Annotated in this window: 47 protein-coding genes and 1 other RNA gene (1 of these 48 running past the window's edge); 29 read left to right on the top strand and 19 right to left on the bottom strand. The window is 43.5% G+C overall.

All coding sequences use genetic code 11. The features are described from left to right. The 5 genes from serC to ffs all read right to left on the bottom strand — a co-directional run. On the bottom strand, positions 1 to 57 hold the start of the coding sequence (gene serC, locus NJD71_RS10765; protein WP_319051969.1) for a 3-phosphoserine/phosphohydroxythreonine transaminase. 1065 nt of this gene lie to the left of the window's left edge; 57 of the gene's 1122 nt are visible here — the first part of the coding sequence; it begins with the start codon at positions 55 to 57; its stop codon lies off the left edge, out of view. A gap of 91 nt (positions 58 to 148) precedes the next feature. After that, positions 149 to 1045: a DNA polymerase III subunit psi gene (locus NJD71_RS10760; protein ID WP_319051968.1), complete on the bottom strand. Its 897-nt coding sequence runs from the start codon at positions 1043 to 1045 to the stop codon at positions 149 to 151. Positions 1046 to 1168: 123 nt separating this feature from the next. Then, complete coding sequence (locus NJD71_RS10755) at positions 1169 to 4135, bottom strand: M48 family metalloprotease (RefSeq protein WP_319051967.1); 2967 nt, start codon at positions 4133 to 4135, stop codon at positions 1169 to 1171. A gap of 40 nt (positions 4136 to 4175) precedes the next feature. Further along, a complete protein-coding gene (locus NJD71_RS10750) occupies positions 4176 to 4772 on the bottom strand; it encodes a LemA family protein (protein ID WP_319051966.1) in 597 nt (198 codons plus the stop codon). Positions 4773 to 5037: 265 nt separating this feature from the next. Beyond that, positions 5038 to 5134: signal recognition particle sRNA small type (gene ffs / locus NJD71_RS10745), an RNA gene on the bottom strand. A gap of 450 nt (positions 5135 to 5584) precedes the next feature. Between ffs and NJD71_RS10740 the strand changes: the two genes are divergently transcribed. Then, on the top strand, positions 5585 to 6301 hold the full coding sequence (locus NJD71_RS10740) for an SIMPL domain-containing protein (RefSeq protein WP_319051965.1): 717 nt from the start codon (positions 5585 to 5587) through the stop codon (positions 6299 to 6301). Between the two features lie 102 nt (positions 6302 to 6403). On the opposite strand, the gene NJD71_RS10735 is transcribed toward NJD71_RS10740, so the two are convergent. Together NJD71_RS10735 and glnA are read right to left on the bottom strand one after the other, a co-directional pair. Continuing rightward, on the bottom strand, positions 6404 to 7147 hold the full coding sequence (locus NJD71_RS10735) for a DUF4124 domain-containing protein (RefSeq protein WP_319051964.1): 744 nt from the start codon (positions 7145 to 7147) through the stop codon (positions 6404 to 6406). A gap of 223 nt (positions 7148 to 7370) precedes the next feature. Continuing rightward, positions 7371 to 8780 carry a type I glutamate--ammonia ligase gene (glnA, locus tag NJD71_RS10730; RefSeq protein WP_319051963.1) on the bottom strand — a complete coding sequence of 470 codons (1410 nt, stop codon included), beginning with the start codon at positions 8778 to 8780 and terminating at the stop codon, positions 7371 to 7373. 838 nt (positions 8781 to 9618) lie between these two features. Here glnA and NJD71_RS10725 point away from each other — a divergent pair. The 5 genes from NJD71_RS10725 to NJD71_RS10705 all read left to right on the top strand — a co-directional run bounded on the left by NJD71_RS10725 (position 9619) and on the right by NJD71_RS10705 (position 14066). Further along, complete coding sequence (locus tag NJD71_RS10725; protein WP_319051962.1) at positions 9619 to 10242, top strand: anthranilate synthase component II; 624 nt, start codon at positions 9619 to 9621, stop codon at positions 10240 to 10242. A gap of 98 nt (positions 10243 to 10340) precedes the next feature. Then, positions 10341 to 11462, top strand: a complete 1122-nt coding sequence (gene trpD / locus NJD71_RS10720) for an anthranilate phosphoribosyltransferase (RefSeq protein WP_319051961.1) — start codon at positions 10341 to 10343, stop codon at positions 11460 to 11462. A 71-nt stretch (positions 11463 to 11533) separates the two neighbouring features. Further along, entirely contained in the window at positions 11534 to 12415 is an 882-nt protein-coding gene (gene trpC / locus NJD71_RS10715; RefSeq protein ID WP_319051960.1) for an indole-3-glycerol phosphate synthase TrpC, read from the top strand. A gap of 103 nt (positions 12416 to 12518) precedes the next feature. Beyond that, a complete protein-coding gene (locus NJD71_RS10710) occupies positions 12519 to 13250 on the top strand; it encodes a Smr/MutS family protein (RefSeq protein WP_319051959.1) in 732 nt (243 codons plus the stop codon). A gap of 183 nt (positions 13251 to 13433) precedes the next feature. Further along, positions 13434 to 14066, top strand: a complete 633-nt coding sequence (locus NJD71_RS10705) for a DNA-3-methyladenine glycosylase family protein (protein ID WP_319051958.1) — start codon at positions 13434 to 13436, stop codon at positions 14064 to 14066. Positions 14067 to 14136: 70 nt separating this feature from the next. On the opposite strand, the gene NJD71_RS10700 is transcribed toward NJD71_RS10705, so the two are convergent. Further along, complete coding sequence (locus NJD71_RS10700) at positions 14137 to 16005, bottom strand: mechanosensitive ion channel family protein (protein ID WP_442967677.1); 1869 nt, start codon at positions 16003 to 16005, stop codon at positions 14137 to 14139. Between the two features lie 477 nt (positions 16006 to 16482). On the opposite strand from NJD71_RS10700, the gene NJD71_RS10695 reads away from it, so the two are divergent. The 10 genes from NJD71_RS10695 to NJD71_RS10650 all read left to right on the top strand — a co-directional run bounded on the left by NJD71_RS10695 (position 16483) and on the right by NJD71_RS10650 (position 33219). Continuing rightward, on the top strand, positions 16483 to 18420 hold the full coding sequence (locus NJD71_RS10695; protein ID WP_319051956.1) for a TonB-dependent receptor domain-containing protein: 1938 nt from the start codon (positions 16483 to 16485) through the stop codon (positions 18418 to 18420). Positions 18421 to 18766: 346 nt separating this feature from the next. Then, entirely contained in the window at positions 18767 to 20191 is a 1425-nt protein-coding gene (gene ahcY, locus NJD71_RS10690) for an adenosylhomocysteinase (protein ID WP_319051955.1), read from the top strand. A 10-nt stretch (positions 20192 to 20201) separates the two neighbouring features. Next, positions 20202 to 21056 (top strand): methylenetetrahydrofolate reductase, encoded by an 855-nt coding sequence (locus tag NJD71_RS10685; RefSeq protein ID WP_442967676.1) that lies wholly within the window; start codon positions 20202 to 20204, stop codon positions 21054 to 21056. A 301-nt stretch (positions 21057 to 21357) separates the two neighbouring features. Continuing rightward, positions 21358 to 22227 carry a 16S rRNA (uracil(1498)-N(3))-methyltransferase gene (locus NJD71_RS10680; protein WP_319051953.1) on the top strand — a complete coding sequence of 290 codons (870 nt, stop codon included), beginning with the start codon at positions 21358 to 21360 and terminating at the stop codon, positions 22225 to 22227. Between the two features lie 155 nt (positions 22228 to 22382). Continuing rightward, positions 22383 to 24095: a putative bifunctional diguanylate cyclase/phosphodiesterase gene (locus tag NJD71_RS10675; protein ID WP_319051952.1), complete on the top strand. Its 1713-nt coding sequence runs from the start codon at positions 22383 to 22385 to the stop codon at positions 24093 to 24095. A 460-nt stretch (positions 24096 to 24555) separates the two neighbouring features. Beyond that, positions 24556 to 26349, top strand: coding sequence for an acyl-CoA dehydrogenase C-terminal domain-containing protein (locus NJD71_RS10670; RefSeq protein ID WP_319051951.1), 1794 nt, complete (start codon positions 24556 to 24558; stop codon positions 26347 to 26349). A gap of 369 nt (positions 26350 to 26718) precedes the next feature. Further along, a complete protein-coding gene (locus tag NJD71_RS10665) occupies positions 26719 to 28503 on the top strand; it encodes an acyl-CoA dehydrogenase C-terminal domain-containing protein (RefSeq protein WP_319051950.1) in 1785 nt (594 codons plus the stop codon). Positions 28504 to 28762: 259 nt separating this feature from the next. Beyond that, positions 28763 to 31204 (top strand): site-specific recombinase, encoded by a 2442-nt coding sequence (locus NJD71_RS10660; protein ID WP_319051949.1) that lies wholly within the window; start codon positions 28763 to 28765, stop codon positions 31202 to 31204. 498 nt (positions 31205 to 31702) lie between these two features. Continuing rightward, the gene (locus NJD71_RS10655) at positions 31703 to 32482 is read left to right on the top strand and encodes a transglutaminase-like domain-containing protein (protein WP_319051948.1); all 780 of its coding nucleotides are present in this window, start codon (positions 31703 to 31705) and stop codon (positions 32480 to 32482) included. Between the two features lie 293 nt (positions 32483 to 32775). Beyond that, positions 32776 to 33219, top strand: a complete 444-nt coding sequence (locus NJD71_RS10650; protein WP_319051947.1) for a hypothetical protein — start codon at positions 32776 to 32778, stop codon at positions 33217 to 33219. A gap of 115 nt (positions 33220 to 33334) precedes the next feature. Here the strand turns inward: NJD71_RS10650 and NJD71_RS10645 are convergent, their stop codons facing one another. From NJD71_RS10645 to pdxA, 4 genes are all read right to left on the bottom strand, one after another. Then, the gene (locus NJD71_RS10645) at positions 33335 to 34162 is read right to left on the bottom strand and encodes a symmetrical bis(5'-nucleosyl)-tetraphosphatase (protein ID WP_319051946.1); all 828 of its coding nucleotides are present in this window, start codon (positions 34160 to 34162) and stop codon (positions 33335 to 33337) included. 76 nt (positions 34163 to 34238) lie between these two features. Continuing rightward, positions 34239 to 35102: a 16S rRNA (adenine(1518)-N(6)/adenine(1519)-N(6))-dimethyltransferase RsmA gene (gene rsmA, locus NJD71_RS10640; protein ID WP_319051945.1), complete on the bottom strand. Its 864-nt coding sequence runs from the start codon at positions 35100 to 35102 to the stop codon at positions 34239 to 34241. Positions 35103 to 35513: 411 nt separating this feature from the next. Then, complete coding sequence (locus NJD71_RS10635; RefSeq protein WP_319051944.1) at positions 35514 to 36056, bottom strand: hypothetical protein; 543 nt, start codon at positions 36054 to 36056, stop codon at positions 35514 to 35516. Positions 36057 to 36461: 405 nt separating this feature from the next. Further along, positions 36462 to 37544: a 4-hydroxythreonine-4-phosphate dehydrogenase PdxA gene (gene pdxA, locus NJD71_RS10630; RefSeq protein WP_319051981.1), complete on the bottom strand. Its 1083-nt coding sequence runs from the start codon at positions 37542 to 37544 to the stop codon at positions 36462 to 36464. Between the two features lie 297 nt (positions 37545 to 37841). Between pdxA and dnaB the strand changes: the two genes are divergently transcribed. From dnaB to argF, 3 genes are all read left to right on the top strand, one after another. Then, a complete protein-coding gene (gene dnaB, locus NJD71_RS10625; protein ID WP_319051943.1) occupies positions 37842 to 39245 on the top strand; it encodes a replicative DNA helicase in 1404 nt (467 codons plus the stop codon). Between the two features lie 191 nt (positions 39246 to 39436). Then, positions 39437 to 40543 (top strand): alanine racemase, encoded by a 1107-nt coding sequence (gene alr, locus NJD71_RS10620; protein WP_319051942.1) that lies wholly within the window; start codon positions 39437 to 39439, stop codon positions 40541 to 40543. Positions 40544 to 40757: 214 nt separating this feature from the next. Beyond that, positions 40758 to 41681 carry an ornithine carbamoyltransferase gene (gene argF, locus NJD71_RS10615; protein ID WP_057760398.1) on the top strand — a complete coding sequence of 308 codons (924 nt, stop codon included), beginning with the start codon at positions 40758 to 40760 and terminating at the stop codon, positions 41679 to 41681. Between the two features lie 137 nt (positions 41682 to 41818). Here the strand turns inward: argF and rpiA are convergent, their stop codons facing one another. Next, entirely contained in the window at positions 41819 to 42478 is a 660-nt protein-coding gene (rpiA, locus tag NJD71_RS10610; RefSeq protein WP_319051940.1) for a ribose-5-phosphate isomerase RpiA, read from the bottom strand. A gap of 285 nt (positions 42479 to 42763) precedes the next feature. On the opposite strand from rpiA, the gene ilvA reads away from it, so the two are divergent. Next, entirely contained in the window at positions 42764 to 44317 is a 1554-nt protein-coding gene (gene ilvA, locus NJD71_RS10605) for a threonine ammonia-lyase, biosynthetic (protein WP_319051939.1), read from the top strand. Positions 44318 to 44411: 94 nt separating this feature from the next. Here ilvA and NJD71_RS10600 read toward each other — a convergent pair whose 3' ends face one another. Beyond that, positions 44412 to 44540, bottom strand: coding sequence for a hypothetical protein (locus tag NJD71_RS10600; RefSeq protein WP_319051938.1), 129 nt, complete (start codon positions 44538 to 44540; stop codon positions 44412 to 44414). Positions 44541 to 44612: 72 nt separating this feature from the next. Between NJD71_RS10600 and NJD71_RS10595 the strand changes: the two genes are divergently transcribed. The 6 genes from NJD71_RS10595 (at position 44613) to NJD71_RS10570 (ending at position 49115) form a co-directional block, all read left to right on the top strand. Beyond that, positions 44613 to 45035 carry an RNA-binding S4 domain-containing protein gene (locus NJD71_RS10595; RefSeq protein ID WP_319051937.1) on the top strand — a complete coding sequence of 141 codons (423 nt, stop codon included), beginning with the start codon at positions 44613 to 44615 and terminating at the stop codon, positions 45033 to 45035. A 205-nt stretch (positions 45036 to 45240) separates the two neighbouring features. Continuing rightward, positions 45241 to 45738, top strand: coding sequence for a low molecular weight protein-tyrosine-phosphatase (locus NJD71_RS10590; protein ID WP_319051936.1), 498 nt, complete (start codon positions 45241 to 45243; stop codon positions 45736 to 45738). 201 nt (positions 45739 to 45939) lie between these two features. Beyond that, entirely contained in the window at positions 45940 to 46980 is a 1041-nt protein-coding gene (gene murB, locus NJD71_RS10585) for a UDP-N-acetylmuramate dehydrogenase (RefSeq protein WP_319051980.1), read from the top strand. Next, entirely contained in the window at positions 46970 to 47758 is a 789-nt protein-coding gene (locus NJD71_RS10580) for a YdcF family protein (protein ID WP_319051935.1), read from the top strand. Before murB ends, NJD71_RS10580 begins: the two co-directional genes overlap by 11 nt. Positions 47759 to 47883: 125 nt before the next feature. Next, complete coding sequence (gene ccoS, locus NJD71_RS10575; RefSeq protein WP_319051934.1) at positions 47884 to 48156, top strand: cbb3-type cytochrome oxidase assembly protein CcoS; 273 nt, start codon at positions 47884 to 47886, stop codon at positions 48154 to 48156. An 86-nt stretch (positions 48157 to 48242) separates the two neighbouring features. Continuing rightward, positions 48243 to 49115, top strand: a complete 873-nt coding sequence (locus NJD71_RS10570; protein ID WP_319051933.1) for a sulfite exporter TauE/SafE family protein — start codon at positions 48243 to 48245, stop codon at positions 49113 to 49115. A gap of 210 nt (positions 49116 to 49325) precedes the next feature. Here the strand turns inward: NJD71_RS10570 and NJD71_RS10565 are convergent, their stop codons facing one another. Together NJD71_RS10565 and NJD71_RS10560 are read right to left on the bottom strand one after the other, a co-directional pair. Next, positions 49326 to 50480 carry a DEAD/DEAH box helicase gene (locus NJD71_RS10565; protein ID WP_319051932.1) on the bottom strand — a complete coding sequence of 385 codons (1155 nt, stop codon included), beginning with the start codon at positions 50478 to 50480 and terminating at the stop codon, positions 49326 to 49328. Between the two features lie 277 nt (positions 50481 to 50757). After that, the gene (locus NJD71_RS10560; RefSeq protein WP_319051931.1) at positions 50758 to 50973 is read right to left on the bottom strand and encodes a cold-shock protein; all 216 of its coding nucleotides are present in this window, start codon (positions 50971 to 50973) and stop codon (positions 50758 to 50760) included. Positions 50974 to 51379: 406 nt separating this feature from the next. On the opposite strand from NJD71_RS10560, the gene aroQ reads away from it, so the two are divergent. Next, positions 51380 to 51916, top strand: coding sequence for a type II 3-dehydroquinate dehydratase (aroQ, locus tag NJD71_RS10555; protein WP_319051930.1), 537 nt, complete (start codon positions 51380 to 51382; stop codon positions 51914 to 51916). Positions 51917 to 52055: 139 nt separating this feature from the next. Further along, positions 52056 to 53357, top strand: coding sequence for an ABC1 kinase family protein (locus NJD71_RS10550; protein ID WP_319051929.1), 1302 nt, complete (start codon positions 52056 to 52058; stop codon positions 53355 to 53357). Positions 53358 to 53409: 52 nt separating this feature from the next. Here the strand turns inward: NJD71_RS10550 and NJD71_RS10545 are convergent, their stop codons facing one another. Continuing rightward, complete coding sequence (locus tag NJD71_RS10545) at positions 53410 to 54240, bottom strand: ion transporter (RefSeq protein ID WP_319051928.1); 831 nt, start codon at positions 54238 to 54240, stop codon at positions 53410 to 53412. Between the two features lie 317 nt (positions 54241 to 54557). On the opposite strand from NJD71_RS10545, the gene NJD71_RS10540 reads away from it, so the two are divergent. Beyond that, positions 54558 to 55307 (top strand): YebC/PmpR family DNA-binding transcriptional regulator, encoded by a 750-nt coding sequence (locus tag NJD71_RS10540; protein WP_319051927.1) that lies wholly within the window; start codon positions 54558 to 54560, stop codon positions 55305 to 55307. Between the two features lie 75 nt (positions 55308 to 55382). Here NJD71_RS10540 and NJD71_RS10535 read toward each other — a convergent pair whose 3' ends face one another. Together NJD71_RS10535 and ftsY are read right to left on the bottom strand one after the other, a co-directional pair. Further along, entirely contained in the window at positions 55383 to 55955 is a 573-nt protein-coding gene (locus NJD71_RS10535) for a methylated-DNA--[protein]-cysteine S-methyltransferase (RefSeq protein ID WP_319051926.1), read from the bottom strand. Positions 55956 to 56007: 52 nt separating this feature from the next. Continuing rightward, positions 56008 to 56919 carry a signal recognition particle-docking protein FtsY gene (gene ftsY, locus NJD71_RS10530; protein ID WP_319051979.1) on the bottom strand — a complete coding sequence of 304 codons (912 nt, stop codon included), beginning with the start codon at positions 56917 to 56919 and terminating at the stop codon, positions 56008 to 56010. Positions 56920 to 57671 lie beyond the last annotated feature (752 nt).

The following is a 57671-nucleotide window of genomic DNA, read 5'->3' as shown; positions in this document are numbered from 1 at the left end:
AGCACAGAAGTTTGGTAAGCGATGTGGTGAGGTACTGTCAGTTGGGTTGGTGGGCATAGTCACGATCCTAGGTATAGGGAAATAAATAAGCTTATTTTATTTCGGTTTGTTGATAAAAAAGGTATAGCAGTATTAGTGTAGACGTATCTTACGAAGATATCTGTTCCCACAACTGTCGTTTAGTATCACTGTCTGCAAGCATATCGTCTAGTGTCGGTACGATAGTCAGATTGGGATGATAAAGACCATCAGGTAGCGCCGTCAATGCAGCAACTTGTATCTCTTCGCGCAGACCGATTCGAAAGATATAACCAGCAAGACTGGCATTAGCAAGCTCAGCTGTGTCCATACCAGCGCAAATAGGGAACGACGTCGTTTCATGAGTGAGTGATAACGCTTGGGTAATATTTTGCCACAGCTTTTGGCTGTCACTATTGAGTGCTTGAATATCTACCAATATCACCCAGTCACCATAACGGCCACCTTGCAAATTGAATGGCGCTACCTTCTTTGAGCCAGCATCATTATTGCTGCCTTGAGCAAATGAATGCATCGCTACAGGTTCGGTTGTCGACTGCCCTGTTTCATTGATGGTTGATTGGTCTGGCTCTATGTTTGAGGTATCATCGTAACTTGAGGTATTGTCATATTCCGACAGCGTATCAAAGCTATATGTGACGGGGTTTTGAGCGCTGGCTTGCGGCGCACCGTCATCTCTTCCATCAACATCACTACTGATGTCGTCATAGCTTGTGATATCAGAACTTACGATATCAGAGCTATCAGTATCATAGTCCATCAGCGATGAATCTACTACGTCTATAGAATCGGTACTCGTTAACTCAGTATTTCTCGACTGGTCACTTGCTAACTCAATAGTAGGCTGTTCAGTATTTGATTGATCAACTGGTACTGCCGCAATATCCGCTATATTTATGGTTTTTGACGCAGGCTGCACCCAGTGATCGATATCCATCATCGCTAGTATTTGGCGTTGCTGCATACGGCGCTGCAATACATTCAGTGGGTCTTGGATATCACTCATACGACTCTACTGTCCTGGTTATGTTGTCTATACTATTTACAGATGGTGTTATGGTTTTGATGGCACAGGCATCATACTATCTATTGAGCGCGAATCATCGCGCAAGAATCAATCAAGCATGAGTCAAAAAAGCTCTCGAACACCCAGCCAGTATTCTGCCATCGCAAGCAAACAATCATACTCATCTTGGTTGATTATCGTATCGTGTAGCATCACAGTATGCAATGTACTTAGCCACTGTCGATAGTCATTATGAGTAGGTCTGAGTGCATCAGTATCATTATAATCTATTTGACTGTCATGCTGTTGTCTCTCTTGATCATTATCAACATTCTGAGCACTTTTGGAGCCATTGATCGACTGTTTGGTAATAACAGGAACGGCAGCAACAACTGCCAATAACTGTATACTATTTAAGTGTTGAGCAGTCAACAATAGCCATTGTAAGTTTGCATCTGTAACTGTCGACAGATCGATATCGATCAAGCGCACATGACGTCTCAAGTCAACAATATAATGCACCACACTCTCATCACCTTCACTCAATCGCGACCGAGCATGCATTGAGATCATCTGACCTTTGGCATCTTTTGATAATCGATAAGCCAGTAACACTATAATCGATACCTCAGCTGTATTGAGACTTTCAAATACCTGTCCTGACGGATCTAGCTGCGTACATATGTCTTTTATACCAGAACTCAGTGTCTCTAGCTCCAAAGATAGCGAGCCTGTATCGTGTAAAGCCTCAGACAGTATCGGTAGTAATTGCAGCAGATGTAGCGCTTGCCATAATGACGATATTGGTGACTGCTGCTGCGCCAAAGCTGCCAAATCATTCGAAGAAGTCGAGCCTGAATAAATGATGTCCTTAGCTGACTTTTTGTCAGATGAATGATGAGTGAGGTATTGGGTAACATCATACGCTCGTTGTTGGTTCAATAAACCTAACATCCCTTGCTGATAACGCAACAACATCGTACGGCAGTTTTCTTGTTGTTTATAGTACTGATGGCTGTCATGACTATGATTATCATGACTCTTGTGCTTTAATTTTTTTATGAATTTTTCAGATAAATCGTGCTGTCTTAGTTGCTTTAACGCAAGCTCAATCAAAGCGCTATCTAGACGTCGATCTACACTGGCCACTAGCGTCAGTAGCTTAGTATCTACCCTATGTGGTAAAAGCTGCTCATCGCTAGAGTTGTTAGTTTCCACCGCGCCAGCCGCGCCCCAAATATCTATCAAACTATAAAACGCATTCGTTGATAGTGGTCGCCTTTGGTGGCAAAGCATAACCGCTTCAATCAATGCCAGCGCGCCTAGAGGATGATGGCTGTGATCGATGATGTATTGCGGTAGTAATACCTTTTGCCTATCGCTGATTTCTATCAATGTATTTTTTGGCAAATCCACATTAGGTCTTGCCTGCCATGGCTTTAGCGTACTATCGTCATCTACAGATACAGCGTCTACTTGTAATCTACCATCAATAATCTTGTCTGTCTCTTGAGTGAATTCAAGACCTTCGTCTGCTTGATAACTGTTTTTATTTTTGTGACTATCAGAAATAGAGCGCTGTTCGCAAGAGTTGTCATTACAGTACCCCTTTATGGGCTCATCTACGCTCTTATGTTCAGCCTTACTTTTTTGATTAAAATTTGAAGATGAGTAACGTAGTGATTTATCCATTACTTTTGAATTATTGCTTAGGCTATTTTGAGTAGTTGCTGTATCTACCTCGCCCCAGTTACCTAGCTGGCGCTGCCGATATATCTCTTTGATTTTTTGTTGATTGAGACGCTTTTCTGTAGCCACTTGTATGGCAAAGTCATGGTAGGCATCCGCATTAATAGCGCTCATACGCTCAGTTAAGCTTGGATGAGTAGCAAACCATGATACGTCTCCCAAATCAGCACCACTACTGGCAAAGAAAAAATGACTGAGTCCATTGATATCGGCAATACCAGTCAAACGTGACCCAAGCGAGTCTTGGTGAATGGCTTTTAATGTCTCTAAAATGGCAGGTGTGCGCGTCAATTGTACGCTGGTTGCATCAGCGAGTAGCTCACGCTGACGGTTAAAGCTATGCTTAATCAGCTGAGCACTTGCCATGCTCGAGAAGCTCAAACCATGCAGCAGCAATGTCCACATACTGCGCGGTGCATGTCGATCAATCACTGGTCTATTTTGCACCCACCTAGACTGGCGCTTGGCAGACGACTGCTGTTGCTGCGACTGTGTCTGCCAGTACGTCACCCACTCACTGTGAGTGGTAAAACTGGCCGTTTGCGCTTCTGTACTGCGCGCAAGTACATCAACCTGCCTTTGTGATAGTAAATTTTGGGAGATAGTATCATTATCAAAGTAACGATACTCAGAGATATGATTGGAGATCGGATCGCTCCAGTCATACAGTATTTGTAAACCTGCCAGCACTACCATTAGCTGTAGGTTAAAATTGGCATCACCATGCAAAATATGACCATACTCATGACCAATGAGCCCATATAGCGCTTCATCAGATAGTTTATCTAGCGCTCCTTGGGTAACGACAAGTACCATATCTTGACTGTGGCGACCAGCGACGAAACCATTGATTCCTTGCTCATCAGGCAATACATATAGTATTGGTGTACTCAGTCCCGACGCAATTGCTAGCTGCTGTGCTATTTCATAATAGCGCCGATAAACTGGTGGAAAGTCACGCTCGTCACTTACTGCGATATGGCGCGCGCTATAACGAACCTTGTCTTCACTTTTATGTTGATGCGTCACCCCTTGACTGTGCTGCCAGGGTACCTGACTGTTATCAATGAACAATCTAACGCCCCCTACCCGCTGAGCAATAGCACGTCCACCCGCTCTCAAGCGCTGATACTCTAAAAAACTACCAACAAAAAAACTGCCTAGCGTCAGGATAATAACCAGTATCAATACCCAGCGGTATACACCACCTGTAAATATCGTCAGTAGTAAGCCCATGACAGCGAGCGCTACTGCTATATGAGCAAGCACAATTAAAAAAAACAGCCCATATAGCAATAGACTGCGCCGCGTACGTATGCGCTGCTCACCAAAAAAATCCATGATCGTAGGCTACCTAATATTTGCTAAATTTGTCGAAGCCTTAGGCCATATTGACGTTCGGTGCTTGAGCAATGGCTTCTCTGTCCTCGAACACTAAAGGACTGAGCGGACGAAAGCCAAAGGTCGTACTGACAAGATTGTTAGGAAACACTTCTCGGTCATTGTTATAGAACATAACGCTGTCATTGTAATGCTGGCGGGCAAAACCGATTCGGTTTTCAGTATTGGTTAACTCATCCATGAGATCCTTAATCATACTGTCGGCTTTGAGCTCAGGATAGGCTTCCACAACTGCCGAAAACTGACTTAGCGCTTTAGACAGCATCCCTTCTGCTTTGGCAAACAGTGCCATATGCTCTAGTGAATCTGGCTGATGTTTATTAGAGTCTTGTAAATCTTGAGCATGATTGCGCGCGCTAATCACTCGTGTCAGCGTCTCTTCTTCGTGGCTCAAATAACGCTTGGCAGTTTCGACTAAATTTGGAATCAGATCATGACGACGCTTTAATTGCACATCTATTTGAGCAAAGCCGTTCTTTGCTTGGTTACGTGCTCGTACCAATCTATTAAATACTGACACGCCAAATACGACCACCAGTACCACAAACGCAATGAATAGCCAAACAAACATTTTCATAACCAAACCTCAAAGTGTCTAGAATGTTAATAAAAGTTAATACATTGTATTTTAACTCATATTAACCAATGAAGCTTTTGAATTGAACAAGAAATTAAGTGGCACATCAAACCAAAGCTTGGATGAAATTTTGGACAAAAAAAAGCCCTTTGCAATGAAGGGCTGGACACATCGTAAAAGCGTTTCAAATAAAAAGTATCTTTAATAGAAAACATTTTTAATATTTTGTCGATGTCAGTATCAAATTTTAGGCAAAAAAAAGCGACTCCATCAGCACATCCTCGGCACACATTATAACTATTACCGTTGCTACCTTCCGGTCCTGGCGGGATTCATAGAACAATGTTGCGAGGCTACCAATGGAGCCACCGGATGTAGATTATACAAGGATTTTTTTATTTTGCAACCCCTGCGATAAAACTGGTTTTAACAAGTCGGTTATAGACCTCATTCAAACGATGTTTTTTCTTCTGACACTAACCAAAGCTTGGCCATTGACCTATTATATGCTACTCACACAGAACTTACAGGCATATAAAACGTTTGATACTGTTGGCACCCTAGACCCCAGTACGCGCCACGCACGCTAGAGAATAAAACCATGTGAAAGATACCACAGTTATATTAGTGGTTTAATAACTGAGTAACGTAGCTCACAAAATTCTCACAGCAAATCAGACAGATTTTGCTATTTTAGGGAATGAAGTTGCACACATGTCAACATTTAGAGCACAAAAGAGACAGCTTCTCATATAAAAATGGATGGTAAGACATTCATATAAAAATTAACAAAATCAATTAAGGAGACAATGATGAAAAACACGTTACTTAATAAAGCAGCGCTAGCGTCTGGTACGGTTTGTCTAATGACGGCAATGATGGGAAGCGCCCATGCAGAACCAACAGGCTACGATCAACTGACCTTTCAGACAGAAATAAAAGAAGAAATCCAGAACGACGAAGTACGAGCCAGCTTGTACAAAAAGGCGCAGGCAACGGATGCCAAAATGCTAGCCACGACGCTCAATACTTCAATTAATAATGCCATGAAAATTGCCAAACGCTATCCTAGCGTTACTGTGACCACAGGACAACAACGTACCTATCCACGCTACGATAAAAACGACAAAATCATCGGTTGGACAGGTCAAGCAAATATAGATTTGAAAAGTACCGATTTTGCCGCTACTAGCCAACTTATTGCTGATCTACAAGCAACCTTGGTCATGGACAATTTGAACTTTGGTGTTTCAGATACCAAAAAAGATGCGCTAGAGCAAAAGCTAATGACTGAAGCCTCCCGCTCGTTTCAACAGCAAGCCAAGAGCCTTACCCGTGCTTGGGACGCCCGTGGCTATCGTGTCATAAATGTTAATTTGAACACCGGTAGTAACTACCCACGTCCTATGTACAGCGCCATGAGCATGAAATCAGGCATGGCAGACGAGTCAGTACCAAGTCAAAGCTTTGAATCTGGTAACAGTACCATCTCAGTCACTGCTAACGGTACCATTGAGCTAACTAAGTAAGTTAACGTACTCCTAAAATAATCAACTGACATTAAAAAAGGCAAGCATCATCGGTGGTGCTTGCCTTTTTATTTGGCGAATGATATCTATCTCAATTAGTCGTTACTGAGACTGAGCCACTTCCTGTTGACGCAGTTTCAACAGTACCTTTTGATACCAAGGCAAGTTCTGATAAGCCAAGAGCTGCTGCGCAATTTTCTTATTGTTTTGTAGTGTCGTATTGTTTTGGATGACGTATACCGTACGTGTGACTTGCCGTAGCACCTGACCAGTTTTATTTTGTATGACCACTTTGATCGTATGGGCACCTGGTAGCACATCTACAGTCCCAATCGACGCGCTCAATCCTTGTGCTACTTCCTTATCATCTAGATAAATACGCACGCTGTCATCTGCTTGTAGCGCAGGATTAACCTGTACAGCGACATCGATACTTTGCGCTGGACGACGATAGGCTCTTTCTTTGCTAGGCTCAGCAATTGCCAATTGATAGTTTACTGGTGCGTTGGTCTGAGTATTGGCGGCAGAAGCCGTAGGAGTGACTCCCATTTGTGATACATTCGATGGCAGGCTATTTGCATTAGAGCTACCTGCCATGCTAGAGCTGGCTGACCTGCTTGTCTCATTGCCTGTCGTGATAGACATCTGACTGACTTGTTTGCCAGCTTGCTGCTCATAATCCTGCGGTCGATCGGTAAAAGTGACTTGACCGGTTTGCTCATCAACCACTTTATAGATGGGTGCCGCATTGCTTAGCGGTGCATAAAGACTTGCTATCGCAGCAACCATCAATAGTCCTACCTTTACATTGCCTTGTATAGAGTGTTGCGTTGATAACAAAGTCATGGTCAATCAGCCTAATTAGTGTCTGCTATTAATATAATAGTATATCAATCATTATGCGATATTTTCGATGCAAAATCAGCAATGTTTGGTGTGGCTTCACTATTCATCTCAAATAGCATTATCTGATGCTAGTACATTCTTGTCTTAACGGCACAAAAAAACCAGCCAAGATTAACTTGACTGGTTCTTTCTTGTTGAATTAACTCAACAGATTAATTCATTATTAGCAGCTGTAGTACATATCAAACTCAACAGGATGCACAGTAACATTCAGGCGTTGTACTTCTTCTTCTTTCAATGCAATAAAGGCTTCTAGCATATCTTTAGTGAACACGTCACCTTTTAATAAGAAGTCGTGATCATCTTTCAATGCTTGTAGTGCAACATCTAAACTCTCTGCAACCGTTGGGATCTGTGCTTCTTCTTCTGGTGGCAAGTCATACAAGTTCTTGTCAGCAGCTTCGCCTGGATGCATCTTGTTCTGAATACCGTCAAGACCTGCCATCAATAGCGCAGCAAATGCTAAGTATGGGTTAGCTGTTGGATCTGGGAAGCGAGCTTCGATACGTACCGCTTTTGGGCTACTTACATGTGGCACACGAATAGACGCTGAACGGTTAGACGCTGAGTAAGCAAGCTTAATAGGTGCTTCGTAATGTGGCACCAGACGCTTGTAGCTGTTCGTTGATGGGTTGGTAATTGCGTTCAATGCACGAGCGTGTTTGATGATACCACCAACAAAGTACAATGCTGTCTCAGATAGACCGGCATATTCATCACCAGAGAACGTGTTTACGCCATCTTTTGAGATTGACATATGAACATGCATACCTGAGCCATTATCACCAACGATTGGTTTTGGCATAAAGGTCGCTGTTTTGCCAAACTGGTGAGCAACGTTATGCACCACATATTTCAATTGCTGAACTTCATCCGCTTTACGTACCATCGTGTTGAATGCAACACCGATTTCAGACTGGCAAGAAGCAACTTCGTGGTGATGAACTTCGACGCGGCCTTCACCAACAATTTCTTCGATACGTTCACACATAACAGAGCGCATGTCATGCGAGCTGTCGATTGGTGGTACTGGGAAGTAACCGCCTTTGACACGTGGACGATGCGCCATGTTGCCCCATTCATACGACTCATTAGTCGACCATGCTGCTTCTTCAGCAGTGATCTTATGACTAACGCCAGACATGTCAACTGACCACTTAACGTCATCAAATACGAAGAATTCAGGCTCAGGACCGAAATACGCCGTGTCACCGATACCAGTAGACTTCAAATACTCTTCTGCGCGGCGAGCAATAGAACGTGGGTCACGATCATAGCCTTGTAGCGTTGATGGCTCGATGATATCGCAAGTTACGACGACAGTAACTGCATCAAAGAACGGATCGATAAATGCCGTTTCTGGATCAGGACGCAAGATCATATCAGACGCTTCGATACCTTTCCAACCAGCGATAGATGAACCGTCAAACATTTTGCCATCTTCCATGACATCTTCATCAACAGTAGATGCTGGAAAGCTGATGTGCTGCTCTTTGCCGCGTGTATCAGTAAAGCGAAAGTCAACCCATTTAGCATTAGAGGATTGAATAAGATCTAATAATTTGTTCGACATACATAATCTCCGTTGTGTTGGTCACGTTATTGCAATTTAAAATTATTGGTACCATTTTCTTGTTCAAGTATTCCAAGTGTACTCTTTTCAATACCAAACAGCGCATTCGATATTATGCTTATTATCAGCACTATTTATCGTATTAGTCAAGACACTGATCTAAGACGTTTACTTAATTAGACCCGCTCCATCTTAATAGTCTAAAATACGCCAAGTCAATTCTAACGTCATTCTAGCAGTATATAACTGATAATACTGAACGCTTCAGGCACTTATTGACGATCACTGATTAACGATCATTTGAGACCACTTTTTGTAATCATAGACAATCATAGCAGCGTCAATGCAAAGGGTGTGCCAATATATTAAATTGATTACCAAAAATCGGCTCATACAAATGCTTATTTTCAATAATTACAGCGTCTTATAATAAAATCCAGTAGTTGTCAGCAGTAATATTTATTCAATCGCCTTTTATTTTGCTTTTACTTAACGCACCAACAGTAAACATAAAGCACCAAGTTAGTGCTAATGACAGTCGTAATGATGCCATTGTTCTGTTGTGGTGCGCTATCAAAATATTAAGTTACGATTTTATTTGTAATAATTAACCCAGGTCGATCAGTATGATAAAAAATCTATTTCGAGCCTCGGTTGCCTAGCTTGTATGTGTCCTACATTTGATAGCGGAGAAAATAGTGGTAAGATAACGGCGGCGTCCAGAAGCCGAGAACATCATGGCTTGTTGATGTTTGCTATTTGATGCTCTCTATCAATATCTACCCCATATGTATGCCCCATTCTGAGAAGTATAAAAAACCAATAATTTGGAACGCTCATGATTCTGATGATCGATAATTACGATAGTTTTACGTACAATATCGTACAGTACTTCGGTGAATTGCAACAAGACATCATGGTTTGGCGTAATGATCAGGTCACTATTGAGCAGATTCAGACCCTTGCCCCTACTGTGATTGTTATTGGCCCAGGTCCTTGCGACCCTGATCGCGCTGGTATTTCGCTAGAGGTGATTGAAGTGTTCAAAGGGATGATTCCTATACTTGGTATTTGCTTGGGACATCAGGCTATTGGGCAAGCATTTGGTGGACAAGTTGTTAAAGCTGGTGAAGTCATGCATGGGCGGTTATCTGCTGTGTATCATAATGACCAAGGTATATTTTCTGGACTACCCAACCCATCAAAAGTGACACGTTATCATTCACTCGTCATTGACAAGAGTAGCCTACCCAACTGTCTTGAGCTCACTGCATGGACACAGAGCAGTGACGGTAGTATCGGAGAAGTCATGGGTATTCGTCACAAAGAGTTGGCTGTAGAGGGCGTCCAGTTCCATCCTGAGTCAATATTGAGCGAAGCAGGTTACCAGTTGCTCAATAACTTTTTGCAGACTCATGGTTTGGCTACCCTGACATCCGATGAGCTACCACAAGTTGGTTAGATCTAACTAAAAGCATGTCGATAAAAAATACTGTTTGCATAAACTCATGCCAAGTTTTACACAGATTTACATAAAGAATAATCATAAGCGAGATCATAATGAATACAACAAAAACAGAAGAAACGCACACCCCAGAGAGTATCGAAAAACTGTCTGACGACCAAACGCATCAACTGCTAACGTCAGCGCTCGGTAGAATTTTTCAGCATATTGACCTAACCTTTGATGAGATGTATCAAGTGATGCTTATCATCATGCAAGGCAGATGTAGTGATGCCATGATGGGCGCTATCTTGACAGGTCTACGCATGAAGGGTGAATCGATCGATGAGATTACCGCATCAGCCAGTGCCATGCGTGCACTAGCCGCCAATATTGAACCAAAGAACTGCGATTATTTAGTTGATATCGTTGGTACTGGCGGTGATGGTGCTAATTTATTTAATGTTTCGACTGCATCAGCATTAGTGGTTGCGGCGGCTGGCGCGCAGGTAGCCAAACACGGTAATCGCGGCGTCTCAACCAAGTCTGGTAGCTCCGACTTGCTTGAGCAGGCAGGTATCAGTCTAGCGCTTAGTCCAGCACAAGCAAAAGACTGTATTGAGAACGAAGGTATCGGCTTTTTGTTTGCTCCCAATCACCACAGCGCCATGCGCTATGCCAATCCTGTACGCCGTGAGCTAAAAGCACGCACGATCTTTAATATTTTGGGACCATTGACCAATCCAGCGGGCACCCCTAACCTAGTCATTGGTGTATTTACCGCACAGTTGTGTGAGCCGATCGCAAAAGTAATGAAAAATCTAGGTGCACGCCATGTCATGGTTGTCGGTGCAAAAGACGGTCTAGATGAGATCAGTCTTGCAACGTCAACCACAGTCGCTGAACTAAAAGATGGCGAGATCTCTGTTTATGAGATGATGCCAGAAGATGCAGGTATCGAATCCCAAACCCTGATCGGTCTCGATGTCGACTCTCCAGCGCAAAGCCTTGAGCTGATTCGCGCCGCTCTGTCTGGTAATGATACCCATGATCGCGCCGTCCTCAAAGCACGTGACATGATTGCGTTGAATGCAGGCGCAGCTATATATACTGCAGGTCTTGCCAGTAACTACCCTAATGGTGTCAGCCGAGCACAAAAAGTCATACAAAATGGTGATGCTTTACTTAAACTTGAATCTTTGGCTGCTTATACACAACAGCTCGTGGCTCAGGGTTAATTTACTGCCATTTATAAAACATAAACTTGTTCATTATTTTCTACTCAATTTAACGATATTCGGACACTCGTATGACCACAACTCACTCAGACATACCTTCGGTACTACAACGCATCGTCGCAACCAAAGTAGAAGAAGTAAAAGCAGCTCGTGCAGCACTACCCCTTGAGGATTTGCAAGCACAGGTCGCAGCGGATCATAAATCCCGTCGTGGATTTGCAGCTGCCTTACGTGCCGTCAGCTCTAAGGGCAATGGCGTTGGTATCATCGCTGAGATTAAAAAAGCTTCACCATCTAAAGGGGTCATCAATCATAACTTTACCCCTACTCTGTTTGCTCAGCAGTACGAGCAAGCAGGCGCCACCTGTCTGTCCGTGCTGACAGATCGTGACTACTTTCAGGGCGATGACATCTACCTGATTCAAGCAGCCAACACCTCAAGCCTGCCGATACTACGCAAAGACTTTATGATTGATGCGTATCAGATATATCAATCTTACTTAATGGGTGCTGACTGTATTCTGCTCATCATGGCCTGCCTAGACGATGCACAAGTGCAAGAGCTGCATGCGCTAAGTATCGAGCTTGGTATGGATGTATTGATAGAAGTACATACCAAATCCGAGCTTGAGCGGGCGCTAAAGCTGCCACGTTCAGAGCATAATATTTATGGTATCAATAACCGTGATTTGAATACGTTCGATGTGGATCTACAAACCACGCTTGATCTAAAAAGCAGGTTGACCGAAGCACTCGCGACTGATAGTGAGGCAGATAACGCTGATAAAAAACCACTGATCGTAACCGAAAGCGGGATTCACAATAGCGATGATATTCGGCTGATGCTTAGTAATGAAATTCAGCACTTTTTGATCGGTGAACAGTTTATGAAAACGGACCATCCTGGACAAGCGTTACAATCCTTACTTGCGGGCGTTACAGTAGACGAGTAAAGTAACTCACATATTCAAGCGGCGATAGCACCAAATAGTTTCTACAAAGCAGGCGTGCTATCAGCTAACCCAACATTCATTAATCAACGATACGTTAACTTTTATGTCAAACTCTCTGTTTTCAAAAGAAATGCAAGACCAGCTCAAAGAACTAAAAGGCCAATTGAGTAAAGGTCGTGATACCAATTCACCTGAAGGTGAGAACCAAAAACCAACTGAGCCTGTATCACTATTGACTCAAAAACAAGTCAAAAAAACCGTCAAACAGCTCGATAGCGAACATATCGATGATGATAAGGTGCTGTTCATGCAAGCCATGCACGGGGTGAATCAGTTAGAAGACAAGAACGTCCGCTCACCTGCTAGCACAACTAAAGCAGGCAAACCTGATGCAGCGACACTTTCAAAACGTGCAGCAGCTCAGGGTAGCGAAGCCAGTGATTTAGGTGCAGGATTGTCAGATATGCAAGCCCTACTGAATCCTGTTGCAGCTGAAGCTTATTTGTCCTATAAGCAGCCAACGCTCCAAAACAAAATTTTCGATCAGCTTAAAAAAGGTAAGTTGCGCTGGTACGATGCAGTAGATATTCATGGCTGTACGATAGAAGAAGCGCGCGATGCCATGACTAAGCTGCTGAGCCAAGCAAAACAAAGTAACGAGACCATGGTAAAAATCGTACATGGCAAAGGTAGTGAAGCAATTCTAAAAACCTGTATCAACGGGTGGTTGCGTCAATTACCAGAAGTACTGGCCTTTTGCTCTGCACCGCCAAAAGACGGCGGTAATGGCGCTGTACTCGTATTGCTCAAGAAGCCAAAGGCAGACGGCGAATAGATTACTCGCTAACAATTGAGCGGTATTAAAAAAAGGACTACAACCAAGTAGTCCTTTTTTTGTCTGTAGCTTATACATTTTTCTAATTGTTTAACGTTTAGCCACTTGCCTACTGATATAAACCCACCACTCTTTGCTATGATATCCATCAAAATATCTACTCATTAGAAAAGCGATCTTATTATGAGCATACAAACTATTGAAAACAGTCAAGAGCTACAGGAGAACATCACTGCGTTGATTGCTATTGAGCCAAAATTTGCCTCCGTCTATGAACAGGTAGGCACACCTAGTCTAAGACACAATGCAGGTGGGTTTGAGCAGTTGATGAGAGCGATGGTCGGTCAGCAATTATCTGTAGCGGCGGCGGCTAGTATATGGCAACGTTTGGTTAATGCAGAGTTAATAACGCCGCAGGCAATACATCAAGCGACGGACGAAGACCTGAAAGCTCAAGGACTATCTAAACAAAAAACTCGCTACGTCCGCTCATTAGTCGATCATGATATCGACTTTGCATTATTGGAAACCTTATCAAATGAAGAGGTTATAACAACCTTGACAGCTGTGATAGGCATTGGACGTTGGACTGCTGAGATGTACTTATTGTTTTCTTTAAAGCGTGCAGATGTGTTTGCTATTGATGACCTAGCCATCAAAGTTGGTGCCATGCATTTACTAGGCTTAGCAGAGCGACCAACGCCTAAGCAACTCAAAAACCTCACTCAGCATTGGTCGCCCTATCGCAGCGCTGCCAGCCTACTGCTTTGGTCATACTACGGCTCACTACGTAATAAAACCGCTGTGCCGTTGTAACAACTACTGTCATGAAACATGATGCTATTAAACACAACTCTGTTGAACTTAGCACCGTTCAGCATAGCGCTTACGGTTGATTCCATATAGAAAGATTAAATTTGTTTTTTGTGTGCTTAAATTTACTTTTTCTAAGCATATGACTTTTATGTTTTAATGCTTTGAGTGCCCCTTTTCTGGTAACGGTTGCCATAGATGAATTGGGTTTTTTGGTATCGTTTCTGATGTTGTCATTACCTATATTGTCGTTAAGGCCAGTACTAGCATGATTGTCACTGCTGTCTGTGCTTACCGTTGTCTCATCACCATTACCGCTGCTATCATTTGATGTATCTTCTTCTATTGTTTCATCTACCGTACTGTCTATATGATGTTCAAGCTCAGCCTGATTGACGATCAGCTGCTGGGTGGGCAATGCATGCTCGACCTTGTATTTTGCCACTTGGTTCAATACCTCAACGAACAATACATTTTGCTTGTCATAGAAATCAACAACGTTATTGGCGTTAAGATATGCCTGTAGCTGAATCACGTAACAGTCTTGACGCAGCTCTGAAATATTGACTTGGTTCCACTCTTGGTTGGTCATCTCATGTTCTTTCAGAAAATTATCCAAATCTGTGACCATTTTGAATACCACATCGATATCAGCGTTACGTTTGAGATATAGCTTATGGTAAAACTGAAACATATCACGAGAGGTAAAGTTTTCAATCTGCATCGACGAAAAATCACCATTCGGTACGGTGACAATCGTTCGTGATAAGGTGCGTACGCGCGAGGAGCGAATACCAATATCAATCACGGTGCCTTCGTAAGTACCAAACTTACAATAATCACCGATACGTACGGGCGAATCTGCCACCACCACGACACTACCAACGAGGTTTTCAATAGTCTTTTGCGCACCAAGTGCTAAGGCTAAACCACCCACACCCAATGCAGCGATACCAGTCGTCAAGTCAAAGCCCAAATTGCCAAAAATAACGATGACCGCAAATATCAATAGCAACGCTTTGACCACTTTTCGCATCAGTCCCAATATCGAGACACGCTCAGTGTAGTTTTTCTTATAGCTTAGATTGACCGCGCGCGTAAATATAGCATCGATAACCCGCAGCAACAGCCAAGTGGTTGCTACCCATGAAGCAATATCAGTAAAGCGATTGACAGGCTCACGCAGCGTGACTGACACGCCAGCATAGACCATGACTTCTGACAATATCAGCGCCATAATAACGACAGCAAGTGGCAATATGACTTTATTCGGTAATGGTAATGGCGTACCACGCACACGAGGATAAGTGATTCTTAGTAAATGATACAGTAGCCACACAGCAATATACGTGAGCACAAAACTACTCACAATCATCGTTAGCGCAGCGACCAAGTCAGCCAACTGATAGCCAAAGAGTTTTTTGCCGTCAAGTGAGTCAAAGGTATAACGCGATACCAACGTCGGCTCAGTATTTTCTATGACTTCTGGTACGGAAGCGAGCGTTTCACTTGAGAACTGCCAGTACTGCTCGTTATCTTCGGATACTACCCTTTCTAGTAACAATGACACATTTTTTTCACCGATACTGATCACACCCACATTTTCTTGGTTGGGTGGTAACTGGTCGGTGAGATTGCCACCAGGCAGATTACTAATCTGTAAATCAGGCTGGAACCGCCCTCCTGCATCTAATGCTTGTTTGAACTGACGCACAACGGTCGTTGGGTTATCGGACTTGGACAAATTTAGATAGTTACTTGCCAGCAAGTAGTCATTTTCGCCCAGCGCACTGATAAAACCCTGTACGGTATGACGCGGCGTATCGCGCCCAAATGAATCAGGTAATGGTCCACTTACCATCTCTTCACTACTGTCACCACCTACCCCAAGCGCGCCTGCCTCAAGAGCAAAAGCCTTATTGGGCATCGCAATACCCACCATCGTGACCAACAAAAGCAAAATAACTGCTAACGGTATTTTAGTAATGGCGTTCAATGAAAAAAACGCAGTAGTAGACGGCAGATTATGCTTAGTAGACAAGGCAAACCTCTTAACTTTATAGGTGACACGATTAAGAACATATAATATCTGTACTATGATAACAATTATTTATAACAGCAGTGCTTTTGATTATGCATTTTTGTTGTCATCTATGTGAATGAGCGATCCTAATTATTCATCTCTCTCCGTAATCAAGAGGAAGTTACCTTTAATCAAAGGATCAACATCTCATCATGAATTCCACTCACGCTACCCTGAATAAATATTAAGTTAAAGTGGTTTATAAAGTGCTAACTTTTATAGATAATGAGCGCAGCCTTACTTATATGCTTTTTTTTGTAACTTTTGATGCCCATCACATCACAACAGTTACCTTTTATTTTTGCCATCCTTCATGGGATTATTCTGGAATTGATTATGTTTTCTTCACGTTCGTCATCTAATACCTATCTTCGTCTAAGCATCTTAAGTGCACTTGGTTTACTTGCCGCAAATACTGCGATGGCAGCTACCATTCAAGATACGGCTATCAGTGATAGTGACTTGCCACAGGTTGAACTTGACGAGATCGTCGTGACAGCGACGCGTACGCCTACCAAGACCAGTAATGTTATTGCGCAAACACGAGTAATTAATAAGGAAGAATTACAACGTTATCAGGGTCAAACAGTCACTGATGTATTAAAAAATCAACCCGGTATCAACATTACGCAAAGCGGCGGCATGGGAACAACCAGTAACTTTTATATGCGTGGTTACGATAGCAAGCAGGTATTGGTGCTTATCGATGGCGTTCGTTACAGCTCAGTATCTTTGGGTAGTCCATCACTAAATCTATTATCAGCGGATCAAATTGATCGTATTGAGATTTTATATGGCGCTTCAGGATCAAGTCTTTATGGCTCAGATGCTATGGGCGGTGTTATTCAAATTTTTACTAAGGGCAATAGTGTAGACCAATCTAATGTCTCTGCTACAGTTGGTTATGGTAGTAATAATCACTATCAAGTCGGTGTGACAGGCCAACTCAAAAACGACACTTCATCAATGAGCTTGGGTGTAAGTCGCAACGAAACTGATGGTTTTAACGCGATTGCTAATCGTAATTCTTTTGATTATAACCCTGATGATGATGGCTTTGAATCTACCAATGTCAGTTTGGCACTACAGCACAAGTTCACAAATGCATTAAGTGCAGGGATTAGTGGCTTATATTCAGACTCTAAGACTGAGTTTGACTCAGCTGGAGAAGTCATTCCTTACGCTTACTCTGATCAAAAAAACGGTAGCGCTAACGCCTATCTACAATACAAAACCCCATTAACTCTTACTAAACTTAGCTACGGTCAAAGTATTGATAAATCAACCTCTCATGATAACAACTCTATCAGTTACGACAATGGTAGCCAGTTTGATACCACTCAAGAGCAAGCACGCTTAGAGACTAGTATTAACGCGCAACCTGGCACCGTCATTGTGGGTGCAGAATGGTTATCACAAAAATTAGATGCTTCAGACGTTTTAGACTTTTCAAACTTCCCTGATCCTGCGGTGCAAACTGCCTATAACCCTGACGATAGAGATGTTAAGAGTGCTTTTGTAGGTTATCAATTAGCGGATACTTATTATGACTTGCAAGCCAACTATCGTGTAGATGACAACTCACAATATGGTAATGAAAGCACGTACAACTTAGGGGCAGCCATACGTCCGCTAGCTGGTATGCGCATCGGTGCAAATTATGCCACAGGCTTTCGCGCACCAACTTTTAACGATTTATATTACCCAGGGGATAACAATCCAAACCTAAAGCCTGAAAGAACTGAGAATACTGAAGTATTCGTTGAATACGTTAACGATATGCAAACTTCAAGATTGACAGGCTATCACACAGACGCAGAAGACCTTATTGCAAGTGGTACAAACATTAGTGAAGCAAAAATAAAAGGTTTGAGTTTGACTTCAGATTGGAATATGAGTGCCTTTATATTTGGCCTAGGGTATGACTACTTAGACGCTAAGAACAAAACCAAAACTAATGCCAACTTTGATCAACAGCTTCCCTACCGCCCTAAAAATAGTGGTTTAGTTTATATTGGATATCAGCAGCCTATGTTTGATATGCGCTTAGAGGCGAAATATAGTGATGATAGACTAACAACTGAAAACAATGAACTTGATAGCTATACACTGCTTAACTTGAGTGGGAGTGCCTATATTACACCTAATCTACGTGCTAACCTGCGTGTAGATAATATTACTGATGAGGATTATACCCTTGCAAGCCAATTCGGTAATGAGTACGCCACAGAAGGTACGAGTTACTTTACCACTTTGACTTACAAGTGGTACTAACATTGGCTGAGTAGCATCAAAAAATATCTAAATATAAAAGGTCATCTACAGGTGGCCTTTTTTTATACCTATGAAAAATATACAGAGGCTTATGCCATGACTGCCTATCATTTATCTCAGTCAATAGGTGACAATTAACCACTCATCTATTACAATAACGACCTCCGAGAGGTGTTGCGCCATAATAGTGATTTACTGCATCAATATTCTAAAGTTATGCAATCACAGGTTATGTTAGGCTCGGTTAACTGTTGAGTATCCATCGTTTTGGTCGCTCGCAGCGCAAACAACGGCACCTGCGTTTTTATTCTTTTTATCATTCGTTAACCACTGATAGGAGCATATTATGGACGCAGTGTCTACTACACCATCTGCCCATACGATCGATCCCTCTTTCACTGACTATAAAGTCGCTGACATCAGCCTTGCTGATTACGGTCGCCGTGAAATCACCCTTGCTGAAGCCGAAATGCCTGCCCTAATGGGCTTGCGTCGTCGCTACGAAGCAGACCAGCCACTTAAAGGCGCGAAAATCGCTGGCTGTATCCACATGACCATCCAGACTGCCGTACTTATCGAGACACTCGTCGCGCTAGGTGCTGAAGTACGCTGGACCTCATGTAACATTTTCTCAACTCAGGATCATGCTGCTGCGGCGATTGCTGCTGCGGGTATCTCTGTTTATGCTTGGAAAGGCGAAACAGAAGAAGAGTATGAATGGTGCCTACGTCAGCAAGTACATGTTGGTGGCGAAGCGTCAGGTCAGCTTTGGGATGCTAACTTAATCTTGGATGATGGTGGTGATTTGACCGCTCTTATCCATGATGATTATGCTGAGCTCCTTGATAACATCCATGGTATCTCAGAAGAGACCACCACTGGTGTACATCGTCTGGTTGAAATGCTTGGCAGCGGCACACTTAAAGTACCAGCCATCAACGTCAACGATGCGGTTACCAAGTCTAAAAATGATAATAAATACGGCTGCCGCCATAGCTTAAACGATGCTATTAAACGCGCTACCGACATGTTCCTTGCTGGTCGCCGCGCTCTGGTTATCGGTTACGGTGATGTGGGCAAAGGCTCTACACAAAGCTTACGCCAAGAAGGCATGATCGTACGCGTCTCAGAAGTTGATCCAATCTGTGCCATGCAGGCATGTATGGACGGCTTTGAAGTATTATCACCATACATCGACGGTGACAACACTGGCGGCGCAGACAACATCAACAAACGCTTGCTTGAAGACACTGACATGATCGTCACAACCACTGGTAACTACCATGTTTGTGATCGTCATATGCTAGCAGCCCTTAAACCTGGTGCTGTTGTATGTAACATCGGTCATTTCGATACCGAAATCGATACTCAGTTTATGCGTGACAACTGGCGCTGGGTTGAGATCAAACCACAAGTGCATCAAATCTTCCGCTCAGATGACGAAAACGATTATTTGATCCTGCTTGCTGAAGGTCGCCTAGTAAACTTAGGTAATGCTACTGGTCACCCATCACGCGTGATGGACGGCTCATTTGCCAACCAAGTATTGGCACAGATGTATCTGTTCGAAGAAAAATTTGCTGATCTGCCGACTGATGAGCGTTTTGACAACTTATACGTAAAAGTATTACCGAAGAAGCTAGACGAAGAAGTAGCCGCTGCTATGGTTGCAGGTTTTAATGGTACGCTAACTAAGCTGACCCAAAAACAAGCTGAGTATTTGGGTGTGCCCGTTGAAGGCCCGTTCAAGCCTGATGCTTATAAATACTAAAAGGAGCCTAATTGTGAGTAAGCCTGCTTTCTCCTTTGAGTTCTTTCCTGCAAAAACCGAGCTGGGTCACGAAAAGCTTCTCAGAACTTATGATGAGTTGAATACGCTGTCACCAGCGTATTTTTCAGTGACCTACGGTGCTGGTGGTTCGACCCGTAACCGTACTTTAGATATCGTAAAAGCACTAAGCGCACGCGGAGATACCGAAATTGCGCCGCACATGTCTTGTATCGGCGATGACAAGTCTGAGATCGCTGAGTTGCTTGAGTTTTACAAAAGCTTAGGGATCAGACGTCTTGTCGCATTGCGTGGTGACTTACCATCAGGTCAGGTCGGTATGGGTGAACTCCCATTTGCAGTAGATTTGGTCAGATTTATCCGTGAACACTCAGGGGATCACTTTCATATCGAAGTGGCTTCTTATCCTGAGATGCACCCACAAGCACGCAGCTTTGAGTTCGATGTCGATAATCTGGTAAATAAATATCATGCTGGTGCCAATGCATCGATTACGCAGTTCTTTTATAATGCAGACAGCTATCTATATCTGCGTGACACACTAGAGAAACGCGGTATCGATACCGATGCACAGCCATTGGTGGCTGGTATTATGCCAATTACCAACTCTAGCAATCTGATACGCTTTGCTGATAGCTGCGGTGCTGATATTCCACGCTATGTACGTAAGCGCTTGGCCGACTTTGGTGACGACAACAAAGCCATCCGTGAGTTTGGGTTTGATGTGGTTTATCGCTTATGTGAACGCTTGATTGCCGAGGGTGTGCCAGCCATGCATTTTTATAGCATGAATAAAGTCGAGCCAAACAAACGCTTGGTTGAAGCACTAGGCTTAACTGCTGAGTAAGATTAACTGCTTAGTTGTTGATATTTATAAATAAATCTAATTGACTGATTGATAACTGGCGCTCTTAGGAGTGCCAGTTTTTTATTGGAAAATTTTGGGCTATTACCTTTTATATTTTACAGGATACACTTTATCTTAATTATTTTTTTATTTTTCCTTCACTGTGCGATAGTATTGTCTATATAACGAGTGGTTGCATTAAACAATAATTATCATAAAAGCCATGCCTTTAGGTGGCTCAAGTGATATTCTATGGACCCGATAATAAACGCTCCCAATCAAACAATAGGAATAAGACCTCGTGCGACGTTTTTTTTATACCATTGATAGTGACAACGCCGATGCCCCGCTACTGCCTAAATTGAGTGAACTGTCTCAGGGTAGCGATATTGAATTACCAGACAGCATCATCCATCACTGGTGCCGAGTTTTGCGTGCCAATGTCGGTGATCAGGGCATCTTGTTTGATGGATTCGGTGGTGAGTATCAGGTACAGCTACAGACAATCAGTAAGAAGAAAGCGATTGCTACCTTACTCTTGCATCTTGACGATGATCGCACCGCACCTATCATCAGCAAGATTGGGTTGGTGATGAGTCGCGGCGAACGTATGGATTACGCCATTCAAAAAGCAACAGAGCTTGGTGTAACTGCCATACAACTGCTCAGCAGCCATCATGGTGAAGTTAACTTAAAGCCTGCACAAGTTGAAAAAAAGCTAGCGCATTGGCAACAAGTAGCCATAGCAGCTTGTGAGCAATGCGGTCTCAATCGCCCGCCACTTATCCTGGCTCCATTGTCTATTCGTGACTGGCTAGCCCCTACTGAATCCCCAAACAATAAGACAGCGGTCAGCCCTATTGTCTCTACACTCAGTAAAGACAAGTACTATCAAGTACTAGAGAGCGCAGCAGATTTACGGTTGCAAATGAGTGTACCGGCAGCAGGTCAACCTGCCAAACCAGAGATACTGGAAACTGTACTTAAACAAGAATCACCATATATTGAACTATTGATTGGTCCTGAAGGTGGGCTTAGTGATGATGAGTGCCAAAAAGCAGAATCAGTAGGTTTCGCCCCTTGGCAAATCGGTACTCGAGTGTTGCGTACCGAGACCGTACCTGTCGTCGCTTTGACGACCTTACTCGCCTTGTATAGTTATAATAAATAATCAATAATGATAGTCATTATCTTTTAATTCATGATTAAAGTACAACTTTTGTTTTATATTGTGTAGAATTAAAAGTGATCTTAGCTCAATTTTAGTCAGTTGAATCACAGTCTTTATTTGTTTCTATGAGTCATTATCTTTTGTGAGACATTATTATGAGCAATTTTGACCCTATCCCAGTATCGATTAAACAGCAATTAATGACCGAACTGTGTGAGCAGATAGACGATGCCATATTTATATTGGATGGCAATTTGCGTTATCTCACGGTTAATGCCAGTTATGAGCTCCTGATTGGTTACAAAGAATCATTTTTGGTTGGTCGTCCACTTGGTATTTACGCTGCTGAATTTTTGTCAGAAGAAGAGCAGCTTATTTTAAAAGACATCAAAAGCAATCTAAGCGAGACAGGATTTCATGAGCTTGATTTTTCAATGGCTAATCGCTATGGACAGATGATTGACTGTCATGTGACCTATCGAAAAATCTCTGTTGAAGACGTGGTATATCATGTTGGTATGCTACGCGACATGTCTTCGGTTGTTAAAGATCAAAAACAGGTTGCGCACTTGCTCAACTACGATCAACTTACCGGATTACCTAACCGTAAGGTGTTTTTGAGTCAGACCAGCGATATTTTATTAGATACTTATCAAGAAGTGGTCATCGTACGTCTCAATATCGACCGTTATCGCAATCTGGCAAACTTATTAGGACCTGATGGTATTAACTCCTTAATAACTAGCTTTGTAGAACGCATTAAGCAACTCGAATTGGCGCATTTACGGTGTTTATCTCACTTTGGTGGTGATGATTTTGCATTATTGTTCGAATGCAAAGACGGCAATATGGTACGCCATCAGCTAGATACACTGATGCAAATGTGCGAACTCCCTTTCCCTATGAATGACAGCGCCACAACGGACGCAAATATTTATTGCCATGTTTCAGTGGGCGTCAGTTATTTTCCTAAAAACGATGGTCAAGTAACAGGATTACTGACGAAGGCAGAAAAAGCATTACAGTACGTCAAACAGCATGGCGGTGACGATATTCGCTGGTACGACAAGACCATTGAAGAGGCAACGGCAGGCAGTCTACAGTTAGAAGCCGAGCTTAGAGTTGCGACTACTGACGGTCAGTTCGTTCCCTACTATCAGCCAAAACTCTCGTTAGATACGGGTGCCATCACGGGTTTTGAAGCCTTGGTACGCTGGCAACATCCTACACGTGGTCTGCTAAAGCCCATACATTTTATTGACGCTATTCTCACGCACAAGCTATCATTTGAGCTGTTTTCACAGATGGCAAATCAAATCGCCAAACAGTTATCTGAGTGGCAGCAGCAAGGCTTTTGCCAACATATCTGTATCAATGCCGACGCAGCTGAATTTAGCCATCCTGACTTTTTTGATATGGTCAGTGGTCTGCTAGTACAGCATGATATTGCTGCCTGTCAGCTGCATATTGAAGTGACTGAATCTTCCTTGATTCAGCGCCATGACAACGTTAGACAACAGCTCAACTCACTCAAAGAGCTGGGGGTTTGTCTTGCGCTAGACGACTTTGGCACTGGTTATGCGTCTTTGAGTTATTTACAAGAGTATCCATTTGACTTTATCAAAGTCGATAAGAGCTTTATATCCAATATCGAAACGGATCGTACCCAGCATGCGATTGTAAAAGCCATTTTAGATCTAGCCGTAGCTTTAGATATGCAAGTAGTGGCAGAAGGTATCGAAACTGAGCAGCAACGCGATGTGCTCCTAGACATGGGCTGCAAACAGGGGCAAGGTTATTGGTTCAGCAAACCCATCCCTGCTGATGTTGCCACTGAGATGCTGCTCAAACAATATACTACCGAATAATTATATAAATGTTCGTGTCTTAAGACCCTTTTAATTAGCAGTGTTTATTAAACACTGCTTTTTTATTTTATGCCCTATTATCATGGCGTTAATCCTGTCAGTAACGTTAGATTCCTATACGGTTATTACTGATGAGCATTGGTGCCTAACGTCGATTGCATAACTGATGCAAGGCGGGTTCATGACTTATCAGTGCTGTGACCAAACTTGTATAATCATCTATGAAAGCCTATCTTTTATAGTGAATTTGTTGGAGCGCATTTAATCTCTTATTGCCCTAACAATCACTACTCTTTTCAACACTATTTTATGTGATCGACAGCCTGATTGACCTGCTTTGCTGTTTGTCACTTATTTAGATTTTCAGATTGGCTAGGTAAGAACAACGTGCTAGAAAATAGCACAACCATATGCTTGCTATGAATGATCATCGACTACATTACAAAAAGGACAGGATACCATGCAATATAAAGCCCCTATTCGTGATATGAAATTTGTCATGCATGAGCTTCTAGATAGTACAACTCATTATCAAAATATTGATGATTATGCTCATATTGAAGCAGACATTGTAGATAGCTATCTAGAAACAGCTGCAAGCTTTGCTGAAAACGAGCTATCGCCATTGAACCAAAGCGGCGATGCTGAAGGCTGTCATTTCGAAAATGGCGTCGTGACCACACCAAAAGGCTTCAAAGAAGCTTATAAGCAGTATTGTGAGCTTGGCTTTACCTCATTGACAGCTGAAGAAGAGTTTGGTGGGCAAAATATGCCAATGTCACTAAACTCAGCAATCTCTGAGTTTATGGGTACTGCTAACTGGTCGTTCGGAATGTATCCTGGTCTGTCTGAAGGCTGTATGGCGACTCTAGAGCATCATGGTACTGATGAGCAAAAGCAAAAATACTTACCAAAGTTAATCTCAGGCGAATGGACTGGCGTCATGTGCTTGACTGAGCCTCAGTGTGGTTCAGATTTGAACCAAGTACGTACAAAAGCTGAGCCTAACGACGATGGTACTTATAACATCAAAGGTAGCAAGATCTGGATCTCAGCTGGTGAGCACGACATGTCTGAGAATATCATTCATATCGTTCTAGCTCGTCTGCCAAATGCGCCAGAAGGTACTAAAGGCTTGTCTTTATTTGTGGTCTCAAAATTCCACGTTAATGATGATGAGAGCTTAGGTGAGCGTAACGAAGTATCATGTGGTTCTATCGAGCACAAGATGGGTATCAAAGCCTCTGCGACTTGTGTCATGAACTATGATGGTGCAACTGGTTACTTAATTGGTGAAGAAAACCGTGGTTTGAACGCGATGTTCACGTTTATGAATGTGGCGCGTATCGGTACTGCCATTCAGGGGGTTACCGCAGCTCAGTTCGCTTTCCAAGGTGGCCTTGCGTTTGCCAATGATCGTTTAGCGTTTCGCTCTTTGAAAGGTGCTAAGGCTCCTGAAAAGCCAGCAGATCCTATTATTGTTCATCCTGCAGTTCGCGATATGTTATTGACTACCAAAGCATTTGCTGAAGGTGGCCGTGCACTTATCGGTTATATGTCTCAGTTTGCTGATATCGTTGCCAAAGGTAATGGCGATGAGCAAAAGTATGCCAATCAAATGCTATCTTTCCTAACGCCAATCGGTAAAGCGTTCTTGACTGAAACAGGTCTAGAAGCGGCAGGTCATGGTGTACAGGTCATGGGTGGTAGTGGCTTCTGTACCGAATATGGTCTAGAGCAAAACGTACGTGATACGACGATTGCTTGTATCTATGAAGGGACAACTCAGATTCAGTCACTTGATTTGATCGGCCGTAAAGTTTTGGGCTCACAAGGCAAGCTACTTGCAAACTTTGTAAAAGTGATCCAAACATTCTGTGAAGACAACAAAGAAAATGACGAGATGGGTCAGTTCATCCGCCCACTTGCCAAGCACATTAAAGAATGGGGCGATTTGACTGCACGTGTCGGCATGCAAGCCACTGAAAACCCAGATGCTGTCGGCGGCGCTGCTGTCGATTATATGTACTTTAGTGGTTATGTGACCCTAGCTTACCTATGGGCACGTATGGCACTGGTTGCTCAGACTGCTATTGCAGATGGTACTGGCGAAAAAGCGTTCTATGACGCGAAGATCAAAACGGCTCAGTTCTACTTCGCTAAATTATTACCGCGTACCACGACCCATGTACAACGTATCGGTACTGGTGTTGAGCCGTTCATGAGCATGGATGTTGAACAGTTTGCTTTTTAATTAGACATTAAGCACTACTGACACTGTATTTTATCGGCAACATACCACGGTATGTTGCCGATTTATTTTGTGCATATGCTTATAACTATATAAAAGATAGCCACCAAAAAAATGGTAGTCAGCGTAATTATAATTATAATCTATACTTGTTAATTAGACACTCTTGATATGTGCTGATGGTTTTTAAGGCTTATTTAAACACTACAATAGCTGCCACTAACTTTTGGTGCACGCACTATTCACGAAGAAATACACTAGCATACAAGCTTATTTGTTAAACTTTGAGTATGAATCGCTAAGGTTATATCAAGAGAACAGTTGATAATCTTAACACCTCCAATTTTATTCATTTGAACCAAAGGAATGTTTATGGCTGTTTATAATGCCCCTCTTAATGACATGCGTTTTATTTTAAATGATGTATTTAAAGCGCCACAATTTTGGCAAAACAACGAAAACCTAGCTCATGTCGATATGGAAACTGTCGATATGATTTTAGAAGAAATGGGAAAACTGTCAAAGAATATTCTACTGCCTATCAACCGTAGCGGTGATGAAGAAGGCGCAACCTTTGAGGGTGACGGCGTTGTTACGACCCCAACAGGTTTCAAAGATGCCTACAAACAGTATGCTGAGTCAGGTTGGGTTGGGTTAAGTGGTAACGCTGAATACGGCGGTCAAGGCTTCCCAAAAATGGTAACCATGCTTACTGAAGAAATGGTTTTCACGGCAAACCAATCGTTTGCACTGTATCCAAATCTGACCGTTGGTGCGACACTTTGCTTGAACGCTGCTGGTTCTGAAGAACAAAAACAGACTTATCTAGAAAAAATGTACAACGGTGAATGGTCAGGAACTATGTGTTTGACTGAGCCACATGCCGGTACAGATTTGGGTATTATCAAGACCAAAGCCGTTCCTAACGATGATGGCAGCTATAATATCTCTGGTACCAAAATCTTTATCACTGGTGGTGAGCATGACCTTACCGATAATATCATTCACTTGGTATTAGCAAAGACACCAAATGCGCCAGAAGGCTCAAAAGGTATCTCACTATTTGTCGTACCAAAGTTTTTGGTTAATACCGATGGTAGCTTGGGCGAGCGCAACACGCTAGCTGTAGGTTCTATCGAGCACAAAATGGGTATCAAAGCTTCTGCGACTTGTGTTATGAACTTTGATAATGCTAAAGGCTGGATGGTTGGTGCAGAAAACACTGGTCTGTCTTCTATGTTTATCATGATGAACTACGAGCGCGTCACGATGGGCCTACAAGGCCTTGGTGGTTCTGAGCTTGCTTATCAGAATGCTGCTTTATATGCTAACGATCGCGGTCAAGGCCGTAGCGATACGCAGCTACAAAGCCCAGAAAAACCAGCCGATGCTATTATCCATCATGCAGACGTGCGCCGCATGCTCTTGAATGCCAAAGTAAACAATGAAGCTTCACGTTGTTTTGCTATGTACGTCGCCAAAAATCTTGATGAAGAAAAGTTTAGTACTGACCCTGAGTCAGCAAAAGCGGCTTCTGCTCGTGTTGCTCTATTGACCCCTGTTGCCAAGGCGTTCTTGACTGATAAGGCATTGGAAGCAACCGTCGATTGCCAGCAAGTCTTTGGTGGTCATGGCTATATCCGCGAATGGGGTATGGAGCAGATCGTTCGTGATACACGTATTGCTCAGATTTATGAAGGGACTAACGGTATTCAGGCGCTTGACCTGTTGGGTCGTAAAGTTGCTCGTAACAATGGTAAGTACGTCACAAACTTCTTAGAAGAGATTCGTGATTTTGTGAATAACATGCAAGCAGATCACGCTATCAAGCAAGCTACGCTAGATGCAGCAGATACTATTGAAGAGCTAACCAAAACGGTTCTTAGCAATATTGGCGAACGCAAAAATGAAATCAACGGCTGTGCTGTTGACTACATGCATGCTTTTGGCTACCTAGCCTACTCTTACATGTTTGCGCTAATGGTCGAAGCTGCCAATGGTCAAGAAGGCGAGTTCTATACCAACAAAGCTAAGCTTGCTGACTATTTCGTTGGTCGTGTCCTACCACGTATTAGTGCTCACGCACAGATGGTCAAAGCTGGCAGTGATCCAATGATGAACTTTGATCTTGGCTATTTCGATGTTCCTGCAAGCTAAATGGTCATCTTGAATACTTTATAATTCTTTGATAAAAAGGACAGTCTCGTTACTGTCCTTTTTTTTGTCAAAATAAATCCTAACAAAATAATTCACTATCGATGCGCCGTTACGATTAAAATAACGCAAGACAAGGTGTCGCTACGCAAAATTAAAATCTCCTAAATCTAATAAAGCCATTGCTACTCATTATGTGATGCATAGTGTCAAAGTATCAAATAATAAAAGTGATAGAAACAACTACAATAAAGGGTGCGACGTGTCAGAATTAAAACGCATTTTACAACAGATTACTGCCCTAAGTGATGTACCTGATGCTGCGGTGCTCAAACGCTTAATCGATGAACTGCGAGTCAGTGATAAAGAACCGGCTTTAGCGAACGAAAATATCCAAGCCCTTATTGATATCTTGCATCAGCATCCAGAATACGGCGATGGTCTCTCTAGCTTTGTGCTAAAACTGATTATCCAATACCGTCAAATCGCACTGTATACCGATACTGGCATCATGTCAGATCAAGGATTCTTTAATAGCTTAAGACGATTGGTTGGTCATCGTTTTTTGCCAATACTACCTCAAGATGACTCTGTCGTAGAATTGATTGGTTATCTATTCGACAAGCGTACTGATGAGCGCTGGCTTGCCAATATTGAGGCAGATAAATGGGATGAACTGGTAGAGCTTATCAGAGTAGAAGAAAAGCACCTAGATTTGGTCGCCACGGCAAAAAACAGTATTTTAAACGCGATCATTATTTTGTCTTATCGTATTAGTGGACTTGGCTTGCACCCTGATTTGATGGACTCCTACCCGCAAATGCTCAACTACTCTGCTTCTTTTGTGGCTCAAAACCAAGAAGCCGTACTCTTTGTCAATCAATACAGACAAGCACATGAGCTCGACACTTTAACCGACATAACCCCTGAACATGCAGTTGATCCGGCGCCATTGTTAGTCATGATTGAGCAATGTGAAGATATTGTTGCCACTATCCGCAAACGTATCTACAAGACAGGTATCTCCATTCGCCTGACCAATATGATGCTGCGTTTGGACCAAAGCTTACAGCGCATGCGTATTTTGACAGAGCTCGTCACAGACGATCACCAAAGACGAGATCGCGCCGTCATCGAGTTGATACAGACGCTAATCACCACTGCCAGACAGCGCTATAGTATTGGCTATTTGATTGATAATAACACCAAGTTACTCTCACGCAAGGTCACCGAGAACGCTAGCCGTGTGGGTGAGCATTACATCAGTACCGACAAATCTGGCTATCAAAAAATGTTCAAAAAAGCCTCTATTGGTGGCTTTTTCATTGCATTTATGGCCACCATCAAGATATTGGCTTACCATTTAGCACTCGCCCCTATGGGACGAGCATTTATCAACAGCATGATTTATGGTTTGGGTTTTGTATTTATCCATATCATTCGTGGCACAGTAGCGACAAAACAGCCCGCTATGACGGCTGCTGCTATCGCCTCTACGATATCTGAAGGCTCTGGAAAAAAATCTCATCAGCTAACCAAGCTATCAGAACTGGTCGTTGATATTTTGCGGACTCAGTTCGTTGCTATCATGGGTAACGTGATGTTGGCTGTGCCTGTGGCGCTTATTATTTCCTTTGCCTGGTTACAGTATACAGGCGCACCAATGATTGATTCAGAAAAAGCTGGTCATTTACTACACGATCTAGACCCGTTTCGCTCGTTAGCGCTCCCTCACGCTGCCATCGCTGGTGTTTATCTGTTCTTATCTGGTCTCATTGCAGGATACTATGACAATCTAGCAGTGTATAACCATGTGGGTGCACGTATACAGCGTCATAGGTTCTTAAAATATATATTGCCTCAATCATGGCTCAAGCGTTTGGGCGGCTTTATAGAAGCCAATCTAGGCGCTATTATGGGCAACTTTTTATTCGGCGTATTCTTAGGTAGTACAGCAACCATCGGCTATATCTTTGGCTTACCTATTGATATTCGCCATATTGCTTTTGCCTCGGCCAACTTGGCACATGGACTTTTCAATATATCTGCTGATGAAATAAACTGGAGTCTCATTTTAATTTCTGTACTTGGCGTAGCCCTCATCGGTATGGTCAACCTCATAGTCAGCTTTTCACTGGCACTGTTTGTTGCCCTACGCTCTAAAGAAGTGCGGTTTTTTGAGTGGAGTCGCCTTACCAAACTGGTGTTCGGTCACATCATTAGCCACCCTTCTGACTTCTTTTGGCCACGTGATAAGCCGATGGACTATCCACGTATCGATAGTCAAGGGCACATGATATTTGACGATACCTCAGCACAAAAGAACGGAAAGGCGATACCAAGCAATTATGTGGTTCGCCGATTATCTGATGTCAGAATACTGCCTGAGTCTAAGCAAAATGAAGCTCAAAACTCAAAGACAAGTACAGACATATATTACGACAGTCAACCAGAAGGTGATCACACTCAGCCTCACAACTCTCCAAAAAAAGTCGTGGATCTAGATGATGGTTTGACTGATGAAGAGCTGAACAATGTTCCTTATACCGATGATATTCAGTATGATAAGACGACCAAAACAATAAGTGTCGTCAATAGCGATAACCTCGATGAAGAATATCATACTGATCCTGATGATAAGCCGACTGGCGATGCCAAAACCCCTTTGCCAAAACCGAAAAAACCACCGAAACTGCCCAATTAGAGGGGCAGCTTCGATGGCTAGATACTTGGTAAATAGCTGGTTTTAAAACCATAGTGTTCATAACGTTCGTTATGAACACTATGGCAGTATTGAGTCAAGCACTAGTAGACACAAACAAGCCCAAAAATAGCAGTGGCATGGGACGTACGGGGCCGAGCTGGCAGCCTTTGATTAAGTGACACTTCGAATATAGCGCTCGCTTTGCAACGCTAAGTCCATAATTAATCAATTTTTGACGCGTCTCAGGTTTAATAAAGCCCGTCTGCATAGTGCTATGGTTATATCTTACCTTTTGAGATTAAAAAAGGTACTATGATAATTCAACTCTGTTAGGCATTGCTGCCTAATTTAAGTACGCAAATCTCTGATATGCAAAACAGTTCATCTCAAAATATTTTGGTTTCAATAGACCTGCGCAGCTTAGGCCTCGCCTCGTATCTATTAGAAATCCCACACTGTCCTTAGTCCACCAAACCAACATCCTTAGTGAGTTCAAACATGATCCTGAAACTTGACGTCAAACTTCATTATCGTCTATCCGAGCCGATGGACCTTTTGCTTCAGATCGAAGCTGCCGATCTTGTCGATCAACAGGTGCGTTCGACTGAGATTTGGACATCAGACGTTGCACATTTTTCACGGGTCTCCGCCGATGATGGCATAGGAGAGCGGATCTGGATTCGCGCAGAAGGAGATTTTAGCTGTACTTACCTCGCAGAAATTGCCGTTGACCGTCCTGCCTTGGACATATCGGTACTGCCCCAAGTGCCTCTCCATCTTTTGCCCGGAGAGACGATCAGACATTTGATGCCATCTCGATATTGCCCATCAGATCAGTTCCAAGCCTTTGTGGATGCCGAATTTGGCAATCTCGCTGGCGGTGCACGGATTGCGGCGATGCGCGATTGGATCGAGTCGGCGTTTAGCTATGTGCCAGGATCAAGCCACGCTCAGACCACCGCGCTTGACAGCTTTGTTCAGCGTCAGGGCGTGTGCCGCGACTTTGCGCATGTTCTTGTGACACTAGCGCGCGCGTCGTCGATACCAGCTAGGTTCGCGAGCGTTTATGCGCCCGATGTGACGCCACAGGACTTTCATGCCGTGGCGGAGGTCTATCTCGGAGGGAGCTGGCATCTCATTGATCCAACCGGTATGGCAGAAGCCGATACGATGGTCCGCATTGGTGTTGGTTCCGACGCGTCTAGCATCGCGTTCCTAACGGCGTTCGGAGCCATGGATTTTGTCAACCAATCAGTATCTGTGACCAGACAAGCTTAGAGGCCTGACCCTAGGCATGCCATGTGGCGTGTTCAAGAATAAGTAAAATCTGCTATAAGCGAGTAATGGAATCAGTGTATTGTTTGTCTCAAGACAGATGCTGTTACTCATGTACGATAGAGACTTCACTAAAGTATCTTAGGCTGCTGCCTTTTTGGGACTCATCCCTATTCTTTCTCTAAACCCATTTTCAAAGTCGTATATTTATTCAAAGAGCTATCGGTATCTAATCAGTGTGGATATAGGTGTTGAGTTGCTGACCGTATAACCAAAGATGAATGGATAAAAAACTAATGACTAGTATAGAAAAAAGACTGACCCAAGCAGATATTTTTTACCAAAACGATGAACCAGAGCTGGCTCTTGAGATCTTAAATGAAGTAATTACTGATAGTAATTCAACAGATAGCGAAATAGCTGAGGCTTTAAACCTCAAAGGAATAACCATAGAGCTTGCTCCATATCTTTCTGAAGATAAAGAAAACTACTCTGGACTTATTTATTTCCAAAAAGCTTTGGAATATACCCCTCACAACACTAGTATTCTATTTAATGTACTCAATTCATTTTCTTGTATAGACATGATGCAAGACTATACTCAAAAAAACAAAAGTGCTTTTATGTGCGCATACGATGTCTTGAATAATGACTTGTATGATTTTTTAAACGAAGAATCCAAAAGTGAGTTGCATAAATTTTCTTCTAAATATCACGAATTTCAAAATGAATGCCTTTAGGGCACACACCAAAAGAGCCAGCTATTTAGCCCTTTAAACGTATTAATGGACCGCTTAAAACACATCACTTACCTAGCCTTATATATCAAGATGTTTATAGCCCTCGGTACTAGCTTTAGCACCCTGCACCTGAAGTAAGAACCTGTCCATCACCCAGTCTATAAGCTAATAGATAATTACCCCAAACGCAGCCGCCATCAAGCGCGCGTGCATGTGGCAAATCAATCTCACCTTTTAGCGCCGCCCAATGACCAAATAGTATCTTACGCGTGCGCGGTACTTGCCACTCAAACCACGGCAAAAAGTCTTTTGGCATCGGCTCATCTAGTCCAGCGTTAAACTCAAATTCAAGCATCCCATCTTGCTTACACAGTCGCATACGAGTAAGGTAATTGGCGATTGCACGCATCTTGGTGAAACCATTAATACCTGCATGCCACTCATCCGCTTGTTTGCTATAAAGATTGGGGAGTAATCGATCCAGCTGCTTTAGGCTGCCTTGTAGTTGTGCTTCTAGCTGCTTGGCATATCCTGCTGTCGCCTCAACAGTCCAATGCGGCGGGATACCGGCATGTACTAGCACGGTATGCTTATCTGGATAAGCCAACAACGGCTGCCGACGCAACCATTCAAGCAATTCATCACAGTCATCAGCGGCAAAGATCGGTGCTGTTTTGTCCTTGCTTTTGAGCTTCGCCGCACCACGCCAAACAGCTATCAAATTAAGATCATGATTACCTAATACAGTAGCTGCAGCACCCTGCTCACATAGCGCCTTCACATCGCGTAATGTATTTAATGAATCCTCGCCGCGCGCCACCAAATCACCCGCAAACCAAAGCTTGTCTTGATCAGGATCAAAATCTAGCGTCTCAAGCAACTGTAGATAAGCCGCATAGCAACCTTGCAAATCACCGATGACATACTGATGGCGAAAACTCATAATACCTCTATGATCTTTATGTGATGATAATTAGCAGTCTATTAACTTAAATCTTTAAAACTCAACCCTCTACCACTTAAACCTCTAAGTTGCGTGCCTGATTGCTTAGGTTCACAAAATCTGTAACGCTCAAGGTCTCAGGACGCGCCTGCGGATCAATACCACAAGCGTCAAAATCGCCTTCACTCAGTGTTGGGAGCAAGGTCGATTTTTTAAAGATAGCCCGTAGGGTTTTGCGGCGATGGTTAAAGGTCTCACGTACCACAATCGCAAAATGCTCTTCGTCCTCTGCTACTACGGGTTTATTGATATGCGGCGTTAGTCGAAATACTGCACTGGTGACTTTTGGCGGTGGGTTAAATGCACCACGCGGTACTGTTAACAAATAATCGGTATCGCAGTGATACTGCATGATGACCGATAAGCGGCCATAGGTTTTGCTGCCCACGTCTGCTGTGATACGCTCGACCACTTCTTTTTGTAGCATAAAGTGCATGTCTTGGATCACGTCAGCATAGCTGAGCAAGTGAAATAAGATAGGTGTCGAGATGTTATAGGGCAAGTTACCTACTACGCGCAGCTTGCCGCGCACCTCGCTGTACAGCTCACGGTAATCCACATGCATGGCATTGTCTTTGATGATCTCAAAGTTTGGGTGACTGTTAGCCCCAATCCGAATACGCAAGCTGTCTGCCAAGTCGCGATCCAGCTCTACCACTGTCATCGCATCCACTTCTGCTAGCAAAGGCTCAGTCAGTGCGCCCATACCTGGTCCAATTTCGATCAAATTGTCGTCACGCTCTAGACGAATGCTTTCAACGATTTCGCGAATCACGCTGGTATCATGCAAGAAGTTTTGACCAAAGCGCTTACGCGGTTGGTGTTTGGCAGCCTTTAAGCTGTTAGAGATAGATTGCGCATCAAATGTAGAATTGGACATAAAAGAGTCTTAATGTATAAAGGAGAAATAGGCTATGGCAGCAATGTGCTGGTATTATAGTGATAAATTATACCACAGCTCATAATTAGGGCGTGTTTTTGAGATATTTTATCTACAAGCCATCTAAAATGTAGCACAACTAACATGGCGGCTTTTGTTCTCGAACCATTTACCATAATGCACCTTTATGCGCAGAATGTGCGGTTCCCTAGTGAGGACTTGAATACTTATCTGTAAGCCCGTGTTAGCTATGGTTCGAGCTATCTGAATGATTGTAGTGGTTTTCTGAGCAGTTACACACTTTTTAAGAAAGGCTCACATTTAAGCAAAAGCAGCCACTAAATAATTCAATATTTAATGGCTGCTTTTGCTTTTGCAGAACGAGATGATATATTTATATAAGAATTATAACTAATCCATAATATACAAACCCGTACCACCAACCTCCCAGTATTCATCAGCTGTGCAATGCTTTGGTATAGGAGTGTAAGGCATATCGGGTGAAAAAGATGTCCAAAACTCTCTCACTGTTCCTCGTCCACCCATTTCTACATAGTCTCCATCCCGATAAATTTTACCGTTTACCTCAATTGCCTGTCCGCCTTCAATGAATTTCGATCCACCAGGGAAAATAGGCATACTGGCATAATCGTCTGGCGCTGTGGATTCCGTATAATACTCCTTAGGATAGGTCAAATTGACGCAGCCGTCTTTTATAGTAAGTCGACCCTCATTGCGAGCTCCATATTCCGTCACAACACTACCGACAGGTAACGGATCACTTGATCCATACGTAGGTAATATGAAAGCAGACTTAGCATCTACAGTAGCTTTATTTGTGCTTATAGCATCGTTCGTTGAATTTCCAGCTAGTTCATTAGATTCTTTAACAGGGCTTTGACATCCTATTATCGATAAAGAAAATAAAATACATAATGGAATAGCATGTTTCATTGTTTAATATCCATAATAAAGGGTTAAGTCCATGTCGTTTATACGCGCAATAGGTGTGTAAATGGCACCTAGACAAACTTTTCTATCATCTATAGTAGTAGATGGATCATCCTTCTGTGGATGTCTTCACCCTTTATGAATACCATAAGCGTTACCATAAGCAAACCAAGGACCACCACTATCACCGCCCAAACATCTAAGATCATTTTGTCTAGAAACTATAACCCCAAAGGAACCAATTATCTACCCCTTTAAATGCATTAACAGACCACTTAAAACAGACTGTATAATGGAACCACTCATATTAGGTCGTATTTGATTATTCATAAATAGGCATTGCTCACACTGAGAGTATCCAGTACTACGTGAGAAATACCTATAAGGCAATGCATTATAAGGGAGGTATCAGCTAGTAAGCGACTTATTCGCCATCTCATTAGCCATGTTTAATGCTTGGTATAAACTTGTCGCACTCGCCCCGCCCCGTCCTGCCAAATCTAGCGCCGTGCCATGATCGACAGAGGTGCGAATATAAGGCAATCCTAAGGTTAGATTAACCGTATCGCCAAAACCGTGCGATTTGAGTACAGGTAGTCCTTGGTCATGATACATAGCGATGACCGCATCGCAATTGGCGAGATGCCTAGACGTGAATAGAGTATCCGCGGGCATTGCCTCTGATATATTGACACCTGCATCGATAAACTCTCGTAAGACTGGATTGATAATATCAATCTCTTCACTTCCCAAATGTCCACCCTCGCCTGCATGTGGATTAAGACCGCATACCAATATACGAGGCTGCGCAAGACCGAATTTCTCTCTCATATCATCGATGACGATTTGTACCGTTTGGCGCACATTATCTGCCGTGATGGCAGCGGGTATATCTTTTAGTGCCAGATGCGTAGTGACAAGCGCCACTTTCATGGCTTGATTGGCAAGCATCATGACCACTTTGTCACAACCACTTTGCTGCATAAAAAACTCAGTATGACCACTAAACATAGTGCCATCCAATAGCTTGATATCTGCATCTATGAGCGCTGATTTTTGCAAGGGACCTGTGATGATAGCGGCGACTGTTTCATTTACTGCTAGCTGATGAGCAATATCTAACTGCCTAGCCACCATTGCTGAATTGGCAATATTGATTTGTCCGCCCACAACTGATACTGCACAAGGAATGTTAAGAATGACAAAAGCACTATCAGCATCTATATCCTGCTGTGGTATTTGCTTGAGCGCGTTCATATCAACATCATTTGCATTGACATCAATGGTTTGCCAAACAGGAGCCTTATTAATCGCGCCAGCAGCAATAAGCTCATCTGCTCGTACTTGCATCGCGCTTGCATCGGCGGTCACCCACATAGGGCGATCAAAATCTTGTAGCTTGCCCTCTGCCGCCAAACTCAATACGACATCCATGCCAATACCCGCAGGCTCACCAGTCGTGATTAATAATGGTCGTTTTTCTGCTGTCATAGCCATAACTTTATTTTCCATAAATTTTTGATTTTATTATATTTATCGTAAATGCTTTCAGTTTTTACGTCTAAGTACTGTGTATCACTTCTTACTTTACGCATAATAACAACTATAGATTTAGTTGCTTACCCAGCCTAAAAAACCACATTATGTGTTAAACTTTCGCTTCTGATTGTAGCATTTGCAGGCAAATCTAAAACCATGTTTTGGTATTTCCAACGTAGAGAAATACTGTGCCTGTTTTGCACGCTCACCGACATCCTTTTTATACCCATTTTGACTCATTAGGCACTCATGGCAGAAAACGATAAAACCGACGACTTACTGAATCAGACACCGCCGCACAATATCGATATTGAAAAGGCATTGCTCGCGTCTTTGATGAGTATCGAAGAGGCGTATGACAAGATTGCCGATATCGTCACCAAAGATGACTTTTATGCGGGGCGACATCAATATATCTTTGATGCCGTTGCCCATCTGGCAGCCGTGAATGAGCCTTACGATACCGTTATGGTACACGACTGGTTAGAGGCGCAAAAGCTACTCAAAGGCGCAGGTGGTGATAGCTACTTGGCCGATATTTTGAGCCAAAGTCCGGCGACGTTGTTCAACTTGACCGCTTACGCTCAGCGTGTGCGTGAGCTATCGACCCTGCGTCAGCTGATTACTACGGGTAATGACATGCTGACCCTGGCCTATAATCCAAAAGACCAAAGCGTCAGTGATATCTTGGACAATGTCGAGGGCAAGATATTTAGTATTAATGAGCAGCATAATAAGCGCGCTGAACAACGTGGCCCTGTTGGCATTACCTCTGTACTTACTAATGTCATTGATAAGATTCAAGAGCTAAAATCTAACCCTGACGGCATGATTGGGTTGCAGACACCATTTGCTGAGCTGAATAACAAAACACAAGGTTTGCAAGCGGGCGATCTAATTATTGTCGCGGCGCGTCCGTCTATGGGTAAAACCACTTTTGCGATGAACTTGGCAGAAGGGATTTTGTTTAATGAAGATTTGCCCGTTGTGGTGTTTTCGATGGAGATGCCTGCCGAATCTATCGTGATGCGTTTGCTGTCCTCGTGGGGCGCGATTAACCAGACGCACTTGCGCTCTGGGCAAATGAATGAAGATGAATGGGCAAAGATGATGAATGCCATTCAGCATTTGCAATCAAAGCACTTATACATTGATGACAGTACTGCCCTGCCACCGTCTGAGATGCGCTCTCGCTGCCGACGTATCGCCAAAAACCATGACGGTCGTTTGGGTGCGATCGTGGTCGATTACCTGCAGCTCATGAAAGTGCCTAGTCTAGATGGTAACCGTGTGGGCGAGATTTCTGAGATTTCTCGTAGTCTAAAGGCACTCGCACGTGAGCTTGAGTGCCCAGTGATTGCACTATCGCAGCTTAACCGCAGTCTAGAGAATCGTCCGAACAAGCGACCTATCATGTCGGATCTACGTGAATCTGGAGCGATTGAGCAGGATGCCGATTTGATTATGTTCATCTACCGTGATGAGGTTTATAATGAAAACTCAGACCACAAAGGTGTGGCTGAAATCATCATTGGTAAACAGCGTAACGGCCCTATTGGTACTATTCGCTTGGGCTTTGAAGGGCAATTCACGCGCTTTATCAATCTAACGCCAGAGTACTATCAAGGCGTTAGCTTTGAGAATGACGAGTAACCAGTCTTATAAATATCGGATTGATAATACTAAGCCTTGTGAAGATTAAGGCTCAATTGCAGTCTAACAAATAGTGTTTAATATTTAGTGTTTAATATCTAGTGTTCAACAACATGGCCAGTGCCGCATCAGCCGAATTGATGCCGCACTGGCTTTATCACTTCATAATTCTACTTACAAAGAAGACGATTATGCGCACCATCACTATAAAACCAAAAGCCATCACTCATAACCTGAGTGAAGTAAAAAAGCGAGCACCGCAGTCCAAAGTATTGGCCATGGTCAAATCCAACGCGTATGGTCATGGTGTAGCGGCTGTCTTACCAGCACTACAGCAAGCGGATGGCGTTGGGGTAGCAACTTTGACTGAAGCACTAGAAGTCAGACAGCTAGGCTGGAACAAAACAATCGGTCTCGTAGAAGGCGCCTTTAGCGCTGATGAATGGCAGCAAGCGATTGAGCATGATATTAGCTGCGTGATTCACCACGGGCTACAGTTGGAATGGGCACTACGAAATGTCCCGCCAGCCAATAGTGCAACCAACGTGGTTTGGCTCAAATACAATACGGGTATGAATCGCCTAGGTTTTAATGCTGAGGGCGTACTGTCTGCAGCAAAGCGTCTATATGAGGCAGGATATCAGCTGATACTGGCCACGCATTTTGCCAACGCTGATGACCATGACCATCCATTAAATGCCATGCAAATTGAGCGTTTCTCAAGCGTGCTAGCGACTCTAAAAGACACCATTAGTCCAGATATCCAAGGCTCATTGTGCAATTCTGCTGGCATCGTCAACTTCTCAGAGCACCACTATGATTGGGTCCGTCCAGGCATTATCTTATATGGTAGCTCGCCTGTGACAGATAAGAGCGCGCAGGTATTAAATTTACAGCCAGCGATGGATTTCAGTGCGCAAATTATGGCACTGCAAACCGTCAGCGCCAATGATGCTATCGGCTATGGCAGCCGCTGGCAAGCGCAGCAAGACACCCGAACGGCACTCGTTAGCGTCGGTTACGGGGACGGCTATCCACGTGTGGTCAATGACGACGCTTATGTCACAGTCATCGATGCCAATAGCAATCAGAGCTACCGCTGTCCTGTAGTTGGGCGTGTAGCGATGGATATGATTGTCGTAGACATCAGCAAAACACCAGAAAGTCTGGCTTTGGACAGTACCGTTACCCTCTGGGGCGATACGCCACGTGTCGATGAGGTCGCGGGACATGCTGGTACGATTAGCTATGAGCTGCTATGCCGCCTAAGCATACGCCCGAATCGTATACAGGCATAATGATCAGAACATGTTTGAGTTTGATCATTTTTTTGGCTTACCGAATCATTTTTAGTCTAGCTTGCAGGCTATTTAATCTTGGTAAAATTGCACGTTTACATTGAAAGTAAATACGCTATACTAAAAGTTTGTTGTCAACCCAGTATACGCCCTGATGCGATACTATTGAACACTGATGACGTTTCACTGACTGCGATCGACTGCTAGGATTACTATGAGTTTGCGCCATTTTTTAACTTTATCTGATTTAACCAAACAAGAACTAGAAAACCTGATCAAACGTGCAAGCGAATTGCGTAAGATGCAACATGCCGGCGAGATATATCAGCCTTTCGTTGGTCGTACGCTTGGCATGATCTTTGAAAAATCTTCTACCCGCACCCGTATTTCTTTTGAAACGGGTATGGGGCAATTTGGCGGTAACGCTATATTTTTATCACCCAATGATACTCAGCTCGGTCGCGGCGAGCCACTAGAAGACTCCGCTCGCGTGATTTCTAGCATGGTTGATATCATTATGATTCGTACCTTTGGTCACGAAAAAGTAGAAACCTTTGCTGAATATTCAAGCGTACCTATTATCAATGCATTGACCGATGACTACCATCCTTGTCAATTGCTCGCTGATATGCAGACGTATTATGAACATCGCGGCAGTATCGAAAACAAAATCGTCACGTGGGTCGGTGATGGCAACAATATGTGCTCATCATTCATGCAAGCGGCTAACCAGTTTGGTTTTGAGCTGCGCGTGGCAGCGCCTTATGGATTTGAGCCTGATCCAAAGCTTATGGAGCGTTTCTCACACTGTGTGAGCTTGGTAGAAAACGTCCAAGACGCGGCAAAAGACTCTAACCTCATTGTCACCGATGTATGGGCAAGTATGGGACAAGAGTCAGAACAAAACACCCGTGCACGTCGTTTCGCTCCTTATCAAGTGACGCCGTCTCTATTGGACAAAGCCGACCCTGAAGTGGTGTTTATGCATTGCTTGCCCGCCCATCGCGGCGAAGAGATTTCACATGACATGCTAAACGATCCGCGCTCTGTCGTCTGGGATGAGGCCGAAAACCGTCTACATGCGCAAAAAGCATTGATGGAGTTCTTGTTAAAAGACAAAATCAAACTACCTGCCTAGCTTAAACCAGCCTGTAAAAAGCTAGTAAGGTAAATGATAAGATAAGTTATTAATACGTTCAAAAATAAAAAAGCCGTCCAGATTTGGACGGCTTTTTTATTTGGATAAAGGCTTGAGATTATATTCTTAAGACTGTATTAGCGTGTAAGTGTCGTCACGCCATTTACTCCAGCTTTTAATAGCACATCCGCTTGATTGGCCGCAAAGATACCATTACAAACCACACCTACGATATTATTCAGCTCTTTTTCTAGCGCGATTGGATTACTGACATCCAAGTCATACGTGTCTAAGATAACGTTACCATAGTCGGTGACAAAGTCTTCACGGTATACAGGCTCACCGCCCAATTTGGCTAATTGACGTGCGACATAAGAGCGAGCTTGTGGCAGTACTTCAATCGGTACTGGAAACGCGCGACCTAGTATATCAACGCTTTTACTATCATCGACCATACACACAAACTTGTTAGAAGCTGCTGCGACGATTTTTTCGCGAGTCAGCGCACCGCCGCCGCCTTTGATAAGTTGCAAATGCTCATTGACCTCATCAGCGCCATCGATATAAATGTCTAACGTACCAGCAAAATTTAAATCGACGATGTCGATACCAAGCGCACGCAGCTTATCTTCTGTTACCTGTGAGCTGGCAACCGCGCCAGCAAGCTTTAGTTGCGGCAATAACTCAATCAAACAGTTGACCGTACTTCCTGTCCCTACCCCAAGTATCATATCATCTTCAATATAGCTTAGGGCAGCGTGGGCCGCGGCTTGCTTTTGTGCTTGCTGATCACTCATCATAAATCCTTGGAAAATAAACGTATGGTCTTAAAAGAAGTAAAATGCGCGGCTATTATAACCGATGCTATTAACGGATGTTAGCGCAATCCTAATTCTAATGTATTGTCGTGCATTTTAGTCATGTGGTTTGATCATAGCTTACAGATGTTGATCACACAGCTCTACGTCATACCTATTCAGGCATGAAACCCTAAGAAAACTGCAATTGAGTCTTGCAAGATACTCAAAATCAGCATAGGCTAATCTATTTCATTTTTATATTCATTCTGTTTAGGGATTACTATGCTGTCACACTGGGTACGAGCCATACTACAAGCCACCGTCTATGACGTTGCTATTCAAACACCACTTGAAACGGCGCCCAAGCTGACCCAACGTTTTACCAACGACATTCGTTTCAAACGTGAAGATTTGCAGCCCGTTAAATCATTCAAATTACGCGGTGCCTACAACCGTATTAGTCAATTAAGCGACGAGCAAAAAGCGCGCGGCGTCATTTGTGCGTCAGCAGGCAACCATGCGCAAGGCGTGGCTTACTCTGCACGTAAACTGTCGCTAAACAATATCATTGTTATGCCAACCACTACCCCTGATATCAAAGTAGATGCCGTCAGAGCACTGGGCGGCAATGTGGACCTGCATGGCGATAGCTTCGATCAGGCAAACCGTTATGCGATTGATCGCGCTGAGCGTGAAGGACTCACCTTTATACCACCTTATGATGATGAGTTGGTAATCGCAGGACAAGGCACTATCGGTCTTGAGCTGACCCAGCAGTGGCGCAATATGGATTATGTATTTGTTGCCGTTGGTGGCGGCGGTCTGATCTCAGGTGTGGCCGCATTTTTGGGAGAAGTGGCGCCGCACGTCAAAGTCATCGCAGTAGAGGCTGAACAGTCAGCGTGCCTAAAAGCAGCACTGGAAACAGGTGAGCGCGTCAAACTTGAGCAAGTCGGACTGTTCGTTGATGGTGTGGCAGTCGCACAGATTGGTGAGTTGCCTTTTGACGTTGTGCGTACGCAAAAAAGCGATGACTCAGGTCCCATCGTTGAACCTGAAGTCATCACTTGTACCAATGATGAAGTCTGCGCTGCTGTCAAAGATATCTTTGAAGAAAATCGCAGTATCGTTGAGCCTGCTGGCGCATTGTCAGTGGCGGGTATGAAAAAATATATTAATGCCAACAACCTACAAGGTAAGAACTGCGTGGGTATCGTGTGCGGTGCCAATATGAATTTTGATCGCCTACGTTATATCGCTGAGCGCACTGAGATTGGTGAGAAAAAGGAAGCCATCTTTGGGGTTACTATTCCTGAAACAACGGGTGCTTTCTTAAACTTCTGCCGTAGCCTACATGGTCGCAATATCACTGAGTTTAACTACCGTGCTGACAGCAAAAAATCACCAGACTCTATGGAACCTGCCTCTATATTTGTTGGTATTGCGCTAAAAGAGGGCGAAAAAGAGCGTCAAACCATCAGTGGCCAGCTGGCAGACGATGGTTATATCGCTCATGATCTGACCGATGATGATATCGCCAAATCGCATATTCGTCACTTGATTGGTGGTCATGCCAAGGTCGAAAACGAGCAGTTACTACAAGTAATATTTCCAGAACGACCGGGTGCACTGCTTACTTTCTTAGAAAAGCTGGGTGATGACTTCAATATCACGCTTTTCCATTATCGCAATCATGGTGCTGCTGAAGGTCGTGTATTGGTCGGACTGCAAGCATCCGAGGGTAACTCACGCCAGCTACAAGATGCTCTCTTGGATATTGGTTACGACTGTACGACGGTCAATGACAACATTGGCTATCAACTATTCTTGAGATAATGCGTTCATGAAGTAACTCTATAATATTACTTTCTTCAAATGATTTACAAAAAGCGACCTTTCATATGTTTGGTCGCTTTTTGCATTATGCCATTTAATCCTGAATATCGTAATCATAGTCATAGTCATAGTCATAGTCATAGTCATAGTCATAGTCATAGTTATAATCATAACCATAAAAATCAGCTTTATAAAAACCAAAGTCATAAATGCCCATTTGCAAATATCAAAGTTGCCCTAATATTATTTGTATAAAGACATAAATCGATATAAAAACGAATGCAAAAGGATGATTATGAAGAAAAATCCCGATACTAACAGTCAAGCACTGGTCAAAATTCGTCTGGACAAATGGCTGTGGGCAGCAAGATTTTATCGTACCCGCACGCTTGCCAAGCAAGCTATTGAGAGCGGACGTGTTCACTACGGTGGTAGTCGCGTAAAAACCAGCAAGGAGATTTCGGTGGGCGATGAGCTAACCATTCGCCAAGGTTCAGCGACCGCTATGACCGAAAAGACAGTCGTCGTCGAGGCGCTATCTGCACAGCGCGGTAACGCTAGCGCGGCTGAGGTACTCTATTCGGAGACCAAGGAGAGCGAGACGCGGCGCGCCTATTATGCTGAGCAGCGTAAACTTGCCAACCTCGCTCGCCCTGATAACAAACCCAATAAAAAAGAACGCCGTGATTTACAACGCTTTAAAAACAATCAGGAGTGATATACGGTCACACCCATATTAGCTGCTCCCATAAACATAGACATACAGCCATTCTTTAATGACGCTATTGTCTAGTCTCTACCCTTGCCATTCAAGGTATTAAGCGTTACGCTAGTAGCTGATTTAATCAATGACATGCTAATAAAAGTCGCATTAATAATGCTAGACTCTTATAGCATGTTTTTTTGTTATAGAAGGTCATATTATGCTGATGAAAGCCTGTACTCCCTCTTCCATACTACTGGTTTGTTTGGGAAATATTTGTCGTTCACCCACCGCTGAGGAAGTTTTTCGTCAGCAAGCGGCCATTGCTGGGTTATCGATAAAAATAGACTCAGCAGGCACCAGTGACTCACATGTCGGTGATACGCCCGATGCACGTTCACAGCGCCATGCCAAATCTCATGGCTATAAAATCAGTAAATTAGTGGCGCGCCAAGTTAGTGCCACTGACTTTCGAGATTTTGAGTTAATTTTGGCAATGGACTCACAGAATTTGGCTGACTTGCAAACTATTAAAGACGGTATCACAGAGACAACGGACGACTTGGCCAAATTAGCACTATTCAGCGAAGAAGATCCTACCTATTGTGGCAGCGATGTGCCAGATCCTTATAAGGGCGAAAGTGATGACTTCGAAGAAGTAATCGAGCGCATCGAATCAAGTGCACAAGCTTGGATCGAGAGTTGGAAAGCCTGCTAGTCATAAAGTCTGTATTTCTACGACTTTTGCATGCGCTATCCTTTATAATGAACAGTTTGTCATTTGTTATTTATTTGCCATATAGGCTATGTTATGACCCAAGCTCTACGCCTTGATCTCGACGCTCAAACCACGACCACAACTGATTGCGCAGTGAGCTTACTGTCCAATCGTTCAGTTGATTTGTCCCATAGCAATACAATGGCATTGGCATGCGCGGCTGATTTTGCAGTGACGTTGACAGATGAGGCGCAGCTTGATGACTTTATGGCATCTGGTACCGAGGCTACGGCAGATGATCTTTCACTATTTGTGTTGTCTGGCGGTAGTAATGTCTTATTACCAGCATCGTTAAATGCGGTGGTCTTGCAACCAAATATGCGCGGTATTCATGTGACCGCTCAAACCGAGCATTATGTAGATATTGAGGTAATGGCTGGTGAAAACTGGCATGATCTAGTTGTATATACAGTCAATCAAGGCTGGTATGGGCTAGAAAACCTTGCACTGATACCAGGTCTGACTGGTGCAGCACCAGTACAGAATATCGGTGCTTATGGGGTGCAGCTAGAGGACCGCTTACAGTATGTACGTGCGTATCATTTACCCAGCAAAACGTGGCACAATCTATCGACTACCGACTGCGATTTTGGCTACCGTGACAGTATTTTTAAGCGTGCGCCAAATACGTGGCTGATTAGCCGTGTGGGTTTTAGACTACATACAGACCCAACCAATATTCTAGCCAGCTATGGCGATGTCCAAACCGTAGCACAGCGCTATGCCGAGCAGCAAGATCGCAAGCAGCCCACTCCTGTTGACGTGATGCAAGCGATTATAGAGATTCGTCAGCAGAAACTGCCAGACCCCAAACAGCTGCCAAATTGTGGTAGTTTTTTTCAAAATCCTATCATTGATCAATCTCAATTTATAGCACTGCAAGCAACCTATCCTGCCATCGTTGGTTATCCGATGCCCGATGCTATGGTCAAAGTTGCTGCAGGTTGGCTCATCGAGCAAGCAGGTCTAAAAGGTGGCGGTATCACGCCTATTTTTACGCATAAGCAGCAAGCACTTGTACTGACCAATCATGCCCCTTACCAGGCAACGCAAGCAGATGTGGCAACCGCCCAGCACTACATCGCCGATGTTGTATATGAAAAGTTTGCTATTCAGCTATCACGTGAGCCAGTTTGGGTAAATGCTGATGGCTCGATTGGACACGCTGAGCATGTGGTCTAAACAATCATGGTCTAAACGCTTGTGGCGAAACTATTTACGTTCAGCTGAACGAATGCTCAAGCTGTTTCGCATCATTAATATTACTTTTATACTAGGCTCGACGTCTATTATTTTAGTATTGATTAGTTTGTTCACCCCCCTATTTTCGCAAGCGGTTGTTTACGTCTTTGCACTGCTACCCCTGCCCAAGATACCGCCTATCGCTACAAGCTCCCCGCCTACTGCTTACGTGGTGCTAGGTGGTGGCCTTACCAATGATAATAACAATCAAATCATTCTCAATCGCTATAGCCTGAATCGTGCACGCACTGCTGCAGGCGCTTATCACGATCTTCCTTTACCTATAGTACTCAGTGGTGCTGAAGCGCCTTGGCTCGGACAGTGGCTGATTGAGCATGGTATCGATGGGCTAATAAGTGAAAACGCCAGTATGAATACTTGTGAAAATGCACGCTTTACGGCCAAACGGATTCCGCTACATCACGTTTATCTTATTACCGATAGCTATCATATGGCACGTGCCCGCAGGCAATTCGCTTTGAATGGCATCAACAGCACACCGCTAAGCGCGCCATTGCCAGTTAAGCGCGACTGGATGAAACCTGCACAAAACCTTACTCACTCACGGCGCGCAGTCTATGAAGTCGCCGCCTACCTGCGTGATGTGATACGGCCACAGATGGACTGTCGCCTCGCCGATGATGTTACTTCGCAGCAGTTGATGACGCCAAGAGGTCGTCCGACAAAAGAGTCTGATGAAATGAAGCCTGATGAATAAGCCTCTACACGGTCATATTGCTGGCTTGCTACTGTCTAAGAGCTTGCACCAATCACTACGGATCATCCCATACCTCTGAGATGGGTGTATAATAATAAAAGACACTGCTATTTAAGAGATTCGCCATGCTCAGTATATTTTTATTAATTCCGCTAAGTCTTATGCTGTTTGTGGTTGCTATTTGGGCAGTGCGTTATGCGGTAAAATCAAATCAGTTTGAAGATTTGGACAATGCATCACAGCGTATCATATTAGATGACCGTCAAGAGCGCAGGCAAACCATGCATGCTCATGATCACTCAACGCAGCCTCAAACATCTGAGGAGCCAATAGCGTTAGATGACAATGTTGACACAGACGGGGTTCATTCTAATAGAGATACAAGCCCAAAAAACTAACCTCTATCCATACATTATGATGACCTTTTGTTAAACAATAATCGTGCCTGTAGACACAGCATGTATAACTTTTAGGAGAGGTGTCCATGACTATAGCTTTACTTGTTGCAGCGTTGCTGATGGGGTTTTTTGGCTCGCCGCATTGTTTGGGTATGTGTGGCGGCCTTGTGACAGCATTCGGTCTGTCTATGAAAGACGTTAGCCCCACCAAACGCCGCGCTTTGGTTGCCACCTATCATCTTGGGCGTCTGACCAGTTACGCTTTGCTGGGTTTGGTCGCAGGCTTTATTGGTATTACCTTGTTAGAGCCGCTAATGAAAGGCAATAGCATGCCGCGTATCTTACTGGGCATGATACTCGTTTTTGTCGGTGCGACCATGCTAGGTGCACCATTTTTGACCAAGCTTGAACGTTTTGGTATGCGTTTTTGGCAGTACTTAAGCCCGCTTCGTCAAAAGGTATTTCCACTTAATACATTTCCACGAGCACTCACTGCTGGTCTGCTATGGGGATTTTTGCCTTGCGGTTTAGTGTATGGTGCTCTACTGATTGCTGTGGTCGCTCACAATCCACTAAGCGGAGCGGCATTAATGTTCGTGTTCGGCTTAGGGACCATACCGATGCTGGTGGCAACGCATGAAACCGTCGGCTGGTTACGTGACAAGATTGGTCGTTTTCGTCTAAGACAGCTAAACGGCGCGATAATGGTGCTCTCAGGGTTGGCGGTGGCTGTCGTCCCTATCGCTATGACAAGTATGCATGGCGGACACGGAGGTGGTCATGCACAAATGGATCATGGTAGCCACTCTAGTATGATGTCTGAGACAGACATCCATGACATGAGTCAAATGGAGCACGACATGTCTAATATGGATCACAGTATGCATGATATGGAACACGATACAGACATGGATCATACTATGGATGATGACAATACCTCTATGCATCATGGCCATTGATTTTACATCCGTATCATAATGATATTTGGTTATATTACTTGTTTGAATAGTAGTTAGTCGTTATGTGAAAAGCAATCGCATAAAAAGCCCTCGATATCTGCGTGATATCGAGGGCTTTTATTTTGCATGAGGCTTATTTTTCATTAGGTTTATTTCTAACGTTACTTATTTTTGATGATAATGATCTAAGTAGTTTTCAACTCATAGCAACTATTCTTGCCACTGTTCAAGCGAAAATTTAGTCTCTAAATGCTTCTCTAGTGCTGGTATGTTAAACGCATCATCTTCGCTAACAAAACTGATACTAATACCAGTTTGTCCAGCACGGCCAGTACGACCAATACGATGTACGTAATCATCTGGCTGATCAGGTAAGGTATAGTTGACCACATGACTGACATCATCAACATGTATACCGCGTCCTGCAACATCCGTTGCTACTAGAATGGAAGCATGACCATCCTTAAAACGCTGCAAATATTTCTCACGTTTTTGCTGAATCACATCACCTGACAACATAACAATCTTATGGTCTTGACGTAGTTTATGATAAAGACGCTTAACTTGGTCTTTACGATTGGCAAAGACAATGACTTTTTCAACAGTTTTATCACTGATAATACGCTGTAGGGCTTCTAGCTTCTGGTCTTCTGTCAATAAGTAAAAATGCTGATCAACCAACTCGCTGGTCTTGTGTTCTGGTTCGATTTCAACGAACTGTGGCTCATGTAACCAACGATAGGCTAAGTTCATGACATCTTGGTTAAAAGTGGCAGAAAACAGTAAGCTTTGACGATCAGTATTAGCCGGCATACGGCCTACTAGGCGTTTGATATCAGGAATAAAACCCATGTCTAGCATACGGTCTGCTTCGTCTAGTACCAACACCTCTACTCGGTCAAGATAGACCATGCCTTTATTGGCAAGATCAATCAGACGACCTGGCGTTGCTACCAAAATATCAACGTATTGACGCTCAAGCTCATGCTGCTGAGTTTCGTAGTTCGTACCGCCCATAATACAAACACTATGCAGTGACGTGTACTTGGTCAATGCTATACAGTCATCAAATATTTGCTGAGCAAGCTCACGTGTCGGCGCCATAACCACTGCACGTGGCTCACCCAAATAGCGCTCTTCATCGGTAGTAAAGGGACGCTTGAGTAACGCCTCCATGATCGTCAGCAAAAACGTTGCTGTCTTACCGGTTCCCGTCTGTGCCTGTCCGATAGCGTCTTGATTTGCTAGTGTATGCGGTAGGATTTTTGCTTGGATAGGGGTTAGTTCCGTAAAACCCAAATCACTTACTGCACGCAAAGTCGCGGTTGAAAGTGGCAAATCAGTGAACGTTGTAAAATTACTCAAAAAAATATCCTTTTAAATTTATTGATTGTATCTCACCAATCACAAGTCAGCTCACGATAAATCTCTATGCTGCTACAAGCGTGACCAGTAATGATAGCCACGTTGTCTCTATAAATAACCGTCAGACATATAGGCACAAAAAAAGCCAAGCCCGACACCTGACCTACCAAATATGCTGCCGTTAACTCAACATGGTAAGACAAGATGGGCTTGACTCAGTAGTATATCAGTAGTTCGTACAGACCTTATAACTAAACCGTCTAAATGTCTGAATAGATTACTCTTCTAACTTTCTGACTTCTTCAGCTTGAAGGCCTTTATCACCTTCTACCACACTGAACTCAACTTTTTCGCCATCCTTCAAAGAACGATAACCATCACCCTGAATCGCGCGGAAATGGACAAAAATATCTTCTCCGCTGTCACGTTGAATGAAACCAAAGCCTTTTGAGTCATTAAACCACTTAACGATACCTTGCTCACGAGCTGACATAATATTACTTCCTAAAAAAGTCCGCTTAGCCCCAAATTCCTTTGCAACATTGCATATAAACGGGGTCTAAGATTATGAAATCAAAAACTTAAGAGTACTGCTCTAGCTACAGTCATCTTTGTATTGCTTGTACAAAAAACAGTTTGTTTGAACAACCTATCCTTTATACTCATGACTGTAACAAACTTGCAATGTTTATTGCATAAAAAATATCATAGCACGGGTTTTTAGCAACATAAAGACTTTTAACACGCTTTTTAATACCTAATCTAATTTTTTATATAATTTTTTTATAACCCGTTCAGCAAGCTGTTATGATAAATAGATAGCGTCAATCAGCTTATTACGTAGAAACTTTCCCATTACAATAGATCATTCACATTTTTCGATAGCGACAGAGAGTATTATGACGTCCTCCTCTTCATCCCTTAAATCTCAAAAAACGGCTCACCAAGATACTGACCAGACACTTACCCGTAGACTGCTATTGGTTAATGGCGTCAATTTAAACTTACTGGGCAAGCGTGAACCTGAGATCTATGGTTATATGACATTAGCAGATATCGAGCAACGCCTAGTTGAGCGGGCAGCCAAATATGGTGTTACGCTGGTGTGCATACAGTCAAATCATGAAGGCGATCTGGTGGATCAGATCCAACATCATGGCTTACTCACAGACAAAACTGACCAAGTCGATGCAGTGATTATCAATCCTGCTGCATTTACCCACACTTCTGTAGCCCTACGTGATGCGCTATTGGCCACACAAAAACCATTTATAGAAGTGCATTTGTCAAACGTGCATGCGCGTGAGCCTTTCCGTCATCATTCTTATCTGAGTGATGTTGCTGTGGGTGTGATTTGTGGTTTGGGTCATATGGGCTATGAGATGGCACTCGACTATTGGCTACGCACTATTTATGCAGATCAGATAAACACTTAATGTGCTGCTCGTTGTTTATCGATCTCTTTATGTATACTGTCAATCTCTTCTTATCTTTCACACAGTAGTCAAACAGTAATTGTCTGATGAAAATAATAGAATTACAGCTGAGCACACAACCCACTATATGGTGATATGAATGGCAAAAACGTCCGGAAAGCGCTTTATGAAACTCGCTGGTATGACAGCAAGCATCGCCGGTAAAGCCGCTAAAAACTCATTTAAGCACCTCTCAAGCGATGAAGAAAAGCGACTGCAAGCTCGTTCAGACTTGATGCAAGATGTGGGTGTTCAGATTGCCGAAACTTTGGGTGAGATGAAAGGTGCGGTGATGAAAGTAGGACAGATTGCCTCACAATACAAAGATGTGTTTCCACCTGAGGTTGCCACTGCTCTAGAAAAGCTCCAAAAAGATGCACCACCAATGCCCTATGCGCAGATACGTGCGCAAGTCGAGCGTGAACTCAACGCGCCTATGCCAGAGTTATTCAGTGAGTTTGACGAGACGCCATTTGCCGCAGCATCTATCGGACAAGTGCATAAGGCCGTTTTGAGCTCTGGTCAAAGAGTGGTGGTCAAAGTCCAGTATCCTGATGTTGATGAAAACTGTGATAGTGATCTCAAACAAGTTCGCATGGCGCTAAAAATTGCCGGCGTACTCAATATGAGCAAGCAATTACAAGAGCAGCTTTTTAATGAGATTCGCCAAAGCCTACACGATGAGCTTGACTACGTCAAGGAAGCGCATAACTTACGTGTGTTTGGTGCTTTTCATGCAGACGATGAAGGACTTATCATTCCTAAGGTTATCAGCAGCCATTCTTCCAGACGGATTTTGACATTGACAGAAGAGATGGGAGAAACACTGACGGTTGCCGCAACGTGGGACAATGATATAAAACAAAAAATAGCCGAGCGTTTGTTCCACTTTACCGCAGGACAGCTATTTGGCTTGTACCGCATGCATTGTGACCCACATCCAGGTAACTTTGCCTTTCGTCATGACGGTAGCGTAGTCGCCTATGATTTTGGCGGTATTCGTAGCTATAGCGATAGCGAAGTCCAACTGTTCCGTCGTTTCGCAAGACATGCTATTAAAGGCGATGTGACCGCACTCGAGCAAGACCTTGTCGCTCTAGATATTCGCCGTGAAGATGACAAAAACATCCCCGGTGAGTTCTATGAAAAATGGCTATCGATTGGCCTAAAACCTTTATCCATTAGCCCTTATCAAGAAGGTGCCTTTGATTTTGGTAGCAGTCAGATACATCATGATGCTATTGCCCAAATGCGCACGTCATTAAAATACTTTGGTCAGTTTCAGCCTTCCGCCACAACGATGATGCTAGACCGTACTATATCAGGACAGTATTGGAACTTGGTCAATCTAGATGTCAAAATCGACCTATCACCACTCGTTGACGAATACATTGAAGCCTAATGAATCGTCTAACGGTCGCTACCACACTGGTTGTTGGCTAAAAAACGGCTCACTAAATATGTAACGCATGACCACAGCGATCGCAAAAGTCTGCGCCTACGGCATGTCCAAATTTACCGCAGTTGGGGCAAGTCACTGGATTGAGCTGTGGACGCATATTACGAGCAAGCTCAGAGGTAAAGATACCTGTCGGTACCGCAATAATCGAATAACCTGTGATCATGACCATGGTTGCTATTGCCTGCCCTAACGGTGTTTTGGGAGACATATCACCATAACCCACTGTCGTCATCGTGACGACCGCCCAGTAGATAGACAATGGGATACTAGTAAACCCATTCTCAGGCCCTTCTACCACATAAATAATGGAACCAAAGATAGTCACAAGCAGTACAAGTGATAAGAAAAATACCGTGATTTTCTGTTGACTGGTCCTTAGTGCAGAGGCCAAAAAACCAGCCTGTTGCATGTAGGCTTTGAGCTTGAGTACACGGAATATACGTAAAATACGCAATACTCGTATCACCAGTAGATACTGCACGCCCACAAACATCAAACTCAAATAACTCGGCAGTACAGACAGTAAATCCACTATACCAAAGAAACTAAACGCATAGCGTAAGCGGTTCGGTGCCGAAAACAGCCTTAGCACATACTCAATGGTAAACAGAATAGTAAAGAACCACTCTGCATAAAAAAACAAGGTGCCATATTGCAAGCGCATATACAGCACACTATCAAGCATGACAACAGCAACACTGGCCAAAATCGCAATCAGCAAAACAATATCAAAAAGCTTACCCGAGCGGGTATCTGTCCCTTCGATGATGATATGTATGCGGTTACGCAAGTGTGTCAGAGCTTCGGCAGTGGGTTGCTTCATAGAATCAGTACTTTATAAAATCAATGGCTTGATAGCATTCAATGATTTAAAATGTGATGGATAAGGGCAAGTTGGTCAAGACGGCTAAAACTGGTTTATAATATCGCTCACTTATCATAGTGAGTACAATCTATAAGTTGCCACAGTGTAGCAAAAAAGCACCTTTAACAACATACAAATCGTTAACGTGCCAGTAGCGCTACTACCTCAAGCAGACAAAGTAATGATAGTATGGAATCAGACAATCACATACTAAAGAGTGCAACTATAATTCTTTTTACCCACAAAAAATAATACGTAGAATCTAAGGATGTTATATGGCAGGCCATTCAAAATGGGCAAATATTAAACACCGCAAAGCCCGTCAGGATGCAGTAAGAGGCAAGATATTTACCAAAGTTATCCGTGAAATCGTCTCAGCAGCCAAACAAGGTGATCCTGATCCTGATAAAAACCCACGCTTGCGTGCCGTTATCGAAAAAGCCCTATCGGTCAACATGACTCGTGACACGATCAACCGTGCTGTCGACCGTGGTACAGGCGGCGGCGATAACGAAAATATGGAAGAAGTCAGCTACGAAGGCTACGGTGTTGGCGGTGTGGCGGTACTTGTCGAAACCATGACTGACAACCTCAATCGTACGGTAAGTGAAGTCCGTCACGCTTTTACCAAATGTGATGGCAACCTTGGTACATCAGGTTCAGTGGCTTACCTGTTTACCAAACGTGGTGAGATCACTTTCAATGATGTGAGCTTAGAGGACGAGGTGATGCTAGTAGCACTAGATGCTGGTGCCGTTGATATCGAAAACGATGGTGAGAGTTTGCTTGTCATTACCGAATGGGAAAGTTTCGGTAAAGTCCAAGATGCTCTAAATGCGGCTGGTCTTGTTTCTAATAATGCTGAGGTGACTATGTCGCCATCTACTACGGCTGAGATCGATAGTATCGATGATGCTGAAAAGATCATAAAAATGATTGATATGTTAGAAGATGCCGATGATGTGCAAGAAGTTTATACTAATGTGAATTTCTCTGCTGATGTCATGGCGCAACTTGAGGCATAATCTGATTAGCAGTTTAAAAAAAGGGCTAAATACTGATGTGTTTGGCCCTTTTTTCTATGGAAAAAATAAATAAAACTACTTTTTATACCATGCATTTTCAAGCGCTAACAAATATTCCTTTTTATCCAGCCCGCCTGTATAGCCACCAAGCTTGCCATCGCTCGCAATGACACGATGACAAGGAACGATGATACTAAAAGGATTCTTACCGTTAGCCTGCGCGACCGCACGGAATCCCTTTGGACTGTTGACACGCTGGGCGAGTGTGGCATAGCTAATGGTTTCGCCATACTCAATACCCTGCAGTGCCTGCCATACTCTTTGCTGAAACTCAGTACCCATAGAAAAATCCAAAGGTAAATCCAGTGTCTTACGCTTACCAGCAGCGTAATCTTTGAGTTGGAAAATCGTTTCTATTAACAACGCTTGAGCAGGTTCACTCATGCTTAGGCTATTACTATCTATAAAGGTGAAATCTTCATCTGACATACCGTAATACTTTTTGATTTTAGGGACAGATTTTGAGCTATGCCATGAGTTACCTGCCAACAGCCAGTTGGCTTCAACGAGCACAGGCTTACCATTCTCATTGACACGAGCAATCAGTGTGAATCGATGTAACCCAACAGTTGCAGTAGTAACGATCATGGCGTCTACTTCCCTATTCTTTTAAAAATAATTTACCAATTAACTGGCTCTCTTATTCTTTATCGTCGGTCTCAAACAAAGCGGCGACAAATTGTTTTGGACTAAAGGCGCGCAAATCATCAATAGACTCACCCACACCAATGTAGCGGATAGGCACATCTGTCGTCTCAGCGATATTGAATACTACGCCCCCTTTAGCAGTGCCGTCCAGTTTGGTAATAGTAATACCCGTCAGAGGTACAACCTTGTTGAATAACTCAACTTGATTGATGGCGTTCTGACCCGTACCAGCATCGAGTACGATCATACCTTCATGCGGTGCGCTTGGATCAGCCTTACGCATCACGCGTACGACCTTCTCTAATTCTGCCATCAAATGTGTCTTATTCTGTAGACGACCAGCTGTATCGGCTATAAGGACATCGATATTTTTGGCTTTGGCAGATTGCATGGCATCAAAGATGACAGAAGCACTATCAGAGCCATGCCCTTGCGCAACGACTGGGATATCATTACGCTCACCCCAAATTTGCAGCTGCTCGGTGGCTGCTGCACGGAACGTATCACCTGCTGCTAGCATGACTGACTTACCTTCACCTTGTAAACGCTTGGCAAGTTTACCAATGGTTGTTGTCTTGCCCACACCATTAACGCCAACCACTAAAATAACAAATGGTTTTTTGCTGGTATCAATGACCAATGGCTCAACTTTAGGCGTCAAAATATCAACCAGTTCGCTTTGCAAGGCTTTATATAATGAGTGTGCATAGATCAGATCACCGCGAGCAGTCTGCTCGGTGAGGCTCTTAATGATACGGTTGGTCGCGTTGACCCCAATATCAGCAACCAGTAACTGATCTTCGACCTCTTCTAACAGCTCATCATCGATCTCTTTACCACCGATAAGAATACTCACCATCCCTTCGGCCAAGTTTTTACGTGACTTACTGAGTCCCGTTTTCATCCGGTTAAACCAGCTGCCTTTTTTCTTATTCTCTTGCGGCTCTACTGGTTCTTCTACTGGCTCTTTTGGACTATCAGTTTGTATACTGCTGCTATTCGTTGGGCTCACGCTTGGCGTGTCTCCCAACTGTTCTTGCAATGGCATGGTGGGTACGGTTGACACGGTATCAGAGTTGTTTGCAACATCTGTCTCTGTGACACTCGAAAAGCTTTCAGAATCTCCTTTAGGTACGTTATGCTCTTCAGTCATAATGATTGGCGTGGCCAAAGCAATATTTTCTTCTGCATCGGTATTTGAGATGTCTTGGATTGTCGTACTGTCCTCTAGTACAGCTGTGCGTTCAGACTCATCAACGATGGGCACCGATTGCACCGGTAGACTGGGTAAGGTAATATCATCGTCATCTAAGTCATCAAGACCATCATCTAAGTTAATGACTACGCGGTTGTTATTGTTTGGGTTATTCATAATTTTGCCCTAAAAGTTATCATTATCAATTATTTGTTCATTGTAGATAAATTTATATGTCTTTATACGCTTATGAGCGACGTGACAATGAATTTTAGCCTATTTTAGCATAATTCAAGTCGTGCTCAGCCCTTACCATAATAGACTATCGTTAAAATATAGTCAGTTCACTATAAAAGAAATACAGCCCATATCATGAAACAGTTTAGGCAGATTATTCTCCATCCAGCCTTGGCGTAGAAACTTTGCTTGTGCCCATTTTTTCTCAATGGGGTTAAGATCAG

Origin of the sequence: Psychrobacter sp. PP-21 (assembly GCF_033790785.1) — a bacterium.
Classification (GTDB): Bacteria; Pseudomonadota; Gammaproteobacteria; order Pseudomonadales; family Moraxellaceae; genus Psychrobacter.
Note: the sequence above shows the minus strand (reverse complement) of the source record. Positions and strands in the feature narration are given on the sequence as shown.

Bases quoted from the DNA above. Each gene is read 5' to 3' on its own strand.
- NJD71_RS10760 (WP_319051968.1), bottom strand. From the start codon at position 1,045: ATGAGTGATATCCAAGACCCACTGAATGTATTGCAGCGCCGTATGCAG.
- NJD71_RS10755 (WP_319051967.1), bottom strand. From the start codon at position 4,135: ATGGATTTTTTTGGTGAGCAGCGCATACGTACGCGGCGCAGTCTATTG.
- NJD71_RS10750 (WP_319051966.1), bottom strand. From the start codon at position 4,772: ATGAAAATGTTTGTTTGGCTATTCATTGCGTTTGTGGTACTGGTGGTC.
- NJD71_RS10740 (WP_319051965.1), top strand. From the start codon at position 5,585: ATGAAAAACACGTTACTTAATAAAGCAGCGCTAGCGTCTGGTACGGTT.
- NJD71_RS10735 (WP_319051964.1), bottom strand. From the start codon at position 7,147: ATGACTTTGTTATCAACGCAACACTCTATACAAGGCAATGTAAAGGTA.
- glnA (WP_319051963.1), bottom strand. From the start codon at position 8,780: ATGTCGAACAAATTATTAGATCTTATTCAATCCTCTAATGCTAAATGG.
- NJD71_RS10725 (WP_319051962.1), top strand. From the start codon at position 9,619: ATGATTCTGATGATCGATAATTACGATAGTTTTACGTACAATATCGTA.
- trpD (WP_319051961.1), top strand. From the start codon at position 10,341: ATGAATACAACAAAAACAGAAGAAACGCACACCCCAGAGAGTATCGAA.
- trpC (WP_319051960.1), top strand. From the start codon at position 11,534: ATGACCACAACTCACTCAGACATACCTTCGGTACTACAACGCATCGTC.
- NJD71_RS10710 (WP_319051959.1), top strand. From the start codon at position 12,519: ATGTCAAACTCTCTGTTTTCAAAAGAAATGCAAGACCAGCTCAAAGAA.
- NJD71_RS10705 (WP_319051958.1), top strand. From the start codon at position 13,434: ATGAGCATACAAACTATTGAAAACAGTCAAGAGCTACAGGAGAACATC.
- NJD71_RS10700 (WP_442967677.1), bottom strand. From the start codon at position 16,005: ATGGTGGGTATTGCGATGCCCAATAAGGCTTTTGCTCTTGAGGCAGGC.
- NJD71_RS10695 (WP_319051956.1), top strand. From the start codon at position 16,483: ATGTTTTCTTCACGTTCGTCATCTAATACCTATCTTCGTCTAAGCATC.
- ahcY (WP_319051955.1), top strand. From the start codon at position 18,767: ATGGACGCAGTGTCTACTACACCATCTGCCCATACGATCGATCCCTCT.
- NJD71_RS10675 (WP_319051952.1), top strand. From the start codon at position 22,383: ATGAGCAATTTTGACCCTATCCCAGTATCGATTAAACAGCAATTAATG.
- NJD71_RS10670 (WP_319051951.1), top strand. From the start codon at position 24,556: ATGCAATATAAAGCCCCTATTCGTGATATGAAATTTGTCATGCATGAG.
- NJD71_RS10665 (WP_319051950.1), top strand. From the start codon at position 26,719: ATGGCTGTTTATAATGCCCCTCTTAATGACATGCGTTTTATTTTAAAT.
- NJD71_RS10655 (WP_319051948.1), top strand. From the start codon at position 31,703: ATGATCCTGAAACTTGACGTCAAACTTCATTATCGTCTATCCGAGCCG.
- NJD71_RS10650 (WP_319051947.1), top strand. From the start codon at position 32,776: ATGACTAGTATAGAAAAAAGACTGACCCAAGCAGATATTTTTTACCAA.
- NJD71_RS10645 (WP_319051946.1), bottom strand. From the start codon at position 34,162: ATGAGTTTTCGCCATCAGTATGTCATCGGTGATTTGCAAGGTTGCTAT.
- rsmA (WP_319051945.1), bottom strand. From the start codon at position 35,102: ATGTCCAATTCTACATTTGATGCGCAATCTATCTCTAACAGCTTAAAG.
- NJD71_RS10635 (WP_319051944.1), bottom strand. From the start codon at position 36,056: ATGAAACATGCTATTCCATTATGTATTTTATTTTCTTTATCGATAATA.
- pdxA (WP_319051981.1), bottom strand. From the start codon at position 37,544: ATGACAGCAGAAAAACGACCATTATTAATCACGACTGGTGAGCCTGCG.
- dnaB (WP_319051943.1), top strand. From the start codon at position 37,842: ATGGCAGAAAACGATAAAACCGACGACTTACTGAATCAGACACCGCCG.
- alr (WP_319051942.1), top strand. From the start codon at position 39,437: ATGCGCACCATCACTATAAAACCAAAAGCCATCACTCATAACCTGAGT.
- argF (WP_057760398.1), top strand. From the start codon at position 40,758: ATGAGTTTGCGCCATTTTTTAACTTTATCTGATTTAACCAAACAAGAA.
- rpiA (WP_319051940.1), bottom strand. From the start codon at position 42,478: ATGAGTGATCAGCAAGCACAAAAGCAAGCCGCGGCCCACGCTGCCCTA.
- ilvA (WP_319051939.1), top strand. From the start codon at position 42,764: ATGCTGTCACACTGGGTACGAGCCATACTACAAGCCACCGTCTATGAC.
- NJD71_RS10595 (WP_319051937.1), top strand. From the start codon at position 44,613: ATGAAGAAAAATCCCGATACTAACAGTCAAGCACTGGTCAAAATTCGT.
- NJD71_RS10590 (WP_319051936.1), top strand. From the start codon at position 45,241: ATGCTGATGAAAGCCTGTACTCCCTCTTCCATACTACTGGTTTGTTTG.
- murB (WP_319051980.1), top strand. From the start codon at position 45,940: ATGGCATTGGCATGCGCGGCTGATTTTGCAGTGACGTTGACAGATGAG.
- NJD71_RS10580 (WP_319051935.1), top strand. From the start codon at position 46,970: ATGTGGTCTAAACAATCATGGTCTAAACGCTTGTGGCGAAACTATTTA.
- ccoS (WP_319051934.1), top strand. From the start codon at position 47,884: ATGCTCAGTATATTTTTATTAATTCCGCTAAGTCTTATGCTGTTTGTG.
- NJD71_RS10570 (WP_319051933.1), top strand. From the start codon at position 48,243: ATGACTATAGCTTTACTTGTTGCAGCGTTGCTGATGGGGTTTTTTGGC.
- NJD71_RS10560 (WP_319051931.1), bottom strand. From the start codon at position 50,973: ATGTCAGCTCGTGAGCAAGGTATCGTTAAGTGGTTTAATGACTCAAAA.
- aroQ (WP_319051930.1), top strand. From the start codon at position 51,380: ATGACGTCCTCCTCTTCATCCCTTAAATCTCAAAAAACGGCTCACCAA.
- NJD71_RS10550 (WP_319051929.1), top strand. From the start codon at position 52,056: ATGGCAAAAACGTCCGGAAAGCGCTTTATGAAACTCGCTGGTATGACA.
- NJD71_RS10545 (WP_319051928.1), bottom strand. From the start codon at position 54,240: ATGAAGCAACCCACTGCCGAAGCTCTGACACACTTGCGTAACCGCATA.
- NJD71_RS10540 (WP_319051927.1), top strand. From the start codon at position 54,558: ATGGCAGGCCATTCAAAATGGGCAAATATTAAACACCGCAAAGCCCGT.
- NJD71_RS10535 (WP_319051926.1), bottom strand. From the start codon at position 55,955: ATGATCGTTACTACTGCAACTGTTGGGTTACATCGATTCACACTGATT.
- ftsY (WP_319051979.1), bottom strand. From the start codon at position 56,919: ATGAAAACGGGACTCAGTAAGTCACGTAAAAACTTGGCCGAAGGGATG.